Below are 57,671 nucleotides of genomic sequence, written 5' to 3' on the forward strand. Positions count from 1 at the left end.
GTTTAACGACATGTTTACGTGCTATTAATTTTAATATAATCCAGGCGAATAGTAATGAATATATATTTATGGCAATTTCGCTACTGTCACCGTTGGACATGAACCATACTGATAGTAACAGTGCGACACCACATGCATTTCTCAATTTAATCTTTTTTGCTAAAAAGAAGATTAAGTATGTGGAGGCTAATATAATAAATAGATTGAGTGCTACTATCCATGGCGATTTTATGATAGATATAAAAAGAACTCCTCCAATTCCTGCCATGGATGAATAGCGGTCATCTTTACCATGTTTTACATGCATTTCAACAAAGTTACCGGTACTTTTGAATTCAGGACGTATACCGAAGAAGTGAAGCATGTCCATGATATAAAATTCAGCCGGGACTTCGTCTTTATAAAGGTATAGAGAAGGCAAGTTTTGGAAAATGTATGCATTATTTGAAAAAGAGCTTATTCGACCGCACACCTTTCCAAAAAGTAAATCGCTACCACTTTTTTCAGCCATTTCTGGTCCGTCCCTTAATTGGGCTCTAAAATCGTATGCAATTCCAATAATTGAAGGACTTAAAAGTAAAATAATTCCAGTAATTATGATGTGCCTTTTTAGAAAAAGTATTATTGACGGATATTTGTATATGAGAATCATGCTAGTGGTAAAGAAACCTCCTAATGATTTATTTATGATTGAATATAAACAAAGCAATATAATTGTTATTGCTATTCCTTTATTGTATTTTGATCCCATAATATAAACAACAGCAAAGGGATATGCTGGAAGTTTATAAATTAGTGCTCTCATGATAGAAATTGGCGAACTAGATATTCCTGTAGACTCACTACCCATAGTGCCATATCCAGAAAAGCGCAATATTATCTGTAAGAATAGCAGTATCCATGCGATGTATCGCATTATATTTAAATTATAAAAATTTTGGCAATAATTAGTTTTAGCGAAATGCCGAAAGATATAATATAGATATATGAAAGGTAAAATTGTAAGAATTAGAATTAGTAATAGGGTAAGATTGGAAATGGCAACATCTTTTTTAATAAAATCTCCATTATAATACCCAGTGGTAAGGGCATAAACATAACTTACAATACAAGATATAATAAAAAAAGATATCACCCATTTTGCTTGGCGACATTGTACAATGTATTCCATTGTCGTATTTTAATGTAGGTGGTGAAGATCCGTTGGTACAGGTGTTGTGAAAATCGTTTTTTTTATTTCTTTAAAGTTTGCTCTATAAATGGTTATATGTGATAATACTTGTAATAAAGAAAAGAGCCTGACAATCTTGAGCTTGAAATGATGATGGTGCTTTGCCCAAAATCGAATTTTACTGGCGAATAGAATTTTGAATTTGTTTGTGTTGCATGATTTTTTTTGACTTCCGCCAACTTTATGTATGATACTTACTTCTGGCAATAGTATTGAACGAAGTCCTAAGTTTTGCATACGTTTATATAGGTCTGTTTCTTCATAGTACATAAAAAAACCTTCATCAAAACCTTTCAATTCTCTAAATATATTAGCTCTTATAAATATGTCTGCGCCTGTTATATAATGAGGATGCAATATGTCTCCCTCATTTATGGTTTGACTTCTTGCATACTTATTCCTAAATATAGAATTATACAATTTAGAAAATCCTATGGCTGAGAATTCATACATTAGTGATGGAAATCTGCCATGGGAAGTAACAATCTCGCCATTGGCAGATATAAGATTAGCTCCACATGATGCGATGTCTGTGTTGCGTTCCATAAAATAAAAAAAGTGACTTATTGTATCCGAAAGTAATAATGTGTCGCTATTTAGTAAAAAAAAGTATTTTCCAGTAGCTTCTTTTGCGCCAATATTATTGGCTTTGCCGAAACCTAAATTATCGTAATTATAGATGTATTTTATCCTTTTATCCTTTTCAAAATGCTCTTTACTTCCGTCATTTGATCCGTTATCGACCAAAATTATTTCGATTTTGATGTCTTTTGTCCATTTAAAAATACTTTCAATACACTCTTTGGTCATCTGTAGAGTGTTGTAGTTTACAATTATTATAGAAACATCCATTATTCAAATTAATTTGATAAATTTATTAAAAGGAATTTAGTTGGTCATTATAAATTCGGATTTATATCAAGATTATCGATTGACGTTAATTTTTATATTATTTGCTAGACTGCCAGCAAATAATATGTTTGTGGGTACGGCAGTATAATTCTTGTTTACTAGTGTGCGCTAGGCAAATATACTGTTGTCAGACGTTTTGTCTCCCTTAGGGATATGACAATGCATAGTGAACCAATTATTCCTTCCCATCGAAATCAGGAGTGTCTTTTGATGAACTTTTCCGTTTTTACTACATGGTAGAGATAAATTGATACGGTATGGAGTCATGATCTTATCATCCATGTTTTACCTCTTCCCGATTATATTGATTAATGCGTTGTTGTTTAATGATTTAGGTTGATATGATAGTGTGCTCAACTTTACAGCCTGTCGTAATTGTAATTTTGTTAAGTTAAACAAAATTGAAAATTGGTAAACTACTGAGCAATCTAATAATTTAGAGCGGTCAATTATTTTGTTTGTATATAGTTTAGTATGTTTCGCATCTATTAAATTGACGAATGATTTTGGCTGGTATTCCTGCAGCAACAGAATATGGAGGAATATCTTTTGTGACAACTGAATTAGCTCCGATTATTGCCCCGTCTCCAATTTTTACATTTGACAAAATAGACACTTTGTCGCCTATCCAAACATTATTCCCAATAATTACAGGCCCATTTGAATATAGAATCCTTTCATTAGGATTTTTTACCATATTTTCTAAATCTGCTTTTCCGTGGCTGTTGTCAGAAATTAATACATACCTACCAGTTAATAAATTATTGCCAATCACTATTTTATTTATACAAGTGATATGTGTATAGTCTCCAAAATCACAATTGTTTCCAATCGTTATTTCAGGCGTAAATTTATGCCCGTTGTGTAATTTATGTGCAGCGAGAATTGCTCCTTTCCCAAAACGACAAAAATCTCCCAAATTAATACACTCATCACCAACTACCCCTCTCATAAAAGGATAGAATGTTCCTTTTTTACATTTTAACTTCATGTTCAGCCACATGGAGTAAATAATTTGTAAAAGTATAATCGGAGTTTTGAATATTAGTGACTGTAATTTCATAATTAATAACTAAATAAATTTACTAATTGCTTTTCAAATTCTTTTTTCAGACAGAATCAGTTTTCAGTAAGCTCTACGGTTTTATATTTTGGATAGATAATTGCAAGTAATAATTTATTTTTCGTTTTAACTCATGCTCTTCTGTTTTTTTAATGTCGTATAGCATAATATACATGATATTAATTCCGCAATTACCATTGCCCATGCTGCGGCATAATAGGTATATCTATTTGCAAATATTAGTAGTACAAGAATACTTGTGACACCTGAAATCACTACATAATGAAAAAACTGTTTACCTTTATTAAGATTAATCAATCCAATAATCCCCAATGTGTAATTTATTCCCCCCAACAACACTACTAAAGTCATAATACGAATTAGAGGGATTGCAGCTTGGAAATCTTTTCCTAAAATAATGTCAGACATCAAGGGAGAAAGAAGGTAGGCAATCGCTGAGAAAAGAATGAGTATATAAAACATTTTTGCCGAGATCTTTAGGATAGTAGTGGCTGCCTCTTTTAATGGCTTGTCTTTTAGCTGCAACGACATGTGGGGGAAGAGTGATTGTATTAAAGGTAACGTTACACTTTGTAAAGCCTTAATGATTTTTTCGGCAGCTGCATAGATGCCGACTACTGAATCATTGCACAAAAGTCCTAAAATTAAAATATTTGAGTTTCGGTAGAGATTCATCCCCATCGTAGACGCGAAAATAGAGAAGCCCTCTTTTAGTTGAAATTTAATATGTTCAATACAAGGGCGGGATATTTTCACCCCAAATTGGTGATAGGCTATCGACATACTGCAGATTCCGGCAATTATATATCCTAAGGAATTTAATATAATGATGTATTGGTAATCTTGTGGTTGCTTAATTACTATAAAAATAAGAATAGTAAATATCACCTTTGGAATGATATTTACTATGGCAAGAAATCGCATTTTTTCCAATCCTTGATAAAGATATGTAGGCATTAAAATTTCACCGATTACCATTCCTGTACCCCACCAAAACATCTTGAGTTTTTCAGGCGTATCCAATAAAAGTGGAGCAAGAATAGCGAAAACAATCAGGGATCCAATCAACAATATGCATCTTGAAAAAAATACGGAAGTAAAAATGTTATTTAATGAAATGTTGTCATCTCGATTCTGTGAAACCTGTTTTGTGGCTGAAAACATAAAACCATACGATGTAATCAGAATCAAATATTGAATCAGCGTAAAAACATATGAATATATGCCATAGTTTGCTGGTCCGATTATTCTCAACATATATGGAAGAGATATAAATGGCAAAAACATATTTACGGCATTGATAATGGAGAGTGATATAAAACTCTCCATTAGGTTTTTATGCCGATTTAGTGTGTGTCTTAAATTCATTATTTCATATGTGCTTTAGACAATTTAGTCGAGCTCGTTGAGGAGGCGGTCAATTGTTTCGTCGATGTGGTTGGCGTTACGGTGGGCTGCCTCGTATAGCTCTTTCAAGAGGGCTGCGTCGGGGGTAGCGGTGGGGGTGTTGAGGCTGCGCAGGAAATAGTCTATGCTTTTTGATTGGAAAGGCGATTGTCGATGGCTGCCGTTATGCGCGACTGGAGGGCTCTTGCCGCGTCAATCAGGTCTCTGCCTTTGTCGGGAGAGATTGAGAATGTATTCTGGTAATCGGCCTTTTCTCTCATGGTCTGCAACCTGCTGTAAAGCATTCCGTCTTCGCGGCTGAATTGTCCGGTCAATACGTAATGCTGCCCGAATTGTGATGATGTGCCTTTGTGGGTAGCCGTTTTTATTCCGTCAAGAAGCATCAGCGCTGTTACGGCATGAAACACAGCATAATATAACCGGTTTGCCACAAGATCCCAATAGCCCATGTCGGCGTTGCGTAGGGCTTGCTCCATGTTGCGCTGCGACTTTTCAAGTAGAAGCGTGGCTGTTATTTCTCGCTGTTCAGGTGTCATAATTTGATTGCATCGGCAAGCACATTGCTGTAGAATGCCGTGTCTTTTTCAGCGTCCCACTGGCTCTTGGTGTAGTGAAGCGGAGTTATCTGCTCGCCGTAACGCCATCCTATTTCGGCAAAGGGAAATGCGAAGTAGCGGAAGTCATCGTCGGTGGCTATGGAGTCGTCGGTCACAATAAGAATGTCCCAGTCAGAGTGTGGAGAACTGTCTCCTCTGGCTTGTGAACCATAGAGATACACAGTACCGGTGCCGGTGCTGAACATCTGCCCAGCGAGTCGTGAAATCTCTTTGATTATGACATTCCTCCTGTCTACCATATCAGCAAAGATAATGATTATTTTTTATAAGACATAACATTATAATGGATAAATTTGTTGCGGTCGGCTTAGTCTTTGTTGAAGATGTCGCGGGTGTAGACGCGGGCGGCTACGTCGGCAAGATCGGGAGAGGTGCGGTTGGCGAGGATGGCGTCGGAACTGCGCTTGAACTCGGCGAGGTCGTTGACCACGCGGCTGCCGAAGAATGTGGAGCCGTCTTCGAGTGTCGGCTCGTAGATGATTACCGTGGCGCCCTTTGCCTTTATGCGCTTCATGACGCCCTGGATGGATGACTGGCGGAAGTTGTCGGAGTTGGATTTCATCGTCAGCCGGTAGACTCCGATGGTGACAGGCTGTTCGGTGGCTGAATCAAACTGGCTGTTGCCGCTGTAGCCATACCATCCCGCCATTTTCAGCACACGGTCGGCGATGAAGTCCTTGCGGGTGCGGTTGCTCTCGACGATTGCCGACATCATGTTTTGCGGCACGTCGGCATAGTTGGCGAGCAGCTGCTTGGTGTCCTTGGGCAGGCAGTAGCCGCCGTAGCCGAATGAAGGGTTGTTGTAGTGGGTGCCGATGCGCGGGTCTAGACCGACGCCCTCGATTATCGCCTGTGAATCAAGCCCCTTGACCTCGGCGTAGGTGTCAAGCTCGTTGAAGTAGCTGACACGAAGGGCGAGGTAAGTGTTGGCAAACAGTTTCACCGCCTCGGCTTCCTTCATGCCCATGTAGAGCGTCGGGATGTCGGCTTTCAGCGCCCCCTGCTGCAGGAGTGAGGCGAAGGTGTGGGCGGCTTCGGTGAGCCGCTCTATGTCGGCGACCTTGAGTATCGCCTCGTTTTCCTCGGCAAAGCGCGGCTCGTCGATGACCTTGGGTATTCCGGCGATGATGCGCGAGGGATACAGGTTGTCGTAGAGCGCCTTTGACTCGCGGAGAAACTCGGGGAAAAAGAGCAGGTTGAGACGCCGCACTCCAAGCGAGGCATATTTCATGTAGAGCGAGCGGCAGTAGCCGACAGGTATGGTCGACTTGATGACCATCACGGCGTCGGGATTGACGCTGAGCACCAGGTCGATCACATCCTCGATGCAGTGGGTGTCGAAATAGTTCTTGACGGGGTCGTAGTTGGTAGGCGCCGCTATCACCACGAAGTCGGCATCGCGGTATGCCTCAGCGCCGTCGAGCGTCGCCGTGAGGTCAAGCTCTTTTTCGGCGAGATATTTCTCGATATACTCGTCCTGGATGGGCGAGACGCGATTGTTGATTTTATCTACTTTTTCAGGAATCACGTCGACTGCGGTGACGCGGTTGTGCTGTGCCAGCAGCGTGGCTATGCTCAATCCTACATAGCCTGTTCCTGCAACGGCAATATTATATTGCTTCATTTATTGTGATGGTTATGATTGTGTGTGCATTTTGTCACCTGTATTGTCAGGTGAGGGGCTCGACGCTGAGGCGGTCGATGTTGAGGCGGGCACATCCGAGGATGTCGAGTCTTACGACAAGCTCGGTTGAGGGCTCGGTGTCGATGATTTCGCCTTCAAGCCCCATGAGGCTTCCGCGAACGACTTTTACGCGGTCGCCTTTCCGGAGGGGGCGCTCTTCGATTGTGACCGGAGAGTCGGAGTTGCCGAGTATGAACCGCAAGATGTGCATTTCGCGTTCGGGCACAGTGGCGGGGACGCGTTGTGCTGCAGTGGCGCGGTCGGTCATGAATCGGTTGATGTAGGGTAGGGCGACTATCCGGCGGCGCTCTTTTTCGGTGCAGTGGATGAAGACGATGGTGCGTATGACGACTGCCTCGACGCTTGCGCGGCGTCCGTTTTTCCAGATTTTTGTCTGGCGCTGTGTCGCCACGTAGGAGTCGTAGCCGAGCTTGTTGAGCCGCTCGCGCACTTCTTTTTCGCTATTGTTGTTGACAATAGCTATATACCACTTGGGTCGTGACACGCCTACGGCGTCGCCAGCGCCGGTGAGTGGGGCTGCCGCAATGTTTTTTTGGGATGTCGCAGTGCTCATTTTGTTTAATGAACGCTAATGCTTTCAGCCGCTTTTGAAGTAAGAGGCTAAGACGTGCCAAAATTACGGAAAAACTTTGACATGCGCAAGCCGACGACTGATTTTTGCTGTTATTGCGCTTGAAGTCTGTCGGTTATGTTGTCTCGCAGGAATCAGGGGCGTTGTCCCGCTCGCTCATATCGGGCATAGAGGATAAAGAGCAGCACGCATCCGGTCACGACAATCGGTATGCCGACGATGGCGGGGGCGGTATAGCCGTAGCCGCGTGCTATCACGGCGCTGCCTATCCATGCGGCGATTGCGTTACCTGCGTTGTAGGCGATCTGTATGCAGGCTCCTCCGAGCAGCTCGCCGCCGCGGGAGTAGCCTACGATGGATGATTGGAGGGGGCTGCCGGAGCCGAAGAGCGCGGCTGTGCCGAGTATCATCAATATTACCGCCGCCGCTTTGAATGACGCGAGGAAGAAGAAGAGCAGCAGGACGGGGATTGCCGATGCCTGTACCCATGCGGCTATCCATGAGGGTTTGTATCGGTCGCTGAGCTTTCCTGCGATAAGGTTTCCGGCAAACATTCCGAATCCGGCGAGCACCATGAGCCATGAAAGGTCGGCTTGCGGGAATCCGGCTACGAGCGTGAGCTGCGGGTCGATGTAGCTGTACCAGCAGTATATGCCTATCTGCCCGAAGATTACGCCGCCGAATATGAGCCACGGCGGAAGGGTGCGGAGAAAGCGGAACTGGCTTTTGAAGCCGTTGTCGACGATTCCTTCCACGTCGGGCACCCATGCCCTGATTGCTATTATGGTGGCTATGCCTGTCGCTCCGACGATGAGAAATGCGACGCGCCATGTCATCGTGTTGGTGATCAGTGTCCCGAGCGGCACGCCTATCAGTGTGGCTACGGTCATGCCGGCAATCATGTAGGACACGGCGCTTACCTCATGTCCTTTTTGTGCGAGACGGCGTGCCACGATTGCCCCGACTCCGAAGTAGGCTCCGTGGGGGAGTCCGGAGATGAAGCGGGATATAAAAAATGTATAGTAGCCCGGTGATATTGCCGCACAGAGGTTGCCTATGGCTATGATTGCGGCGAGCAGCAGCATTATTTTTTTCAGCGGGATTCTGCGGGCGAATAGCAGTGCCGGCGCGCCTACACAGACTCCGAGCGCGTAGGCGGAGATGAAGTATCCAGCCCTGGCGATTGATATGTCCATCGTGGCGGCGATGTCGCCGAGTATTCCCATCATAAGAAACTCGGCAATGCCGAGGGCAAATGTGCCGAGGGCGAGCGCAAACAATCCTTTGTTCATAAATAAGTGACTTTACAATCTTGTCTTTTTACCTTCGTATAACTTTTGTTTCGCGAATAGCTTAATGATATAGCGGGCGCAAAGTTAGTAAATAACTCGCGACATTTCTCCACCGGCAGGATAAAAAGGTCAGGGGCGCTGCAAATTATCGGTCATATGTGATATTTGTGTGTGGGTGGCGCTGTGATTATGGGGAGGTCATGTGCAAGGTTGGTGATTGGAGCCTGGCGGGTTGGTGGCCTTTTATTGTAATTAATAATGTGTAATGATGCGGTTTATGGCTCGGATTGTTCTGTTGTCTTGAATTTTTGTTCTGTTTTTCTTGGTATGACGGGTTTTATTTACTTAACTTTGCAGCGTTTTTATAAAATTAAGATATATGAAGAAAATTCTATCCACTGTGCTTTGTGCGGTTGTGACATTCTCCGCTGCCGCTGAGGGCTATCAGGTAAACACTTTAAGCGCCCGTCAGGGCGGTATGGGGCACACCGGTGTCGCCCAGAAGCTCGGTGCCGAGAGCATGTATTTCAATCCGGCAGGTCTCGGATTTATGGATAAGACACTTGACCTTTCAGCAAGTGTAAATGCAGTCGCCGCCACGGCAAAAGCTAAAGTCGGCGATAAGTGGTATGAAACCGACAATGACGTAAGCACCCCGATGATGGTCAGTGCCGCTTTTAGCATATATGATAATCTGAAAGCAGGTATAAACATTTATACTCCTTACGGCAGCTCTATCAACTGGACCAACAATTGGCCCGGCGCTGTGCTGAATCAATCGGTAAAACTGTCGACATTCACTGTCCAGCCTACATTGTCATGGCGCATTACGCCTAAGCTGTCAATCGGCGCCGGACTTATGATTTCCTGGGGTGGGGTGGATCTCAACAAAGGGCTTGTGAATCCCGCCACCTTTGACGCGATGCTCGGGATGATGGGGGCGCCTGCCGTGTTTGGCAATACGATGCCTGCGTCGGTAAATCTTACAGGCAATGCCGGCGTGGCATGCGGTTTTAACGTAGGTGTCATGTATGACATAAACCGCCGGTGGACTGTCGGGGCTAATTTCCGCTCAAAGATGACAATGAAGGTTAAGGCGGGCGAAGCAAAGGTGACATATGCCAACGAAGTCGCACGCCAGATTCTTGAATCAAGCCTCTCGCTCATCAACGAGGCAAACTTTACTGCCGAGATGCCTATGCCCGCTGTGCTGACTTTCGGCGTTTCCTATAAGCCGCTTCATAATCTGTTGCTTGCTTTTGACGCCCAGTTTACAGGCTGGAGCTCCTATAAAAATCTTGACATTCACTTCCTTGACGATGCTGTCAGCGCCTACGACCAGCATCTTGAGAAGAATTATCGCGATTCATGGGCGTTCCGTCTCGGCGCACAGTATGGCTTGACGCGTCGCTTTGATATAAGGGCGGGTCTTATTCTTGACCTTTCGCCTGTAAATAAAAACTATTACAATCCCGAGACTCCCGGCATGACTAAGATAGAGCCGAGCTTGGGTCTCTCGTTCCGCCCGATGAGCCAGCTGTCGATTGACTTTTCAATGCTGTATGTCGCGGGAGTCGGTGAGGATGATGCGAAGTGTGGTTATGTCGACCTGCTTGCGGCACAGATGGGCAGCAATGATGTCATACGGCAGTTTAACGCCGATTACAGGGTTCATGCCTTTATCCCGTCGCTTGGAGTGTCGTTTTCTTTTTGATTGCCGACTTTTGCCGGAGATATTTGTTATAAGTTTGTATAGTCGCGGATTTTTGATAAATTCGCGACTTCAAAATTTATAAAGAAGAATTTAAGTGTATATATAACTTTGGATTATGGCAGAATCACGACATTACAGTGGCTTGACTGAAGCCCAGGTGCTTGAAAGCAGGGAAAAGAACGGGGTCAACATATTGACTCCGCCTAAAAAGGAGTCGTTGTTCATGAGATTTATTGACAAGTTCCGCGACCCACTTATTCTAATCCTGCTTGTGGCGGGAGTGCTTTCTGTCGGTATCTCTTGTTATGAATATTATGGGCTTCATGAGGGAGCCCAGGTGTTTTTTGAACCTATAGGCATCTTTGTCGCCATACTTCTTGCCACCGGACTGGCATTTATCTTTGAAGTTAAGGCTGACAGGGAATTTGCCATACTGAACCAGGTAAACGATGACGAGCCGGTGCAGGTAATCCGCGATGGAAATACCATTCAGATTCCCAAACGCGATGTCGTTGTCGGGGATATTGTGCTCGTCACCACCGGAGAAGAGATTCCTGCCGACGGACGTCTTCTTGAGTCATCATCGCTTCAGGTCGACGAGTCGTCGCTGACAGGAGAGCCTATATGCTCAAAGACCACTGACGAGTCAATGTTTGATCCTGACGCCACGTTCCCCAGTGACCACGTGTTGCGTGGCACTAAGGTGATGGAGGGGCATGGCATGTATGAAGTGACAGCTGTCGGCGACCTTACTGAAAACGGTAAGGTCTACGAGGCTACGCAGATTGATGACAGCGTAAAGACACCGCTAAACATCCAGCTTGACGGACTCGGAAGGCTGATATCGCGCATGAGCTACTGTATAGCGGCTCTTGTCATCATAGGGCGTGTGGTCATGTATTTTGTCAACAACGGTGATGCCGGTCTTGACTGGCTTGCGTTTTTCGCGTTCTTGCTTCAGACTGTCATGATTGCGGTGACACTTATAGTCGTGTCTGTGCCTGAGGGTCTGCCCATGGCTGTCACGTTGAGTCTTGCCTATAGCATGAGGCGCATGCTCCGCACCAATAATCTTGTGCGTAAGATGCATGCTTGCGAGACAATGGGTGCCACGACGGTGATATGTACCGATAAGACCGGAACCCTTACTGAAAATCAGATGCGCATCTACAATACCGACTTTTTCTCATTGGCAGGCGGAAAACCTGACGATTCAGTGGAGAGCCGTATGATTGTCGAGGGAATAGCGGTCAATTCTACGGCGCAGCTTGACTTGTCCAATCCTGAAAAGCCTTCCGTGCTTGGCAATCCTACAGAAGGCGCCCTTATATTGTGGCTCCGTGACAGAGGCATCGACTATCGTGCTATACGTGAGAGTGTACATGCTGTCGACGAGATACCCTTCAACACCGAGCGTAAATATATGGCTACGGAGGTAGAGTCAGAGGCTGTGCCGGGCAAGCGTGTGCTATATGTCAAAGGTGCCCCCGAGATAGTCTATTCTCTATGTAAGAATGTCGCTTCTGATGTAAAGAAAGATGACATAGACAAAAAATTGCTCGATTATCAGAATCAGGCTATGCGCACTCTCGGATTTGCCTGCCAGATAATTGAACCGGGCGAAAATGTCATCGAAGACGGCAAGCTTGTCGCCGACAACCTTACTTTTCTGGGTATTGTCGCGATTTCCGATCCTGTAAGGGCAGAGGTGCCTGCCGCTGTAAAAGAATGTATTGACGCAGGCATTGCAATCAAGATAGTTACAGGCGACACTCCCAATACGGCAAAGGAGATTGCCCGACAGATCGGTCTTTGGCGTGAAGGTGACGGTGACAATAATGTAATCACCGGTCCTGAATTTGCTTCCCTTTCCGATGATGAGCTATATGAAAGGATAGATGACTTCAAGATTATAGCCAGGGCACGTCCGCTGGACAAAAAGCGCCTTGTGGAGACGCTTCAGAAAAAGGGAAATGTAGTCGCAGTGACAGGCGACGGCACAAATGACGCCCCCGCATTGAAGGCGGCCCATGTCGGGTTGTCGATGGGCGACGGTACAGCCGTGGCAAAGGAGGCGAGCGACATAACGATTGTCGACAATTCATTTGCGAGTATAGGGCGCGCTGTCATGTGGGGAAGGTCGTTGTATCTTAATATACAGCGTTTTGTTCTCTTTCAGATGACAGTCAATGTCGTGGCGTGTCTTATCGTGCTTGCCGGCGCATTCATGGGCTCTGAGTCACCGCTGACAGTAACGCAGATGCTGTGGGTCAATCTCATAATGGACACATTTGCCGCGATGGCGCTTGCTTCACTGCCCCCGTCGGAAGCAGTCATGAAAGATAAGCCGCGTGACCGTAATTCATTTATAATAACCAAGGCGATGGGTGCCGATATTATCGGTACCGGAATACTCTTCTTCGCAATTCTGTTTGGATTGCTCTACATATTCCAACATTCCGATGTGACATCACTTCTGCGTCTCTTCCCTGTGGAGATGGATAAAGCCTTTCATAATCTTTCGCCTTATGAATTGAGCACATTCTTCTCTATATTCGTGTTCCTTCAGTTCTGGAACATGTTTAACGCCCGTGCCTACGCCACCCGCCGTTCAGCCTTGCATCTTAAAGGCTGCTCGGAATTTCTGTTTATCTCCCTTGTTATCCTCGTGGGGCAGATATTGATAGTGAGTGTGGGAGGCGACATGTTTAATGTCGTTCCACTCGGATTGTCTGATTGGGCGGTTATTATCGGTGTCACGTCTGTCGTGCTCTGGATAGGCGAGTTGGTGAGACTTTTTGAAAAATCGAAGTGACGGGCTTCAATTATTTGCAATTGAGGCGCGGAAATAGTAAATTTGCGTTGTCAAAAAAATATTTCCGACAGCGATGAATAGTAACAGCCTCGTCTCCATTTCCGACATAAGTAAGGAGGAGATATTGCGCCTGCTTAATCAGGCACGCTATTTTGAAGAGCATCCTAACCACAGGATACTCGAAGGCAAGGTGGTTGCCACGCTCTTTTTTGAGCCCTCCACCCGCACACGCCTCAGTTTTGAGACCGCGGTCAACCGCCTTGGCGGCAGGGTGATTGGCTTTTCTGACGCGAGCACCACAAGTTCGTCAAAAGGTGAGACTCTTAAAGACACCATCAAGATGGTCAGCAACTACGTGGACCTTATAGTGATGCGTCATTATCTTGAGGGTGCGGCACGATATGCCACCGAGGTGACCGATGTGCCTATTATAAACGCAGGAGATGGAGCCAACCAGCATCCGTCGCAGACAATGCTTGACCTGTATTCTATATATAAGACACAGGGCACGCTTGAAAATCTCACCATAACTATGGTCGGTGATTTGAAATATGGAAGGACCGTACATTCCCTGCTTATGGCGCTCCAGTATTTTAACCCGACATTCAATTTTGTGGCTTGTAAGGAATTGCAGATGCCGCGTGAATATATCCAGTTCTGCGATGAGCATGGCATAACATATCATGAGTACACGGAATTCTCTCCGGAGGTAATCAACAGTAGCGATATTCTCTATATGACCCGCGTGCAGCGCGAGCGCTTCACTGACATAATGGAATATGAGAAAGTGAAGAATCTTTACAACCTGAATGTCGCGATGCTTGAAAACTCACGTGACAACCTGCGTGTGCTTCATCCGCTGCCCCGCGTCAACGAGATTGACCAGGATGTGGATGACAGCCCCAAGGCTTATTATTTCCAGCAGGCACAAAACGGTCTCTATGCAAGACAGGCTATCATTTGCCGTGCGTTAGGTATTGACATCCCTCAAATAGAAAATCATGACAACAAATAAGAAAGAACTCGCGGTAGCCGCTTTGAGAAACGGCACGGTGATTGACCGCATACCGTCGTCGGCACTGTTCAAGGCTGTCGAGATTTTAGGCATCGAGAAGCTTGACAAGCATGTGACGATTGGCAACAATCTCGACTCTAAAAAGCTCGGGACAAAAGGTATAATCAAGGTTGCCGACACTTTCTTCCCTGATGATGTTATCAACCGCATAGCGCTTATCGCTCCCACTGCAAAGATTAATATCATACACGATTTTGAAGTGGTTGAAAAGTCGTCGGTGACTCTTCCCCAGACTATCGTAGGCATTGTAAAGTGTGATAACCCTAAATGTATCACCAACAACGAGCCTATGAAAACCAAGTTTGAGCTTGTCGACCCTGAGAATCGTGTGATTAGATGCCATTATTGCGGACATTGTGTAAGCGCTGAAAACGCTCACATAAAGTAAATCTGACCCGACGATGGCGCGACAGAACTGGAAACCGGGAACAATGATATACCCACTGCCGGCTGTATTGGTGTCGTGTGGCTCGTCGGTGGAGGAGAGCAATATGATAACAGTCGCGTGGACGGGCACGATATGCACCGATCCTGCGATGTGTTATATATCGGTAAGACCGTCGAGACACAGCTATGACATGATTAAGTCGACTATGGAGTTCACGATAAATCTTACCACCGAGTCAATGGCGCGTGCCGTTGACTGGGCGGGGGTGAAGTCAGGTCGTGATTATGACAAATGGCGCGAGACCGGTCTCACTCCTGTAAAGGGGGTGATGGTCAGTTGTCCTTATATCGAGGAGTCACCGCTGTCGATCGAATGTCGGGTGAAGGAGATTGTAAGTCTCGGAACCCATGACATGTTTATCGCCGAGGTGCTCGGAGTGCTTGCCGATGAGCGGTACATTGATCCTGCCACCGGTGCTTTCCGCTTGTCTGATGCCGGATTGCTCGCTTACAGTCATGGCGCATATTATCGCATCGGTGAGGAGATAGGCCGGTTTGGATGGTCGGTAAAAAAGAAAAAGTAATTAATAATCTAAATATATATTTTTAATGGAAAGAGATAAACGCATTTTTGATATCATAGAGCGTGAACATCAGCGCCAGAAACATGGTATCGAGCTTATTGCTTCTGAAAATTTTGTCAGTGACCAGGTTATGGAGGCTATGGGGTCATGCCTGACCAACAAGTATGCCGAAGGTTATCCCGGACACCGCTATTATGGCGGTTGCCAGGTGGTGGATGAGGCTGAACAGTTGGCTATTGACCGCGTGAAGCAGCTTTTCGGAGCCGAGTATGCCAATGTCCAGCCCCACTCGGGAGCACAGGCTAACATGGCTGTGTTCATGGCGTGCATGAAGCCCGGCGACAAGTTCCTCGGTCTGAACCTTGCTCATGGCGGACACCTTTCTCACGGCAGCCCTGTAAACTTCTCCGGACTTATGTTTGAGGCTCTTGAATATAATGTTAAGGAAGATACCGGTCTTGTCGACTACGATCAGATGGAGGATGTCGCGCTGCGTGAGCGTCCGAAACTTATTATCGGAGGTGCAAGCGCTTATTCCCGCGAGTGGGACTATGCACGTATGCGCAAGATTGCCGATGAAATCGGCGCCATACTCTTGATTGACATGGCTCATCCTGCAGGTCTTATTGCTGCCGGTCTGCTCGACAATCCCGTCAAGTATGCCCATATCGTGACTTCTACTACCCATAAGACATTGCGCGGCCCGCGTGGCGGTCTTATCCTCCTCGGCAAAGATTTTGAGAATCCCTGGGGCAAGACCAATAACAAGGGTGAGGTGCGTAAGATGTCGGCTCTTCTTGACTCGGCTGTCTTCCCCGGTGTACAGGGCGGTCCGCTCGAACATGTCATCGCGGCCAAGGCTGTGGCATTTGGTGAGGCTCTCCAGCCTTCATTCAAGGATTACCAGACCCAGGTTAAGAAAAATGCCGCTGTCATGGCACAGGCTCTCGTTGACAAGGGCTACAAGATTATTTCCGGTGGCACTGATAATCACTGCATGCTTGTAGACTTGCGCACCAAGTTCCCTGAACTTACAGGTAAAGTGGCTGAAAAGGTCCTTGTCGAGGCTGACATCACTGCCAACAAGAACATGGTGCCGTTTGATTCCCGCAGCCCGTTCCAGACTTCAGGTATACGTCTTGGAACTCCGGCTATCACCACTCGTGGCGCCGATGAGGCTCTTATGGGTGAGATCGTAGAGATGATTGACACCGTATTGAGCAATCACGACAATGCCAAGGTGATTGCCGATGTACGTGAGAAAGTCAACAAGACCATGGAGTCTTATCCGGTATTTGCTTATTGATAATTAAAACAATACGGTCGCGCGGTACAACGCGCGACCGTATTCTCTCCATTATGATAATATTATATCGTATATATCAGCTCTTTATCATGGCTCCGATTCTGCTCGTTGCCACGATATTGACGGCTGTGATAACTATCGTTTTGAGCAGTGTGGGCCTTGGCCGATGGGCGGGATACTTTTTCCCCCACTGGTGGGCTCGCCTTTTCTGTCTTTTAACTCTTGTAAAGGTGACCGTAAAAGGTCGTGAAAATGTCGATTCTCACACATCATATGTGTTTGTCGCCAATCACCAGGGAGCCTACGACATATTTTCAATCTACGGATACCTGAATCATCAGTTCCGCTGGATGATGAAAAAGTCGCTTGAAAAGATTCCTCTTGTCGGTTATTCATGTAAGGTGTCGGGTCATATCATGGTAGATAATTCATCTCCGTCGGCAACGCGGCTTACTATGGAAAAGGCTGAGCGTCAGCTTCAGGGAGGCATGTCGTTGGTCGTGTTTCCGGAAGGGGCGCGCACGTGGGACGGGAAAATGCGTCCCTTTAAGCGTGGCGCCTATATGCTTGCCGTGGAATTCGGACTTCCGGTTGTGCCGATTACTATCGACGGGGCTTTTGATGTCATGCCGCGATTCAAGCGTGTACCCATGTGGGGTCATATAACATTGACTATTCATAAACCGATAGTCGCAGTGGATGGCAAGCATGACCTGCAGTCGCTTATGAAAGATAGCTTTGACGCGATACACTCGTCTTTACCTGCCGACAGGCAGTGAGTTGCCTTAATCTCCTTAAATTACCATTTTTTACTTAAATTACTAACAGTGCTTATAATGAGAATAACAAAGTCTATTCTGATTGGAACGGTTTCGTGTGCGTTAGCCTTTCCTCTTTCTGCGGCTAACGTCAGTTACGGATATTCCGCCGACGAGCCGGATCAGTTTATCGCAAGTGCTTATAACACGACCAACTATGCGGTGATTCAGATTCCTGCTGAGATTGCTGCAAAATATGCCGGAGCTTCTGTGACAGGAGTCGAGCTGCTTTGTCAGACCTATGTGGTTAACGGTGAAGAGTATAATAAGGTCGACGTTTTTGTCGCTGAAGATATTGACAACTTCCGGGCTTTGACTTCCACTAATTCTGAAGTCGAGGGCAATGTATGGAACCGAGTGCCGCTTGACGAACCTTATGTCATCACCGGAGATAAGGATGTATATGTAGGCTATAGCATGAAATCAAAACTATCCTCCGAGACCATGCCTATTGCAGTAGATAATGGAGTGGCTACTCCTTATGGCGACATCATGGGTTATGCCGATTCAAAGGGCGTGTGTTATTGGGAGCATGCCGGTGATTCCGGTGTAGGAAATGTACTTGTAAAAGCTGTGATAGAAGGCGATGACCTGCCATCCGGAGAAGTGATTGTGCTCTCTGCCTCGGGTGTGGATATTGTAAAACCCGGCGAGAAATTCAGTGTCTCAGGTTCTGTGTTTAATTACGGAGCCACTGATGTTGACAGCTATTCTCTTTCATGTCGCTTTGACAGCAAGGAGATAGCTTCAGAGACATATGCCGACGGACTGAAGGCGGGTAGCATGGCTGCTTATGCTTTTGACGCGCTCGCTATTGATGAAGAAAAGGAGGCGTCACTTTCGGTTGTCCCTGTCGTTGGTGGAAATGACGGCGCTTCTGTCGGCTATACGCTTGACTGTACATTGGCTATGCTGCCGCGCAAGGTGCTTGTCGAGGAGTTTTCGACAGCGCAGTGTGGCAACTGTCCGTCTGCCCATAGAGCTCTTGCCGATGTAAGCGGCAGCCGTGACGACATGGTAATCGTGGCTCACCATTCCGGATATGGCGAGGATAATTACACTACCGATCTTGACCGGGCTTATCTGTGGTTTTACCAGACTTCGTCATGGGCGCCTGCATTTATGATTGACAGGGTGAATTTCGCCGACCAGGGTGCGCTCGCGCAATATGCTATGAATGTCATCCCGTCGCCCGGCCCGGTCTTTATTGTAAACGGTGCTGCTGATATCGAGAAGTTTACCAATCTTGCCGCCGAGCGTTATGCCTGGTTGGATGTGAATATAGATTACAGCTATGACCCCGCGACACGCAAACTTGATGTCGAGGTGTCTGGTACTCCTGTAAAGGTGTTGGATGAGTGGACCTCACCTGCTGTGAGTGTCTTCCTTGTGGAGCGCTCTGATGTGGGCTACCAGTCAGGTGGCGGCGGTAATTACACTCACCGTCACATATTCCGCCAGACACTCACTGGAAACCTTGGAAGCCCCGTCAGCTTAAAGAAAGGCGAGCCCTATTCATTCAAGACTTCTGCTGTAATTAATGAAAAGCTTGATGCAGCCGATCTTGACATCGTGGCTTTTGTCGCCAACAGCAATGATAAAGACGCTAACGACTGCAAGGTGTTTAACGTGGAGTCAGTGGCAATCGACACTCCTTCCACCGGAATCGGCACGGTTGATGCCGCGGCGGTTGAAGTGACAGCCGGAGAGGGCAGGATAGACGTGAACGGTGATTTCTCGGAAGCCGCTGTCTATGCGGTCAACGGAGTCAAGGTGGCAGGACTTTCCGCTGCCGGGTCGGTTGAGGTCGCTGCAGGCACATATCTTGTAAAGGTCACTGCTTCAGGCAGCGTCATCACACATAAGATTATTGTAAAATAATATTGGACCGCCGCTTAAATTATTAGATAAAAAATTTGGTGGTTTGTATAGGAAATTTATTAAATTCGCAGTGTGAAGAGTCGCGGTAACGATGGCTCCTTAATGCAGAAAAATAAATTAAACCCTAAGATTATGATATTCAATTTTCGACTTGTTTCAGACGAAGTGGATAATTTCAGGCGCGAAATCAACATCGATGCCGACGCGACTTTCCTCGATCTCAGAAACGCTATATGTGACTCTGTAGGTTATGACAAGAACCAGATGTGTTCTTTCTTCCTTTGCGACAATAACTGGGAGAAAGGCAAGGAGATTACCCTTGAAGACATGGGGTCGGATTCCGATGAAGACATCTATCTGATGGATGAGACTGTCTTGAGCGATTTCGTGGATGACGGTCAGAGACTCATATTTGTATTTGACTACATGACTGACCGCTGCTTCTTTATAGAGATGAAGAAGAGTATTCCCGGAAAGAATCTGAAAGACCCTGTGTGTGTGGCTTCAATGGGTTCGGCTCCTGCTCAGATGATGGACATTGACGAGTTTGAGGCAAAAAACACTCCCGCCGTTACTCAGGGTGCCGATGACTTTGATGAGGATTTCTATGGCAGCGATGAGTATAATGACGATGAATTTGATGCCGCCGGTTTTGATGAAATGACTTTTGACGAATAGTCAGTAAGGCGATATTGAATAAACATTTAAAACTCCGTGGTCGTTACTTATAAGTTAACGACTACGGAATTTTTTATGTCACAAGAAAAAGTACTATCTACATCGGTCCATAAGGTGACCGCAATGGCTCTCCTTGTAACCATCGGCATTGTGTTTGGCGACATAGGCACATCCCCGTTGTATGTCATGAAAGCTATAACAGGCGTGAATCCGGAATACAATGCCGACTATATCATAGGTGCCGTTTCATGTATCATCTGGACACTCACGTTACAGACTACGCTTAAATATGTTGTCATAGCCTTGCACGCCGACAACAAGGGGGAGGGCGGTATTCTTGCCCTGTACTCGCTTGTGAAGCGGCTCCCCGGCAAATGGCTCTACATTCCGGCAGTAATAGGGGCGAGCACATTGATTGCCGACGGCGTCATAACTCCTGCCGTTACAGTTACGTCAGCGATAGAGGGTGTCAGGGCGCTTGATGCCTCGGCTCCTGTTGTGCCTGTTGTTGTCATTATAATAACTGCCGTGTTTTTCGTGCAGCAGCTCGGCACCAAAGCGATAGGCAGGTGGTTTGGCCCGTTCATGCTTATGTGGTTTCTGATGCTTGGCGTTATGGGTTCGCTGCATCTTGGAGCCTCCCCGGTGATATTCAAGGCTTTCAACCCCTATTATGCGGTAAAGGTTCTTATTGACTATCCTTTCTGGTTTCTGATACTTGGAGCTGTGTTTCTCTGTACTACAGGAGCCGAGGCTCTTTACTCCGACCTCGGCCACTGCGGGCGGCTCAACATCACCTATACATGGATTTTCGTAAAGATAATGCTGATACTGAATTATCTCGGTCAGGGCGCGTGGCTTATTGCCGAAGGCTCTGTAGCTCCGGGGATAAATCCGTTTTATGCGATTATGCCCTCGGGATTCCTTGTGGTAGGCATAATAATGTCGACAGGGGCGGCGATTATAGCAAGTCAGGCGTTGTTGAGCGGTTCGTTCACGATATTCAGCGAGGCTATGGGTCTTGATTTCTGGCCCAGGCTTAAAGTAAAATATCCGTCGGCATTGAAAGGGCAGCTTTACATACCTCTTGTCAACAGCTTCCTTTATGTAGGCTGCATAGTGACGGTGTTGCTATTCCGCACATCATCGGCAATGGAGGCGGCTTATGGTCTTGCAATCACGATCACGATGCTCATGACCACCCTCTTGCTCGGGTTTTATCTTCGTCATAAGGGCACGCCACAATGGCTGGTCATCCTGTTTATGGTGCTTTTTATCGCGATAGAAGGGGTGTTTCTCGTCTCCAACATGTTCAAATTCATGCATGGCGGCTGGTACACATTGCTTCTTGCCGGCATAATCTGTGCCGTGATGCTTTTCTGGCGTCGTGCCCGCAATATCCGTAACAGCTTTATCGAGTACAAGCCGTTTAAAAACAGTCTTGACATAATTCACGACATAAGCCGCGACAGCGAGATACCGAAGTATTCCTCCAATGTGGTGTATATAAGCAAGTCTGAATCACCTGACATGGTTGAGAGCAAACTGCTTTACTCCATAATAAACAAGCACCCCAAGCGTGCCGACCATTATTGGGTGATTCGCGTGCATTATGATGACGCTCCCGACACCCTCGAATATAAGTGCAACGTATTGATTCCTCACACCTTGATAAGCATCGACATAACCCTCGGATTCCGTATCCAGCCGCAGGTAAGCGTGTATCTGCGTCAGATAGTGGAAGACCTTGTGGCGGCAGGCGACATAGACCTTACAAGCCGCTATCCTTCTTTACATAACCACGGGATTGCAGGCGATTTCCGGTTTATCATAATCCACAGGGTGTTTTCGGCATCAAGCAATTGTCCAGCGTCAGTCCGTTTTATAATGGGCATATATGGTATTTTGCGTCATGTCGGCATCAGCGACGAGAAGGCTCTCGGTCTTGACACAAGCAGCGTTACAATCGAGAATGTCCCGCTCATAATCAATACAAATCATGCAAGACGCATAAAGCGTATTTCATAATACTCAGTCCTAAAATCATTAAGTGAGACAGATATGGTTTGCGGTAACGGAAAAAATGATGTAAATTTGTGTAGACTATTTCAACTTGCCATGAACGAGGAGAGTTTAAGCCAATTATATCTGAAAGATACCGCATTCCAGAATCTGATGCAGCGTCGTATCTTTAATGTCTTGCTGGTGGCGTCGCCTTACGACGCTTTCATGATGGAAGAAGACGGCAGGGTCGAGGAGCAGCTATATTTTGAATATGTCGCTCTCAACCTTAGCTCGCCGCCGCGTGTCACCCGCGTGTCACGTCCGGAGGAGGCGCTTGATGAGCTTGAGGTGAAGCGCTTTGACCTTATCATAATGATGCCGGGAGTCGATCTCAGCGAGACCTTTACGGGAGCGAAAAATATCAAGGAGCTATATCCGGATATCCCGATTGTGGTGTTGACTCCGTTTTCCAAAGAGGTGTCGCGGCGTCTTGCCAAGGAGGACCTGACCGCAGTCGACTATGTGTTCAGCTGGCTTGGCAATGTCGACTTGCTGCTTGCCATCATCAAGCTACTTGAAGACAAGATGAACGCTGACAATGATATAAATGAAGTAGGGGTGCAGATGATACTTCTTGTGGAGGACTCTGTGAGGTTCTATTCATCCGTGCTTCCGATCATATATAAATTCTTGCTGAAGCAGTCGCTTATTTTCTCGACTGAGGCATTGAACGAGCATGAGCAGATGTTGCGTATGCGCGGTCGACCTAAAGTGATGCTTGCCCGCGACTATGAGGAGGCTGTCGAGCTGTATAACCGTTACGGGAAGAATGTGCTTGGGGTCATCTCTGACGTGTCGTTCAAGCATGAAGGCGTCAAGGATGCTCAAGCAGGATTAAAGCTTGCGGCTTACTTGCGGGAAAAAGACCCTTATCTGCCTATTATCATGGAGTCATCGGAAGAAGATAATGCTCCAAAAGTCAAGGCTTTCGGCGGCGTGTTTATCGACAAGAATTCCAAAAAATTTCCTGTCGACCTCGGTAATGCCATTCGCAAGGATTTCGGTTTCGGTGACTTTGTGATCCGTGACCCCGAGACCGGGGAAGAACTCCTGCGCATTCATGACCTGAAGGACTTGCAAAGGCATATATTTGACATCCCTGCCAAGTCTCTGTTCTATCACGCTTCCTATAATGACATCTCGCGCTGGCTCTACTCGCGCGCGCTTTTCCCGATAGCCGAGGTTATAAAGAGTCACCGGTTTACCAATATTGAAGAGGCTCCGGCGGTAAGACAGCTGTTTTTTGACCTTATTGTGAAATACCGCAAGATGAAAAATCGCGGTGTGGTCGCCATATTCCGTAAGGACAGGTTTGACCACTATTCCAACTTTGCCCGTATCGGTCAGGGTTCACTCGGAGGCAAGGGCAGAGGTCTTGCGTTTATTGACTCTATCATAAAGAAAAATCCTATATGTGACAACTTTGACGGGGTGACGGTGACAATACCGCGTACGGTGGTGATATGTACCGACATCTTTGACGAGTTCATGGAGACCAACAACCTTTATCCTGTGGCTTTGTCAGACCAGAGCGACGAGGTAATCCTGAAGTATTTCCTCCAGGCGCGTCTTCCCGAACGCCTTGTCGAGGACTTTTTCGCTCTTTTTGAAGTCGTTGACAAGCCCCTTGCCATCCGCAGCTCAAGCTTGCTCGAAGATTCCCATTACCAGCCGTTTGCAGGTATATACTCGACATATATGATACCTCATGTTGAGGACCGCTACGAGATGCTTGCCATGCTGAGTGATGCAATCAAGAGTGTTTATGCATCGGTCTTTTATGCCGACAGCAAGGCATACATGACAGCGACGAGCAATGTCATTGACCAGGAAAAGATGGCTGTAATCATTCAGGAGGTTGTCGGCAAGCAAGTAGGCGATTATTACTTCCCGTCGTTTTCGGGAGTAGGCCGCTCGTTGAATTACTATCCTATCAATGATGAGGTGCCTGAGGACGGCGTGGTTGAGACTGCAATCGGTCTCGGCAAGTATATTGTCGACGGCGGACTGAGCCTGCGCTTCTCGCCGCGTCACGCTGACAAGGTGTTGCAGACATCAACGCTGGATCTTGCACTGCGAGATACGCAGACACGCTTGTATGCCCTTGACATGAAACGTGGGGTCGAAGAGGATTTCAAGGTCGATGACGGTTTCAATATCGCCCGTCCGCGCATTCAGGATGTTGCGGCTACCGGTGCGTTGCGTTACCTTGTGTCGACCTATGATTTCCGTGACCAGATTATCCGTGACTGTGATGAGGGAGAGGGCAGGCGAGTGGTCACATTTGCAAATGTCCTTCAGCACGGTGTATTCCCGTTGGCACAGATTACCGACTTCATGCTCACAAAAGGGCAGGAAGAGATGGGGCGTCCGGTCGAGATAGAGTTTGCCGGAGTGCTTGATATTAATGACAAAGGCAAAGGCTCTGTGTACTGGCTTCAGATACGTCCTATCGTGGAGCGCAAGGACATGGTGGACGAGAGTGTGCTGTCGCTTCCCGATGAACGGGTGATACTGCGCAGCAACACTGCGCTGGGTCATGGAAACATCGAAAATGTAAGCGCGATAATGTATGTGAGACCCGAGAACTTCTCTTCATCAAATAATTCATTAATTGCGAGGGAAATTGAGAAAATAAATCGTAACTTTACGGAACGTAACGAAGGTTATGTGCTAATCGGTCCCGGACGATGGGGCTCAAGTGACACCGCTCTTGGTATTCCGGTCAAATGGCCGCATATATCATCGGCGAGGCTTATTGTGGAGTCGTCACTGAGCAACTATCGTATCGAGCCGAGTCAGGGCACACACTTCTTTCAAAACCTGACATCTTTCGGAGTAGGGTACTTTACGATAAATCCGGCGTCAAATGACGGTGTCTATGATGTTGGTTATCTTGACTCTCTGCCTGCCGAATATGAAAGCGATTTTTTAAGAATCGTGAGATTTGCCGCCCCGTTGACTATCGGGATAAATGGCAGGAAGGGTATGGGAGTCGTTGTGAAGCCTGAATGAAAGAAATTTTTTGTAATGGAATAATAGACTTGATATGTCATTTTTTAACTCAGTATTAAGGGCTTTCGGCTTCGGTCATGAAGAAGAAGACTACGAAGATGACGCGCCGTCGGCACTTGTGACTCCTTATAGGCGCCAACAGGATTCCACACCGTCGGCTCCGGTGGAGGAGAATAAGGAGGAAACGGACGGACCGCAGATGAATGTCGGCGACCAAGCGTTTCCGCTGGATTTTTTTGACGCCATACTTGAGGTGTTCAATAACGCTCAGCCTGATTTTATAAAGCAGTGTATCGACCGTGACGCGCAGCGTCGCTATCTTTATGATACCCTTGGCAAGTCGTTCAAGGAATATCTTGACCGGTGTCATGATGACATGGAGTCGTCATTTCTTGCTAAGTCAAGAAGCGAGGCTAAAAAATATCATGACGAGATTTCGGGCCTTCAGGAGCGCTGTAAAAGTATTCAGGAAAAAGAGGATGAGTTTAAGCAGCGTCAGCTGAGTGCCGACAGGCAGAAACGCGCCCTTTCCGATAAGGTGCAGGAGCTTGACCGACAGATAATGTCGTTGGAAGCGGAGAAGGAGCAGTTTATTCTTGAGAACAGAAGCCTCGTTAACAAGCTGAAAATAGCCGGAGTCCTGGAAACCGACGCTGCATCGGGCGCCGGAGTCTCAATAGAGGAGTTCGGGGCGATGCGTCTGCGTCTTGATGAGTCGGTGGCTGAAAATGAGCGATTGACCGCCGAGGTGGAGCGCCTGAATTCCGAAGTGCTTGAAAATGCCGAGTTGTACAAGACGAAAATGGCTATGGCTGACAAGATGCTGAGTGACATACGCAATAGCAACGCGGAGTCACGTAAGGAGCTTGATGATGCAATAGCTTCTAAAAATGAACTTCAGGTAAAATATGACGATTCGGTGTCAAAGGTGATGGCTCTCTCGTCGGAACTTGAGGAGACCAACTCTTTGCTTGAGGAAATAAAGCAAGAGATGATTGACAAGATGGCTCAGGTTGAAGACGTGCTTTCCCGCCGCGATGAAAAAATCAGGACTTTAAAGGAGCAGAGAGATGACAGTGCCGTGAAAGTCATGTCGCTTGAAAAGGAGATTGCCAATCTGAAGGAGTCGCTTGAATTGAGCGCCCGAAATAGTGCGGCTATCGAGTCGGAGCTAAGAAAAGTGCAGGAGAAGGCTGACGATTCTGTAACAAAGGAGGTTGTCGAGGCAAAACCACGTCGGAAGAGAGCCGGCAAGAAGACAATGCCTAAAATCTCGGCAATCGACGAAACGCTTGACAGCACTGAATGGCTTATAGCTACTCCGCCTGAGGGAATGGTGGCTAAAACGACAGGAACCGGGTCGGATGCTGATTTTGGCTATCAGGAACCTCCACGTAAACAGACACCTGATAATGCAGCGCAGATGTCGCTGTTCTAAACAAAGAAATATAAGATATTTAGCTATGAAACTGAAATATATTTTGATTATTGCGGCAATGTTTCCTCCGGTGATGTCTCACGCGGTGGAGGCAAAGGATCTGTCACGATATGTATATCCCGACAATGCTATTTCCACTCCCGGAGTCATGACATATATGAGCGACGGCAAGACTTACCTTCAGCTTGCTGACGATGGCACACGCCTTGTCAAGTATGATATAAAGTCGGGGGAAGAGGTGGCGACTGTGATTGATGTCGCCTCTACGCGTGAGAGTCAGGTAAAATCAATCGATGGATATATCATGAGTCCTGATGAGTCACATATATTGATATATCAGTCTAAGACACCCGTGTATCGCCGTTCATTCAAGGCGAAATATTATGTATATGAAATTCGCCATAATGTGCTTTCTCCACTGAGTGTGGAGCATCCCGTGCAGCAGTCGCCTGTATGGTCGCCCGACGGCAGGATGATTGCGTTCATGGCTGACAATGACATCTATATCAAAAAACTTGATTATAACACTGAAGTGGCTGTCACCAAGGATGGTGAGGTGAACAAGGTGATAAATGGAGTGCCCGACTGGGTATATGAGGAGGAGTTTGACACAACATGTTCGATGGCGTGGTCGCCCGACAATCTTACATTATGCTATCTGAAGTATAATGAGACCGATGTGCCTCTTTATTCTTTCCCTTTATATCAAGGCACGTGTGAACCCAAAGACGAGTATGAGCTTTATCCGGGCAGCTACAGCTATAAATACCCTGTTGCCGGCGAGCCTAATTCAGTAGTCACCCTTCACAGCTATGACGTTGACAATCGCAAGACAAAGGATATTGTTTTTAATGATTCCCGTATTGAGTATATCCCCCGCATAGCCTATGCCGGCTCGGCAGAGCGACTTGTCGTCACAACCCTTAACCGTGGGCAGAATCGTGTTGAAATTTACACAGTCAATCCTAAGTCGACTGTAAGCAAGTCACTGTATGTTGATGAAAACAATTCAGGCTGGATTGACCCTATGACATGGGAGTGCCTGAGCCTGTATGACGACTTTTTTGTCGTTATGTCGGAAAAGTCGGGCTACAATCACCTGTATCAATACAGCTATTCCGGAGCGCAGATGCGCCAGATTACTTCGGGCGATTTTGATGTTACCGATTACTATGGCTACGACCCTGCCGGCATGTGTCACTATTATCAGTCCACTCAGTCAGGTCCTATTGACAGGGTTGTCACGCGTGTCGATGCCAAAGGTAAGGTGACAGTCATAGGTAATGAAAAAGGCACTACGTCATTGATATGTGCGCCTGACCTGTCTTACTATACGATGGTATATAATAATGTGACGACGCCTTCTGTGTTTACCCTCTGCGCTTCTTCCGGTAAGCAGATTAGGGTGCTTGAGGATAATAAGGAATATCTGTCACGTTACGGAAATCTGCCTGTAAAAGAGTTTTTCACCATTAATTCCGACGGTTATACTCTTAACGGCTCTGTATTGAAACCTGCCGATTTCAACCCGGCGCGCAAGTATCCGGTCATAATGTCGCAATATAGCGGCCCCGGTTCGCAGGAGGTGCTCAACCGCTGGCGCATGGATTGGGACTATTATTTTGTGACGCAGGGTTATATAGTTATGACAGTCGACGGTCGCGGCACCGGCGGCAGAGGAAAGGAATTCAAGGATATTGTATATCGTAATCTTGGACATTACGAGACAATTGACCAGATTGCGGCTGCCAAATATGCCCGTTCGTTGCCTTATGTATCCAAGGTCGGTATTTTTGGCTGGAGTTACGGCGGATATGAATCGTTGCTTGCAGCGTCGCAATATGGTTATGACGCGGCTGTGGCTGTGGCTCCTGTCACTGACTGGCGTTATTACGACACAGTATATGCCGAGCGTTATATGCTTACTCCCCGTGAGAATGAGGCCGGCTATCAGGAAAGCGCTCCGATATCGTATGTTGACCGTATAATGACACCGTTGCTTATAATGCACGGCACGGCCGATGATAACGTGCATCTGATGAACACCATGCAGTATGTGTCGGCTCTTCAGTCACAGGGAAAGGTGTGTGACATGCTTTTGTTCCCTAATATGAATCATTCTATATACGGATGTGGCGCGCGCTCACTTGTATATCTGAATATGCTTAATTTCTTTAACCGTAATCTTAGATGAAATGAATAAATTGCGAAACCGTCTGACATTACGAAGTATCGACAGCCTGTGGATAAACTGGGCATTGTCTGTCGGGGCACTTGCTATGACAGTGTTACTCGGTATATTTGTCACAAAACTGTGGCTTCCTGCTTTTGCTCTTGGCTTTGCTTTTTTATTGCTTAGGCGCATTGCCGTTATGCGGGATTCCGACCCTCAGATATGTAACATATTGCCTTATGTCATAGTGCGCATCCTTTTTGTTACTGCGGCAATAATGGTGGCTATTAATCTGTATTACATGAAGTTTATCGACCCGCAGGAGTATTTGCTGGGGCGAGCCAATAAAAACATACCGTATATAACGATTCTTGTAGTGGCTCCGGTGACGGCGATGATTTCTTTATGGGGCTACACGATGCGTCGCCGTTTATTCTTCTGCCATAGATGTGCAGTAGAGCAGGGTACGCCGCAGGAACGCGGATTTATAGGGAAAGTGTTTGATGTGGAGACCCACTATCAGCTGCGTGTGCTTATATTCATGTCGATTATTGTGACGGCATATACATGGATTTATTATCTGACCACATATAATAATGTGAACATGAATCCGTCGGATAAATATTATTATATAGGTATACCAGTTACTCTGTATCTGCTCTCGCTTGGTTATCTTGCAGTTCGCTATTTCCGCATATACATGTTTTACCGGGAGAATGTGGTCGGTGACGCTTCTTCTTCCGAGCTTACCACAATATTACGCTATATATTGATATGTGATGACTATGTGTTCTTAAAGCCGTCGGACGATGACCGTGATAAGCGTGTCGATACGCCGGCGATGATGCATATCCCGTTTCGTGAGAGGATTACGCCATATGACGCGGCGGTCAATTTTTCGCTTGTGTCAGGAATTAAAGGAAATGTCAACATAAAGTTTCTGTATGAAAATTCCAATAACCGTGCCGACAGCAATATCTTTCATTATATATGTGTGCTTCCGTCGCGCAGCGAGGTGGAAAATTCACGTTTGACAGGCGAGTGGTTTACCCAGCATCAGCTTGAGCGGATGCATGCCGACGGCAAGCTGTCGGGGCTTCTGATGAGTGAGGTGCATAGGGTGTACACTGTGATGATGGCAAAAAAGACTTATGACCGTTTCGGCAACAGGCTCTATGATATAAAGCATTATAAGCCTACATTCAGGTTGCGTGAGCTTGAGGTCATGGAAGATGATTTCAATGATCCGGGATGGCTGCTGGTCGCAAAGGATAATGAGGATCGTCCTCTTTTCAAGTTCCGCAGGTTCTGGCGGAAACACGTGAGAGGCTATGAATAGCAGGCTGCTTGTCATAACCGGACCCACCGCTTCCGGTAAAACATCGCGTGCGGTGGATGTCGCCACAGCCTTTGGCGGTGAAATCATAAGTGCCGATTCCCGTCAGGTTTATCGTGGCATGGATATCGGCACCGGTAAGGACCTTGCCGAATATGGTGATGTCCCGTATCATCTTATCGACATCTGTCCTGCCGGTTATAAATATAATCTGTACGAGTATCTGCGTGATTTTGCCTCGGCTTATGAATCGGTTTTGAGCAGAGGGCGACTCCCGGTATTATGTGGCGGTACCGGACTGTATGTCGAGTCGGTAATAAGCGGGCTGAGATTGCCGGAAGTGCCTGAAAACAGGGCTTTGCGCGAGTCTTTGGCAGGCAAGTCGCTTGAAGAGCTTACTTCGATACTTGCCTCGATGAAGTCGCTTCATAATGTCACCGATGTGGACAGCTGCAAGCGCGCCATCAGGGCTATAGAGATACAGCGTTATTACCTTGATAATCCTGAAAAGGCAGTGACGACAGTCCCCAGGCCTATGGAAAATGTGACCCTTGTCGGTGTAGATATTGACCGGGAAAGCCGACGCAAGCGCATAACCGACCGCCTGAAGGCGCGTCTTGACGAGGGTATGGTAGATGAGGTGAGGTCGTTGCTCGATTCCGGTGTTGCGGCTGAAGATTTGATTTATTACGGTCTTGAGTATAAATATGTCACCTCCTATCTTATCGGTGACATGACTTACGACGGGATGGTGTCGGCTCTTGAAATCGCCATACATCAGTTTGCCAAGCGTCAGATGACCTGGTTTCGCGGCATGCAGCGCCGCGGATATAAAGTAAACTGGATTCCGTGGGATGTGAGCAGGGAGGAATTTGTCGGGCGAGTCGGTAAGCTTTTGCAGTGATATTGTTTAATTAAGTCAGATAAGATGAAAATTGCTCTCTTCTCTATTTTCTTTGTCAGCGCATGTTTCCTTAATGCGCAGCAGCGTCATTATTATCTTGGTGAAGACTTGCCCGCTGACTCTGTTTTTGTCATTGACACAGCCTCTGCCGCCGTCGCTTTGGAAGCCCGTTGTGCCATGCCTAATGCAAAGGAAGGACGGGGCGAAGGACGCTCATGGTGGGGAGTGGCATGGGATTACAGATCGCCTGATGACTATGATTATATAATCATGCGTCCGTTCAATTCTGATTTTGGCTCTCTTGACGACCGGCGTCTTATGGCTGTTGAATATGGCACAATGGCTCAGGAAAAGCGCACGGTGAGGGCTGTGGAGACTGTCGCCTCGGGTGTAAATATGACAAAAGGCTTCAATACGTTGCTGCTGGAGTGGGATAGGGGCACGTTGAACGTGTATGCCGGCTCGAAAGGGCTGGATATGGTCATGACTGTTAAGACACCGTTGCCTTCATCAGGTAGATGCAAGCTTATATCTGACAGCCGGATTGATGTCAGTTCGGTAGTCGTCGAGGGTAGTGAGGATATGACGCGTAGTCTTCTCGCCGGCTACGATATGGCAGATGTCATGCAGCGTCTTGCTGTGTCAACCGATCCTGTTGAGGGTGTGTGGAGTTATCTCGACAGAGAGACCGATGACTCAAGGGCGCGCCTTGGCGGTAACTATTCCGTAATAATATTGGCGGCGGATGGCGGGTATGAGATTCTGTATCTTGACGGGGCGAGAGTAAACGGAACGATGTGGCAGCCGTTGATGATTAAGGGCGTGCTGAAGGCGACTCCGTTTGAGCGTCATTATAATCTTGTGTGGTATGACAGCATGATGACACGTATGGATGAAGAAAATCATGCCACTCTTTCTGAAGAGGGTGTTTTTTCGTTAGAATTTCCGCTATACCGCAGTCGTATACGTCTTTTCCGCCAGTCCGGGGCTATTCGTTGACATCGCCTGTCTGGCTTATTTCACCTGTCTCCTTTATATACAAGATTTTGTAGTCAAGCATGTCAAGAGTAACTTCTCTCGGATTGTTGGTCGCTGCGTACACCTCGTCGGTCAGTTCAAGCTCCATGAGATACTGTACAAGTTTCGGTTCCAGGGCATCCTGCACGAAAATCTCCGGTAACACCACTCCGTTGCCGTTGACTTCAAGCCATGTGTAAGTGGAGTCAAATTTCAGGGTAGCCCCGTTTTTGATTTTTACGTAATATATGCCGTCATGTTCGTTATATTCGCTGATTCCCGACATAGGATAATATGTTGAGATAAAGGTCGAGATGGGTTCGGGAAGGTCGTCCCACAGGCTGCTGCTGCAGGCAATCAGCAAAAACAGCCCGATAATACAGGTTAACTCTTTCTTGTACAGCATGACATTAAATTTAGATATTATACGACTTTATAACAATAATGTAGACTGTTAAGTTCTTGTGAAATCGCGTTAAAAACTGTGACTAAGATTGGGCGGTTTAGCCATAAATGATGCAATATCCGATAATTGATTATCTATAAAATTGAAATAATGACTTTTAATTGAAAAAAAAATGCTATCTTTGCGCCCGTAAAATAAAAAATATTTACAATTATGGATAAAGCGCCTGTAAATGTAGATTTGCTTTTCGAGACAAGTTGGGAAGTATGTAACAAAATAGGTGGTATATACACAGTTTTATCGACAAAAGCTAAGACGCTCCAGAAGTTATACAAAGATAAAGTCATTTTTATCGGGCCCGATGTTTGGTCCGACGATAATACTTCGCCTTATTTTATTCCGTCAAACACACTCCTGAAAGGATGGAAGGCAAAAGCCAATCTTCCGGAGGGTGTTTCTGTCCGTGTCGGTCGCTGGGATATACCCGGTCGTCCGATTGTCGTGCTTGTAAAGTTTGACGGCATGTATGCTGTAAAAGATGAGTTTTATGGCAGAATGTGGGATTTATATAAGGTTGACTCTCTTCATGCCTATGGCGATTATGACGAAGGCTGTGCTTTCGCTCATGCCGCCGGTGTTGTTATTGAGAGTATTTGTGATTACCACGGAGTGCGCGGTAAAAATATAGTGGCTCATTTTGATGAGTGGACCACCGGTATGGGACTTCTTTACGTAAAGGACCGTTTGCCGAGTGTGGCTACTATTTTCACTACACATGCTACTTGCATCGGCAGAAGCATATGTGGCAACGGAAAGCCGCTATATGACTATCTTCGCGGTTATAACGGCGATCAGATGGCGAGAGAGCTCAATATGGAGTCTAAACATTCGCTTGAAAAGACTGCGGCTCATAACGCCGACTGCTTCACTACGGTGAGTGATATAACGGCTATGGAATGTGAGCAGCTTCTTGAACGTCGTCCGTTAGTCACGCCTAATGGCTTTGAACAGAATTTCGTGCCCGCAAAGGGTAAATTTATAGAAGCGAGGGAAGAGGCTCGTGGAGTGCTTCTTAATGCCGCTTCATCTCTCCTTGGATATAAGCTGCCCGATGATACGTTTATCGTAGCGACCTCGGGAAGATGTGAATACCGGAATAAAGGTATCGACCTTTATCTTGATTCAATCGAGCGTCTGCGCGAAATGAAATTGGACCGCACCGTGCTCGCTTATGTCATGGTGCCTGCTTGGGTGAAGGAGCCGCGTGCCGACCTTAAAAAGGCTCTAGGCGCGAAGCGTAAGTCAGCGCTTCAGAACCCTGTATTGACCCATTATCTGAATAATCCTGATGAAGACCCGATAAATTGCCGTATTCATGAAATCGGTTTTACTAACTGCAAGGCTGATAAGGTGAAGGTGATTTATGTGCCCTGCTATCTTAACGGCAGTGACGGCATCTTCAACAAGACATATTATGATTTGCTTATAGGAATGGACGCCACGGTGTTCCCCTCCTATTATGAACCGTGGGGCTATACTCCCCTTGAGAGCATTGCCTTCGGTGTGCCCACGATTACGACAACTCTTTCCGGTTTCGGACAATGGATGCTTGCCACTGAGGATAATACCTTCAGCGAGTCGGGTGTCAATGTGATTGCACGCGGTGACTTCAATTACAACGAAGTCGCTGACCGCATTGCAAAGTCACTTGAGTATCTTGTCGATGTCGATCCTGCCGGTATGGCGCTGATACGTTCCCGCGCCATGCACATGGCATCGCTTGCCGCATGGAGCTATTTTATTGAATACTATGTGGAGGCATTTGCGATAGCTCTTAATGCCGCCGATGCACGTATTAAGCAATAATGAATTAAGAAAGACTAATTATTTTTATTTTAACGTATGAAATTACAAGTGAGCAACACTAATGCACCCGTATGGCGTGACATTATGGTAAAATCTGATTTGCCTTCTAAGCTCAAACCCCTCGAAGTAATGTCCCGTAACCTTTGGTGGGTATGGAACAGCGAGGGTAAATCTCTATTCCGCGACCTCAACCCCGACCTTTGGCGTTCGGTGGGCGAGAACCCTGTGATGCTTCTCCAGCGCCTTGACTTTGACCGTCTGCAGGAGATCATCAATGACAAAGACCTTATGGCGCGTATTGACGCTGTCTATGCCGACTTCAAAGCCTACATGAAGGAGCCCATGCGTAAGGATATTCCTTCTGTATCTTATTTCTCTATGGAATATGGTCTTTGTAATGCTCTTAAGATTTACTCCGGTGGTCTCGGCGTGCTTGCCGGTGACTATATCAAGGAAGCTTCAGACAGCCGCGTTGACATGACCGCTGTCGGTTTCCTCTATAGATACGGATATTTTACTCAGACTCTTTCTGTTGATGGTCAGCAGATAGCCAATTATGAGCCTCAGAATTTCAATGAGCTTCCCATCGACCAGGTTGTTGATGAGAGTGGTCATCCCGTGATTCTTGAAGTTCCGTTCCCCGGCAGAGTCGTTTATTCTCACATATGGCGTGTCAATGTCGGACGTATGAAGCTGTATCTTATGGATACCGACTTTGACATGAACAGCGAATTTGACCGTCAGATTACCCATCAGCTTTATGGCGGTGACTGGGAAAACCGCATCAAGCAGGAGTATCTGCTTGGTATCGGTGGTATTCTCATGCTGAAGAAACTCGGCATCAAGAGCGAACTTTACCACTGCAACGAAGGTCATGCCGCTCTTCTCAACCTGCAGCGTCTTGTTGACTACGTGCAGGATGACAAGCTTGACTTCAATGCCGCTCTTGAGGTAGTGCGTGCGTCAAGCCTCTATACCGTACACACTCCGGTTCCTGCCGGCCATGACTACTTTGACGAAGGTCTCTTCGGTAAGTATATGGGTGAATTCCCCGCAAAGCTTGGTATTTCATGGAGCGACCTCATGAATATGGGCCGCGAGAATCCCGATACCAACGAGCGCTTCTCAATGAGCGTGTTTGCGCTTAACACCTGCCAGGAGGCAAATGGTGTAAGCTGGCTCCACGGAGAAGTGTCGAAGAAGATGTTTGCCGGTATCTGGAAGGGTTACAACTGGGAAGAGTCTCATGTCGGATATGTAACTAATGGTGTACACATGCCTACATGGGCTGCATCAGAGTGGAAAGAACTCTATGAGAAGACTTTCGGCAAGGAATTCTTCAACAGCCAGAGTGACACTAATTACTGGGCAAAGATATATGATGTTGCCGATGAGGACATCTGGAATCTGCGCATGACGATGAAAAACAAGTTCATCAACTTTGTGCGTCGTGACTTCCGTGAGAAGTGGCTCAAAAATCAGGGCGACCCCTCTCGCATCATGTCTATTGTCGACAAGATTAATCCTAACGCTCTTATAATCGGATTTGCACGCCGTTTCGCTACTTACAAGCGTGCCCACCTGTTGTTCTCTGACCTTGACCGTCTTTCTGCGATTGTCAACAATCCTCAGTTCCCGGTTCAGTTCATTTTCTCAGGTAAGGCTCACCCCGCTGATGGTGCAGGTCAGGGTCTGATCAAGCGCATCATGGAGATTTCACGCATGCCTCAGTTCCTCGGTAAGATTATCTTCCTTGAGAATTATGACATGATTGTTGCGAAGCGTCTTGTGTCAGGTGTCGATATCTGGTTGAATACGCCGACCCGTCCTCTTGAGGCATCAGGTACCTCAGGCGAAAAGGCCGAGATGAACGGTGTGCTTAACTTCTCTGTGCTTGACGGATGGTGGTATGAAGGCTATCGTTTCTGCGAAAAGGCAGGATGGGCGCTTACTGACAAGCGTACATTCACCGACCAGTCTCAGCAGGATCAGCTCGACGCCGCTACAATCTATTCAATGCTTGAAAATGAGATCGTACCCTTGTACTTTGCCAAGAATTCCAAGGGCTACTCTCCCGAGTGGATTCAGTATATAAAGAATTCAATCGCCAAGATTGCTCCTAACTTCACAATGAAGCGCATGATTGACGACTATATCGCACGCTTCTATGACAAGGAGGCTGCACGCACCAAGAAACTTGTAGCTCATGACTTTGCTCTTGCCAAGGAAATTGTGGCATGGAAAGAAAATGTAGCTTCCAAGTGGGATGGTGTAAAGGTTGATTCTATAATTGAATCAGTCGACCAGAGCAACAGCAAGACCGGCGAGCCTTTCTCTACCGTGGTTAAGGTTAACACAAACGGTCTTGGCCGTGATGTTCATGTTGAACTCGTGGTCTACAAGGTTGTCAACGGAGAGGAGAAACTCGTGCGTACCGAGCAGTTCAAGGCTATCGGTCAGGATGGTGATAATGTCACCTACGAGCTCAAGTCCAAGATGCGTGAGTCAGGTGTGTTCCGTTATGCATTCCGTGCATATCCCTGGAATGACGCGCTTCCTCATCGTCAGGACTTCGCATACGTGCGTTGGCTCTAATAGCTCCGGAGCTATAGATATAATCAGCGGGAATCCTTTCGGGTTCCCGCTGTTGTTTTTTATGATGTTGGCAACCCGTTGCCCATTGAATTCCCGTTGCCGCAATTTGTACGATAGGGTGGTGTATTTGGTATACTGCAGAGCTGTGACAACAAAAAAATAAAGGTCAAGCAATTGCTTGACCTTTATTTTAATCGGTTTGATTAGTCTTTATTATGCGTCCTTTTTTACTACGCGGCGCTCTTTGATACGAGCTTTCTTGCCGGTGAGCTTACGGAGGTAGTAAAGCTTAGCGCGACGTACCTTACCATACTTGTTGACGGTAATAGAGTCGATAAACGGAGACTCGATGGGGAAAATACGCTCAACACCGATGTTATCGCTCATCTTGCGCACTGTGAAACGCTTCTTTGCGCCCTCGCCTGAGATGCGGATTACGACACCGCGATACTGCTGGATACGCTCCTTGTTGCCCTCTTTGATACGGTAAGCGACTGTGATGGTATCGCCGGGTCCAAATTCGGGGTGCTGCTTGCCGGTGGCAAATGCTTCTTCAGCAACTTTAATCAAATCCATTTTTAATCAGATATTAAAATGTTAATAATACGCAATATAGCAAGCTGCTTGTCTTGCCAGAGATTACGAAAAGCGGTGCAAAGTTAGCGATTATTTGCTTATAATCCAAATATTTTTGGCTTTTGATTTTGATGAATGATTCTCTTTCCGCAAATCGTTGTGTATGTTGCCGTTTTTGAGTAATTTTGCGGTATAAATTAAATCTGAAGAACAAATATAATATAAACTTGCTATGGCAAAGGAACTAAAGGATCTCACTAAACGTAGTGACGATTACTCTAAATGGTACAATGAACTTGTGGTTAAGGCTGATCTCGCCGAGCAGAGCGCTGTGCGTGGATGTATGGTGATAAAGCCTTACGGATATGCCATCTGGGAAAAGATGCAGCAGACTCTTGACAAGATGTTTAAGGAAACCGGTGTGCAAAACGCATATTTCCCGCTTCTTATCCCTAAGTCGTTTCTTTGCCGTGAGGCGGAGCATGTGGAAGGCTTTGCCAAGGAATGTGCAGTTGTGACACATTACCGCTTGAAAAATGACCCTAACGGTAACGGAGTCATCGTTGACCCTGATGCCCGCCTTGAAGAGGAGCTGATTGTAAGACCTACTTCGGAGACAATTATCTGGGGTACTTATAAAAACTGGATACACAGTTACCGTGACCTGCCTGTATTGTGCAATCAGTGGGCCAATGTAATGCGTTGGGAGATGCGTACCCGCATGTTCCTCCGCACTGCCGAGTTCTTGTGGCAGGAAGGACATTGCGCACATGCAACGGCTGAGGAGTCGGAGGCACGCACTGTACAGATGATTAATCTGTATGCCGATTTTGCCGAGCGTTACATGGCTATGCCGGTCATAAAGGGAGTGAAATCGCCCAACGAGCGTTTTGCCGGTGCGCTTAACACCTATACCATCGAGGCAATGATGCAGGATGGAAAGGCTCTTCAGTCAGGTACATCCCATAATCTCGGACAAAACTTCGCCAAGGCGTTTGATGTCACATTTGTAAACAAGGACAATAAGCCTGAATATGTGTGGGCAAATTCCTGGGGTGTGTCAACCCGACTGATGGGTGCGTTGATTATGACCCACTCTGATGACAACGGTCTGGTTCTGCCTCCTCATCTGGCTCCGATACAGGTCGTAATCGTCCCGATCTATAAGAATGCCGAGCAGCTTGTCGAGGTAAGCAGGGCTGTTGAGCCTATAGTGTCGGCTTTACGTGATCTCGGTATCAGCGTGAAGTATGATGATGCCGACAACCGCCGTCCGGGATTTAAGTTTGCCGACTACGAGCTGAAGGGAGTGCCTGTGCGTCTTGCAATAGGCGCGCGTGATATTGAAAACGGCACAGTTGAAGTAATGCGTCGCGACACTCTTGAAAAGCAGGTCGAGCCTATAGCCGGAATTGCCGAGCGAGTGCAGTCGCTTCTCGAAGAGATTCAGGAAAATATCTATCAGAAGGCTCTGAAACACCGTGAAGAGATGACCCGCACGGTTGACACCTATGAGGAGTTCAAGGCTGAGATAGAGAAGGGCGGATTTATACTTGCTCACTGGGACGGAACTCCCGAGACTGAGGATAAAATCAAGGAAGAGACAAAGGCAACTATCCGTTGCATACCGTTGGACGGTGACAAGACTCCCGGAGTGTGCATGGTCACAGGCAAGCCTTCGGCTCAACGCGTGATATTTGCACGTAACTACTAATAAGATAAGATGCTACAACCAGTAATAGCCATCGTCGTCCCGTGTTACAACGAGAGTGCGGTGCTTTCCATGTCAATGGCAAAGCTGTCGGAAGTGCTCGGGGCTATGGTTGAAGACGGCACTGTCTCTTCTCAGAGTTACATACTTTGTGTCAATGACGGAAGCACTGACTCTACATGGGAGGAGATAGAAAAGTTTCACAGGCGGGATACCCGGATAAAGGGTATCTCGCTTGCCCATAACCGGGGGCATCAATATGCACTCCTTGCCGGGCTGATGACGGTAAAAGACCGGTGTGACGCTGCTGTCTCCATTGATGCCGATCTTCAGGACGACCCTGACATTATTCCTGAGATGGTGAAACTCTTTATTGCCGGAAACGAGATTGTCTATGGCGTGAGGAAAAGCCGTGCTACCGATTCTTGGTTTAAACGCACGACAGCAAGGACATTCTACACCATGCAACGGCGCTTGGGAGTTGATACGGTATATGATCATGCCGACTACAGGCTTATGAGTCGTCGGGCGTTGGAACTGCTTGCCGATTACGGTGAATCTAATCTTTTCTTGCGTGGCATTATCCCGCAGATAGGTCTTGACAGTGCAGTAGTGACCTATGACAGGCAAAAGCGCGCGGCCGGCGAGAGCAAATATCCGCTTGCCAAAATGATAAGCTTTTCCATCGATGGTGTCACTTCCTTTTCTGCCAAGCCTATAAGACTGATATTTGCCACCGGACTTATATTGCTCCTGCTTGACATAGTGGTGGCAATCTATGTGCTTTGTTCTTACTTTGCCGACAGTGCAATATCGGGTTGGACATCATTGATGCTTTCTATCTGGTTTCTTGGCAGTCTGATACTTATGAGCATAGGTGTCGTAGGGGAGTATATCGGGAAAATATTCACTGAGGTGAAACACCGGCCCCGTTACGCTATACGCGATATGCTTTGGGATTGATCATTGGATGATGATGCATAATTAAATGCCGCATGTGATTTATTTCACTGCGGCATTTGTCTTGTTAAACCGATATACTTCTATACTGCTATGTATCTTGCTGGTTTGCGACGATTTGTAGACAGGCGTAAAGTCGTATCCTTCTGTTTTGAACTCGGGAAGATACTTCTCTGCGTCATAATCGTTAATCATAAGGAATCCGCTGTCAGGTCTTGTCTTATAGAAGTTGCCTGTGCGGTTGCCGAGGTAGAAATTAGGCTCGAAGAAGTGGACCGGATTTCCTGTACTGAACACTCCTTCTGCTATGAACTCATACAGCTTGCCTTCACTTTCCGGCGCATGACGCTCGATTTCAGCGACAATTCCTTTCATGGACTTTGCGTTAAGCACTGCAGGCTGATACACTCCGTCAAGCGAGATATAAAGTCCGAGTGTCACGGCGATTATGGCAAATATGTGGCGGTCATTAAGCTTTTTGCGGCAATACACATACCAGCCGATGCCCGTAAGTGTAGTCAGGCTTATTATCATTATGCTGAACGCCCCGCCTATGTCGGCTATGTTATGGAGCATTGCGATGTTTAGAGCGGCGTGCCGTCCTTTAAACATGGTGTCAGGTATAAGACCAGATTTTGCGATTATCAGCGCGACAGGGAGAAGGATAGCGACTGTAGCGAGAATCACGCCATAAATCTTGATTGCTCTTGAGCCGTTTCTGACAAGATACAGCAAGTAAAGGGCAAAAAAGTAGGCGATAAATGGATAGACGGGCATCAGGTAGACACTCCGCTTGCTTTCAGGAATGCAGTAGAAGATAAATATCGCCATTATGGCGATGAATGAAAACAAGTTTACCGGCGACATGTTTCTGAACAATGACGATAGCCGTTCAAGTGAGGGCTTTCCGAAGGCTCTGTAATGCAGCGTGAACAGGGAGATGACAGCACATAATGTCCAGGGTACATATCCGGCGATTATGGTGATGAGGTTGTAATACCACGGATTTACGTGGGAGTCATATTTCATCGTGCCGGTAAAGCGACCGAAATTCTCTTCCATCACAAGGTCAAGAAATTCTTTTCCGCCCTGATGATAGGCCGCGATATACCATATTGCAGGGAGTAATGTCGACAAAACTGCACATATTATCAACAATGCCGCAGCCTTAAATATGTTGGTCCCCTTACAAAGAAGGAATATGCCTGTGGTAAGACACGGAAGAATTATACCGACAGGCCCCTTTGTCAATGCGGCACAGCTCATAAAAAGTATCGCTCCCCACGGTAGTCCGCGAAGCCCTTTTTCATACCAGCGGTAGAAGCAAATCAGCGACATCACAATCAAGGCTGTCATCATCATGTCGACACGGCAGTTCATCCCGGCACGGTGCAGCTCGAAAGAGGTGAACGCGATAAGGGCGCTTATTGCGGCAGTCAATGTGTCAGTGCGCTTCGCAAAGAAGGAGAAACACGTCATTATCATTGCCACAAGTGCGATGACCGACGGCAGTCGTGATATGGCTTCATTTACGATGCCTCCGTTGAATAGAAGAGCGAGTGCCGCAATACACCAGTGAAAGAAAGGTGGCTTGTAAGGGATGTCTCCTCCATTGTTTTGAGGTAATATCCAATTGCCCTGTTCAAGCATTGAATAGGCGACTATGGCTTCTCTCGGCTCTCCTTTGGTGTGAAAGTCAGAAAGACCGATAAACGGCAACATTGTAAGCAGGCAGATGGCAAAAAGTAGCCAGAATGCCTTGGTGTAAGAACAGCCTGAGCAATCCATAAGCGGGTATAATCTGGTGTATTAAAGGTCAAGTAACCCTTCGGGTAAAGTCATTACGATATATTTACGGTCAGTATCGATTTCATCGATAAGGTCATCGGCAATAGGGATATATGTGCTTTCTCCCCCGGGAAGCCCGACGATAAACAAAGCGTTTTCTGTGCTGTCTTCTATCCCGGTGATTACACCTACGGGTTGCCCGTTGGCGTGTACGATGGTGAATCCTATGAGGTCGGAGGCATACATGCCGTCTTCATCAGGCATTTCTTTCACTTCATCGCTGACAAGCGCGTAAATCTCATGATTGGTAAGCGCCGCAGCCTGTTGTTCATTATTGATTCCGTCTATGGCAACAATCACCGAGTCAATGCGCTTCGGGCGTATGGACTCGATAAAAAACGGTACGTAGATGCCGTCGATATTTACGATGAACTTTTCAATCCGGTCAGTGATTACATCGTCATCAAGATATACGTTTATTTCACCGTGAATGCCGTGGGGCTTTCCGAACTTACCGATTTCTACAAGCTCTTTTTCTTCAATCATAGGATTCTCTTTCTGTTATTGTGACACTCTCATTATATGGGCTCCTATAGCATTCAGGCGCTTGTCAATGTTTTCATATCCACGGTCTATCTGGTCGATATTATGGATGCTGCTTGTGCCCTTGGCGCTCATCGCTGCAATAAGCATGGCTATGCCGGCACGAATATCGGGCGACACCATCGTGGTGGCGCGGAGAGAGTGTAGTCTGCCGGAACCGATGACTGCCGCGCGGTGAGGGTCACACAATATTATCTGCGCTCCCATGTCGATAAGCTTGTCTACGAAAAACAATCGGCTTTCAAACATCTTCTGGTGAATCAGGACGCTGCCTTTTGCCTGGGTGGCGACTACGAGAAATATGCTGAGAAGGTCGGGCGACAGTCCGGGCCACGGAGCATCGGCAAAAGTCATGATGGACCCGTCGATGAAGGTCTCAATCTCATATCCGTCACGTTTCGGGATTATTATGTCATCGCCGGAGCGTTGCAGGTCGATGCCGAGGCGCTTGAAGCTGTCGGGCATGATTCCGAGGTCGTCGTAGCTTACATCTTTTAGGGTTATGCCGCTTCCTGTCATCGCAGCCATGCCTATAAAGCTGCCTACCTCAATCATGTCGGGAAGCACTCTGTGGGTAGTGCCGTGGAGCGATTCTACACCTGTTATGTTCAGTAGGTTGGAGCCTATGCCGCGTATCTGCGCCCCCATTGAGTTAAGCATTTTGCAGAGCTGCTGGATATATGGCTCACACGCGGCGTTATAGATTGTTGTCTCGCCTTCGGCAAGCACCGATGCCATTATTATGTTGGCTGTTCCGGTGACCGATGCTTCGTCGAGAAGCATATATGTCCCTGACAGGCCACCGTTGCTCTCTATTTCGTAAGCGTGGGTCTCGGTGTTGTAGTTAAATTCGGCTCCGAGTTTATTGATGCCGATAAAGTGGGTGTCAAGACGGCGGCGGCCTATTTTATCACCGCCCGGCTTGGGTAATACAGCCTTGCCAAACCGTGCCACGAGCGGGCCTACAAACATTACCGAGCCGCGTAATGCCGCCGCTTTTTTTATGTAGTCGGGTGTCGACAGGTAATCAATGTTTACTTCATCGGCTTGAAAGGCATAGGAGTGGGAGGCAAGGCGTTCAACCTTTACTCCCATGTCGGCAAGCATTGAAATAAGATTGTTTATGTCGAGGATGTCAGGAATGTTTTCAATCACGACACGCTCAGGAGTCAGCAGTACGGCGCATATTACCTCAAGTGCTTCATTTTTTGCCCCCTGAGGTGTAATTTCACCTTGCAGAGTGTGACCGCCTTCTACAATAAATGTGCTCATGGCTCTGTATAATGGTGTAAAACAGGTTATTTTTTCTTTTTCTTCTTTCCCGAAGTCTGAGGTGTGGGAGCCGCCTTGAACTCGTGCAGGCGACATGTCGCCGGGTCAAGCCTTATCGCCCCGTGGCTGTAGGCCGCGAGATCCTTGAACACCTTGGCATCGTCGACCCCGTCGGGGTTGACCGCAAGCATGAGTTTTTTCATGTGGTTGGCGATAAGGATAACAAGTGCGTCGCGCTCTTCTCCCTCCTCAAGCGATACCGCCTTTGCTATCATCAGCTCTATGTATTTGCCGTAATGACGGAGCTTTATTGAAGAAAGCTCATAGTTCAGCGGCTCGGGACGTGATTCGAGGTTTTCCGGCTTTATTACTTCGTAGGGATAGTCTATATCAAGCTTGAAGTCAGACATGATTGCGAGATGGTCCCATAATTTGTGCTTGAAGTCTTCCGTGTCGCGAAGCTGCGGAAACAGATTTCCCATTGACGCGATAATCGAGTGGGCACACACGGTGCGCTCTTCCCTGTCGGGAATCGAGACGCAGTAGTCCACCATCTGCTGTATGTTTCTGCCGTATTCAGGCAATATGAGTTTCTTCAGTTGTGTATTGTATGTCAGCATATAGCTATATGTTTTGCTTCATGTCAAAGTTACCAAAAATATGACAATCTGCCAAATAAATGGATGATACGGTATAAACGCTTTGCCATCAAGCTTGGTTGAGTTGATAGGGGAGAAGTGTGGAAAGGTGAATCCTTAAATGGAAAATCAGTTGTGTGGCAACCTGTTAGTGGAAGCTACACAACTGATATGTTGTCGGTCGATGGTTCGACTTCTGATTACATGTTCATACCGCCGTCAACCTGTATTACCTGACCGGTAACGTAGCCTGACATGTCGGAAGCAAGGAATACGGCAACATCGGCGATGTCGCCTACCTGACCGCCGCGGCGCAGAGGAATTTTCTTTACCCATTCGGCACGAACGTCGTCGGGCAGGGCGGCAGTCATTGCTGTCTCGATAAATCCGGGGGCGATAGCGTTGGCACGGATGCCGCGTGAGCCTACTTCCTGGGCGATAGACTTGGCAAGAGCGATAAGACCAGCCTTTGATGCCGCATAGTTTGCCTGTCCTGCATTTCCGTGTACACCTACCACTGAAGCCATGTTGATGATAGAGCCGCTACGCTGGCGCATCATGATCGGAAGCACTGCGTTGATGAAGTTGAAGGCGCTTTTGAGGTTGACTGCGATTACAGCGTCCCACTGTGCCTCGGTCATGCGCATCATAAGACCGTCTTTAGTGATACCTGCGTTGTTTACAAGAATATCGATTGAGCCGAAATCCTTATGTACCTCAGCGACTACTTCCTTAGTCTGGTTGAAGTCGGCAGCGTTAGATGCATATCCTTTTACTTTGACTCCGAGAGCCTCGATTTCTCTTTCAGTCGCTTTTCCGTTTTCGTCAATCACGAGGTCGGTAAACGCGATGTTGGCACCCTCCTGTGCAAAGCGGATTGCAAGTGCCTTTCCTATACCGCGGGCTGCACCTGTGATGAGCGCGGTTTTTCCTTCAAGAAGTTTCATGTGTATTACTCTTAAATGCTTTATTGTAAATTGTCGGCAAATTTAACTATAAATTAGATTTCTACCAAAAATGCACCGCAGGAATATCCACCGCCAAATACGGTCAATCCTATTTTTTCGCCTTTCTTGAACTTGTCACGGTTCTGGGCGAATACCAGCGCGCAACTTGCCGAACCGGTGTTTCCAAGCTCTTCGATATTGTTGACAAAATGGTCATCATCAAGTTCAAGCTGGTGGGCTACCTGTGCCACGATTCGCTTGTTTGCCTGGTGGGTGATGATGTGGTCGAGTTCACCGGGAGTCATGCCGTAAGGCTTTGTCACGTGGTCAAGAGCGTCAATCATGTAGGAGCATGCGTTGACAAACACGTCCTTGCCGTCGGGCATTTCTATGCCACCTTCTTTCGGGCGAAGGATGACACCTTCGGGACCTTTCCCTACATTTCCGAGCCCGCAGGTATATATCTCTTTGATCTTTACATCTGTGTCGGAAACCTTGTCGGCTGAAAGGAAATAAGCGACAGCTGCGTCACCCCATAGATGACCGCATTTCGGGTCATGCTCATTGGAGTAATATGTGTTGTGCTCGGAACATACCAGCAGGGCTTTCTTGGCTTTGCCTGCCGCGAAATATGTCTCGATTATTTCAAGTCCGTTTACAAATGACGAGCAGGCGGCAGATACATATACCGCTTTGGCTCCGGTGATGTCATATTTCCTCTGGGCTATGTGGGCGAGAGTGGCTACAGTGTCATAGGGCGAGTAGGAGGCCGATACGATAAGGTCGACATCCTTGATGCCGTAGGGCAGATTTTTGATGGCATCTTCAATTGCATTAAGTCCCATCGAGTTGTGACCTTCTCCGGCTCCTGCCTTTGAACGTGACTTTATGCCTGTGCGTTTATAGATCCAGTCGCTTGTAAGTCCGTTTACATCTTTGAAATATTCGTTGTCAACCCTTTCTGAAGGGATATAATAACCGGTGGCATTAATGTACATGTTCTATGAAATTTAAAGTTTTTGTATTGCTGTAATTATATATTGTTTCACTTGCTCTCTCATCCGGGCGGGATCCACTCCTATCTGGTGGAAATTATTGCGCATGTAGGAAAGCTCGATACCTTGAAACAGCATGATCATCGAGGCATACACACCGTCTACCTTGTCAGGGTCGAAATCTCCTGTTTCCAGTCCTTCCCGTATGATGGATTTCAGCATGTCGAGCTCTTTTTCGATAGCAAGCTGCCTTATGCGCTCCATGCGTTTTACATCGCGCATCAGCAGTGACCTTAACACAGTGTTGTCATGATGATGGGCTACTGCGTCAGCCACCACATCTATGCGCAGGTCAATGAAACGACGCAACTTTTCTACCGGCGACATGTCGGTGGTGATTACGTTGCGGAGTCTTGCTACGAGCTGTTCGCTTTCTTTCTCGATTACGGCGTTGTATATCTCACGCTTGTTTTTAAAGTATGTGTATATGGTACGCCTGCCTTTGTCTGATGCATTGGCAATGTCGCTCATGGTTGTGTTCTCGATGCCTTTGTGAGCAAAGAGCTGTCGAGCCACATCAATTAGTTTTTCGCGAGTTTTAAGTACCATAATTGCACAAATGTAGTTTGTTTGTGCGAAATTAGTGATTTCTTGTCACATAATTGCCACATTGCCACGATAATTTTATTAAAATGATGTAAATTTGTCTTTGAATAAGAATAATTACTGATATATGACATCAATATTTAGATTGCTTTTGCTTTTGAGTGTTTCTTCAGTGTTCATCGCGTGTGACAGTGATGAGCCGGAGTCAGAATATTATGTACGTTACACCGCCATAGCTGAGCCGTTAAAGGAAGTGAACATGTATTTTACCGATGAGACCGGTGATAATACTTATTTGAAAGCCGCGATGCCCGACGGTAAGTTTCAATATTGTATAGGTCCTGTAAAACGTGGTTTCAAAGCGGGTCTTACAGTGAGCTATGTGACCGGCGGCGCTGTGTCATTTCTGTCAATAGAAGTGGCTAAAGACACTGAACCCTTTGTAATCAAATCACAGGGAACTAATTATTTTACTCAAAAATACACAATTGAATAAACCTGATATTTCAGATGATTAAAAGATTTATACAGCTGGCGTCGATGACGCTGGCTTTTAGTTTTTATGCGGCTGCCGCTCCTGTTGTATTCAAAGGAAGTGAAGCTGCATCGACAGGGATATATATCGCCGAGTTGTCAACAGGCAAGGTCGTGGCGTCATACAATCAGAATCAAGTGTTTATACCTGCTTCCACAATGAAGTGTGTGACGGCTGCATCGGCAGTGATGTCGCTCCGCGGTACATCGCCTTTCATTACCCCTGTTGAAATATCGGGTGATGTGACAGCCGGTGTGCTGGAAGGCAATCTGTATGTATATGGCGGTGGTGACCCTACGCTTGAGTCGCGACATTTTAAGTCGCGTAGCGGTTTTGTAAACTCTGTGTGTGGCTGGGTAAAAAGTCAAGGGGTTGATTCGATAGCAGGCGACATTATAATTGACGCCTCTCTATATCCTGCAATAGGGGTCTCGCCTTATTGGCTGCTTGAAGACACTCCCTGGGAGTATGGCGCGGGATTATATGGCGTCAATTATAAGGACAACAGTTTTTCTATGACCGTATATCCCGGTGAACCGGTTTATGACGCTCCTTATGATGTGGAGGTCATAAACCGGCTGCGTCAGGGGCAGCGTGGTGATGTCATGGCAATGAGAGGAGAAGGGTCGTCGGTACTTACCCTTACCGGTACGGTGGCAGGCTCAAAGGGTTATACATCCCGCTATTCTATACCTGTGCCCTGGATGGCGTTGTATCATGATCTGGTATCGGGTCTTGAAGAGGCGGGTGTCGCTATCGGATATAACCTTGATATTAAAGAGGGAGAAAACAGAAAGCGTATGGAGCACACATCTCCTTTGCGTGACGAGATATTGCGGGTCATGATGTTTAAAAGCGATAATCTTTTTGCCGAGGGCATGTTGCGGTCGCTTGTTTTGCACGATGACTGCGACCGCACCTTTGCCGATGCTGTAAGGAAGGAGCGGGCGTTGCTTTCTCAAAAGGGTTATGACCTGGCGACAATCAAGATTGCCGATGGAAGCGGTCTCGCAGTGACCAATCGCCTCTCGCCAAAATTTCTTGGTTCGCTTTTACGTGACATGTCGTCGCGACAGGAATATGTAAAGCTTTTTCCCAAGGTGGGAAAAGAGGGTACGGTAGCCGGTCTGCTTGCCGACACTCGACTGAAGGGGCGGCTTGCGTTGAAGTCGGGAAGTATGTCGGGTGTGCTTTGTTATGCCGGCTATAAGCTTGATGCCGGAGGACGCCCGACCCATGTCGTGGTAGTCATGGTCAACGGATTTACCTGCAAGGTGTCGGATGTAAGAAGGGCTATTGCCTCATATCTTCTTTCTGTGTTCTGACACAAGAGAGGTGACGATAAAAAATCAATAGGGCTCGACCGGCGTTGACTGCTGTCGGGCCCTATTTTTATTGACTCAGGCTATTTGTCTAATCAATATAGGCGGAGCTGCTTATTTTTCAGTGAAATTTGTCACGTCACGTGTAGTGATGCGTTCTCCTGTCGCGTGGTTTATAGTCACGTTGTCAAATGTGAGACCGTTGACAAAATTTACTGTGGCACCTGTGTCGGCGCTGAATAGTGAATTTTTGACAGAGATGTTGTTGACCGGCATCTCGGGCAGTCCGTTGAAGAACATGGCGCGTTTTGCACCGCGACACGTTGTGTTGGTGATGTAAATGTCGCGGAAAGATGGTGTCTCCTCTGTTACGGGCATCATTTCCACGGGAGCCTTTGTGGCGTAATAAAGGTCAAAGATCAGGGCATCGCCGGCGATGTCAACCATGTTGATTCCGTCAATCCATACTGATTCGACCATTCCGCCTCTGCCACGCGTCGACTTGAAACGCAGTCCGCAGTCAGTGCCTATGAACGTACTGTTGCGGATTAATATGTTTCGCGCGCCGCCCGACATCTCTGAGCCTATTACAAATCCTCCATGTCCGTGATACACGGTGCAATCGCTGATAAGCACATTTTCACATGGCACGCCTCTGTCACGACCTTCTTTGTCTTTTCCCGACTTTATGCAGATGGCGTCATCGCCGACATCGAAGGAGCAACGGTTGACAAGCACGTTTTTACATGATTCGGCATCAAGACCATCGCCATTCTGTGCAAACCAGGGGTTGCGTACAGTGACTCTGTTGAGGATTACATTTTCACACAAAATAGGGTGTAGGTTCCATGCTGGCGAATTTTCAAAGGTCACATCTTCAAGAAGCACATTCTTGCAATTGGAGAATGACAGCATGACGGGTCGCAAGAAGTCATGTACATATTCCCAGTCGGCTTGATTATTGCCTGAGTATGCTTTGTTTAAGAATGATTTGTCTTCCGACACCTCGCGTATGCGGTCGGAAGGATACCACACGTCGCCTTTTGCCCCGACTGCACCGGTCTTGCAGCGCTCTTTCCATTGTGAGTCAGTCATTTTACCCTTTTTGACAGGACGCCAGTGACCACCGTTTCCGTTGATTGTGCCAAATCCGGTGATGGCGACGTTCTCTTTACCTATCGCAGTCAGAGGTGACTGGCATCTTTTTGCCGAGTTTCCCTCAAAGTAACCGTCAATAAGAGGATAGTCTTCGCGGTCAGATGAAAAAAGAATCAGCGCGCCGCTGTTCAGGTGGAGTTCAACGTTGCTCTCGAAGACGATAGGTCCGGTATACCATATTCCGGCAGGAACTACGAGCTTGCCGCCTCCTTTTTCAGAAAGGTGCTTCATTGCCGATGCAAAAGCCTCGGTGTTTTTAGTGTGTCCGTCGCTATTGCCTCCGAAGTCAGTGATTGAAATCTCATAAGCGGGAATTACCGGTCGGTGTACCGGCTCCATCTCAAATGGTATTTCGCGGTACATTGATGCAAATTCATAGTCGGCAGGAATTGTTGTCGCCGAAACACCGGTGGCTTGCATTGCCGCAAGCGCGATTAAACATAACAATGATGAATGCCTCATTTAAATTAAATCGATTTAGGTTAAATATTATTAGTTTTCAGTTTCCGTTACCATTGGCTCCGCTGATTAGCTTTACAGTGGAGTTCAGCCCCGAAGGCATTGGTGTCCAGCCCTCGTAGCTTGTCTTTTTGTAGTTTATGTCAACTACATTTATTTCTTTCATGATGCGCCAGTCAACGCCTTTCTTGTCGAGGTCGGCTATGCGGTTGGCGGGAAGATTGGTTACTTCAATGCGTAGTTCATTTTTCCCTTTTTTCAGCTTGCCTGCGCAATCGAGTATGTAGGGAGCCGCCCAGGCACATCCTATGTACTCTCCGTTGATATATACGCGTGCACTTTCCCTGACATCTCCGAGGTCTATTCTCCAGGCTCTTTTGCTGTCGTTTTTGTCAAGGTTTATCCTTGTCGTATAGATGCCTGTCCCCATCATTACCGATTCTTTGTCGCCGAGAGTCTCCCACGATTGTACCGCAGGCAGTTTGTGGATATTGCCTGCCTCGGTGGTGCCTTCGTCAAATGCCAGATTCCAGTTGTTATGGGTGAGGTCAATGACTTTCAGCGGCATATTGTCGGTTGCCGGTGACGCAGCCGGCCCGATTTTAGTCGTGTAGGTCCGCAGTATGCGCGATTCTCCGCTAAGAAGATTAAACTTTATTTTGCCGTCGCTTATTTCTGCACGGGTGATATTGCCGTTCATCGGGTCAAACCATGCGGCATCTTTAAACTCTACGGCAGGCTTGATCCATCGGTCTACATTGTCGCCTGAAAGGTTGGCTATAAAGTAGTGGTTGCCGGTCCTGTTTTTGCGGCGTATGGCACGCAGTCCGCAATTGCGTTTCATCTGTTCTGCCTGAGCTAATGCCGCGAGGTCGGCCTCGTCTTCACCATATATGACAAGATTACCGAAAGAGGCAAGGAGTTCTTTCAATTCCGGAGTGACAGTGGTCCCGGAAGGGATTATTATGCCGCGATATGCCGCGCCTCCCTCTGTAAGAAGACGCTCTCCATGAAGCCTAACGTTGGCAAGCTGGCGGTCGGAAATATAGTCGCAGTCATAACCGAGACTGTCTATCTTTATGATGCTTTTTATAAACTCAGGCGCTTTCTTTGACATGGAATGGATGTCAAACTGCATGAGAAGTCCTTTTTCTTTTTCTTTAAGACGGCTCCGCCACATGTCGCGTACCGGCAGGTAAACAAGAAAGTCATTGTCAGGGTCGCCGTATTGCAAGAAACTCTGTGAACGCTCGATATACTTCATCAATGAGGGTGCATCACGCCAGATTGAATTGTTAGGTGTCATGTCAACCGATGCATAGAAACGCCATCCCGGCCATTCCGCTTCGGCAGGTGAATAGCACGAACCATGAAAAAACACATGGTTGACTCCGCAGGTAAACATAAGGTCAAGGTCAGGCTTCATCTGTGAAAGCGAAGTGCGGAAATGCTCTGTAAGCCAGGTAAACGTTTCGCTTGATGTAAGGGGTTTCCCTGTGACATGAGCCGCTGATGAAGCATATTTCAGCATCGATACATCGCTGTCGTTTTTGCGAGTGAATCCGGGGTCGGTTCGGAGTCCCCTGATGTTGAAATCTGACAGTCCGAATCCTTCTATTTCGGGAATATCAACTGCCGCGTAGATGTCGAGAAGATTGGCCGGGCTGCCATGTGCCTGATTGCGCACCTTTACGCCACGTGCCGCCGCCCAGTCATGCCATTGGCAAGTGAAGTTTTCATAAAGCAGTTCACCGAGGGTCTCGCGGTAATCGGCAAGAGTCTTGTTGCCGTCGTCGTTATATCCGATAAGCTCCGGCAGTTTATCCTCAAGACGGTAGCCTCTGCGCTTGGCAAACTCTTCAAACATGGCGGGCGTCCAGTTGGCGCCATACACTTCGTAGCTGTCGTTGAAGAAGACCGAGGGGTAGGGAGTTCCTGACCCGGAGAAAGCTTTGTCAAACCGTTCAAGGTAGTGCTTTACGGCTTCACGGCTGAAATGGTCGATCACGAGTCCCTCTCCACCCGGTGCAGCGCGTTTTACCTTTTGCATTGTCGGTGCCGAGTAGACCGCGATTACACGCCATGAGTCTTTTTCCCCACAAGGGTAGACCCCGGTGTATTGCAATTTTGCGTGGGCGCGCTCTTTCTCCGGGAGTGCGAATATCACAGACGCAGGGTCTACACCGGCAGCTGATTTAATAATCGTGTCGCGGAAAATCACCTTGCATGCCGCTTCTTCAACAGGCACATAAGGGCCTCCGAAGGGCCACCCTGTGCCGTTGTTCATGTCGACACGCATATTTTTTTCTTTTGCCACATTTATTGAGTGATGCAGCATGTCCATCCATTCTGGTGAAAGATAATCAATATCGTTTGACTCGTTTCCACGTACCCCATATATAGGAGTAATCTCGACCGTTCCTATGCCGCAGGCTGAAAACAGGTCGAGATTCCATGTGATGTTATCGGTGTCTACCGCAGAGCCGGGCCACCACCATCTTGTGCCGGCGCGTGCCTCCGGCTTAGCCAAAGGCCAGCCGGGGGATTTTTCGCGCATCAGTAGTTTGTAATATTCCGTGGCTCCGAGCAGGAAGCAACCGGTGCCGTAATCCTCAAAGTCGGGTATGCTTGTGAATGTAACCGGCTGTCCTGCCGACGGGTCTTTGCCCGTGCCTTGATTGTAACCGAGGAAACCATCGTCGTGCAAGCAGGCGGCAAGTGCCTTCCATGCTTTGTCACACACCGGACGGAAACGCTCGGGGTCAAGCCATCCTTCCATTATTCCGCGACACATTCCATATAGGAACAATGCGGTTCCGGTCATTTCCGGTCCGCCATAAGTGACCGGAGAAACGAGGCTTACATTCCAGTATCCGTCATTACGCTGGCAGGCGGCAAGGGCATCGCTCATGGCGATAAAGTCCTTTTTCAGATATTCATAGTACGGGTCATCGGGCTTCAGGTCTTCCATCACCCTTACCAGGGCGGCATATACCCATCCGTTGCCTCGGCTCCAGTAGCAGTTTTTCCCGTCGCTTTCTTTATAGGGTGGCACATAATCCTTGTCACGCCACCATAACCCTTCGGCTGTGTTGAAAAGTCCGCCGCCGCAGGTGTCACGGCTCCATTTGTAGGCGTTGATGGCGTAGTCCATGTAGCTGCGGTCGCCTGATATCCTGTAATATTTGCTATACACCGGCATTGCCATCTGTATCGCGTCGATCCATGTCCAGTAGTCGACCTTGCCTGATGCCATCTGGTGGTCAAGATTTTGCTTTACGCGGTTGATGCATGCTGTGTCGCCTGTCATGATATAGCGGTCAAGATATGTCTGCGCGCAACACTGGTCGTCGGCGTGGGTGGTCGTGATGCCGTAGCGCGGAGTCCATTGGTGGAAATTTGCCCAGCGGTCGGTATAGTCGATATATCTTGCTTCGGGTGCCACTTCATTAAGAGCCATCAACCCTTCGTAATATACGGCGCGGGTCCACAGATTGCTCGGGCGTATACGCTTTACATTTGTCGGCTCTGTCGGGTCGGCATATTTCGCCATAAAATAGTCATTAGTGCGGATTGCCGCGTCAAGGACGTCGTCTTGTGCGTTAAGACAACATGGCAAGAGGAGTGAAATCAGCAGGAAATGCAACTTGTTCATGGTTTAAGGTAATTTTTATGCAAATTTACCATCATTAACCGACACGCTCCAAGTGATTAACATTCATTAACTGATAGTGGCGGGATTGATATGCCGGTTTGGATTCCGGAAACTTATGCGTATATTTGCCGTAAACTTAAATCAATCATAGCCGATGTCACGTACAATCGTTATCTTACACTTAATTATTGCAGTTTTGTTTTGCCGGTCAGAATTGTTTGCCGGTGTACCTTGGGAGCATGGTGACCTGCGTGTCGCTGCCGGAGGGAGATATTTCTGTCATGACGACGGTACACGTTTTTTCTGGATGGGAGATACCGGCTGGCTTCTTCCGGAGCGACTTGACAGGGACGAAGCGGTTGAATATCTTGACGGTGTGGCAGAAGCGGGATTTAATGTCGTGCAGGTGCAGACAGTAAACGGAGTCCCTGCCACAAACGTGTATGGATGCAGTTCCCATCCGTCGGGCTATGACTTCTCTGACGTGGATCGTGACGGTGATAACGGATATTGGCGGCACATGGATTTTATCGTTGACCGTGCTGCTGAACGTGGAATATATATAGGTATGGTGTGTATATGGGGCGGACTGGTCAAGAGTGGCAAAATGAATGAGGCAGAGGCGTGTAGCTACGGCAGGTTTCTTGCCGGGAGGTATAAGGATAAGCCAAATATAATCTGGATAATCGGTGGTGACATACGTGGTGATGTCAAAACTGAGGTTTGGGAGGCGCTCGCGCAGTCTATAAAGGAGGTAGACGGGCGTCATCTCATGAGTTTTCATCCATTTGGACGCACATCATCCATTGAATGGTTTCATGATGCCGCGTGGCTTGATTTCAATATGTTTCAGAGTGGACATCGCAGATATGACCAGACTCGTGGTGATGGCGATGACAGGGCGCAGGCTTCTCAGGCTGAGGACAATTGGAGATATGTCGAGGCAGCCCTGGCGATGTCGCCGCTGAAGCCGGTGATTGATGCCGAGCCGAGTTATGAAGAAATCCCTCAGGGGTTGCATGACCCATCCGAGCCTTGGTGGAAAGCTCCTGATGTGAGGCGTTATGCTTACTGGTCGGTGATTTCAGGCGCGGCAGGTCACACCTATGGACATTCTTCCGTAATGCAGATGAAAAAGGATGAGCCGGTCGGAGCCTATGGTGCAGTCAAGACATGGCGTGAGGGCATGAAGGATCCGGGATATAATCAGATGAAGTATCTGCGCCGACTGATGGAGATGCTTCCATATGATGAACTTATTCCCGATCAGGAGATTGTTGCAGGAGAGAACGGCGAACGATATGAAAGGGTTGTAGCTGCGCGCGGTCGTGACTGGATGATTCTGTATACATATACCAATCGTCGGTTTATGGTGAATCTTGACAAAATCAAAGGTGATAAAAAGCGGGCCTGGTGGTATGACGTGACTGACGGTACAATTCTTTATGCCGGAGACTATACCGGAGGAGTTGCCGGATTCCACTATGCCGGTGTGCCTGAAGGCGCAGGAAATGACCGCGTGCTTATCATAACAGACGCTGACGCAGGCTATATTAGTGATTCCTCTATCCCGGCAAGATGATGCAGGCAGTTAGTCCCAGATGTCGGGGGTATTAAGTCCGTAATTAGTGGTGACTGTTGATTGCGCCGGAAGTTTGTCTACAAGAATGGCATTGCGAGTCAGAAACAGATGAGATTCGGAATCTCCTGACGCCGTCCTGACTGTATAGGTCGTTGACAATACATACATGTCACGGTTGTAGTCAAGATAAAACCAGTGACTCACACTTAATATCGGTAATGTTACAGCATCATAGTCGACAATCAAGGTGTATCTGGAGTAATCGATTTCGAGAAATTGCTTTGGTATGGGAAAGAAAGGGAAGTCAGGAATCTCTTCAGCAGAGTTGATAATATAAGTATGATTTACTGCCGACTTGACCTGTTCTTTCAATGACTGCTCTGCGCTATCCCAGTCAATGTCGAGAATATCAGACTCATATGTCTTTGTTATTGCTACTTCGGCATAGGGATCTTCGTTGTTGCTATGATTGCAGGATGATGTCGCAGCCATCGTTAGTATGGCAGCAAGCAGTATATATATTCTGTTCATGTCTTGATAAAAAGAGCTGAGTTTATATATGAGTAACGCAACGGGTTGTCTCATATTGTCTATGTATGTTTTTTGTGTAAAAAAACTTGGCGGCGTGATGTCGGATTTTGTATATTTGCGTTATACTTCTTAAAGATAACAGATATGGCAAAATATGGAGCTACAGTCGAAGGGCTGATGGAGTTTTTGGATTCAAGCGTGTGCAACTTTTATGCGGTAGATACGCTGAAGGCTATGCTTGACGACGCCGGGTTTACGATGCTTAACTTTCAGGACAAATGGTGTCTTGAGTGGGGAGGCAAGTATTATGTGACAAAAAATGACTCGGCAATATTTGCCTTTATCGTTGGAGACGGGGCGCCGAGTGACGGCTTCCGTATAATATCGGCTCACAGTGACTCTCCAGGATTCAGAATTAAGCCTAATCCGGAAATGGTATCTGACGGCGGTATATTGAAGCTAAATACCGAGGTATATGGCGGACCGATTCTATACACATGGTTTGACCGTCCGTTGTCGATTGCAGGAAGGGTGGTGTTGCGCAGCGGTGACCCGTTTTCTCCGGAAACGAGGCTTGTCAAATTTGAAGAGCCTCTTCTTACCATACCTCACCTTGCCATTCACTTTAACCGCAGTGTTAATGACGGCAACCCGCTTTCCAAGCAAAAAGACATGCTTCCTGTGATAGGGATGATAAACGACCGTGCGGAAAAGGAGGGTTTCCTCTTGCGGCTTGTCGCCGAGCGTCTTGATGTCAATCCCGCCGACATCATTGATTTTGACCTGTCGCTTTATGACACGACCCAGGCATGTTTACTCGGAACGGGAAGCGAGTTTGTCACCTCGGGAAGACTTGATGACCTTTCTATGGTGCATGCCGCAGTTTCGGCGTTGCTTAGCGCTGACGGAGATTGCAGCCAGACCCGCATCATGGCTATATTTGATAATGAAGAGACGGGCTCTGGCACTAAGCAGGGGGCGGCGTCGCCTGTGCTGAAGAATCTGTGCCGACGCATAATCATGGCTCTCGGAGGCTCGGAGGAGGATTTCCTTCGCGGAGTGGCAAAATCATTTATGATATCAGCCGACAATGCTCATGGTCTGCATCCAAATTATCCGGAGAAGCAGGACCCGACAAATCATCCGGTACTCGGCGGCGGTCCGGTGATAAAGATAAACGCCAACTGCAAGTATATGACTGACGCCGATTCCGCCGCGGTGTTCAAAAATATATGTGATGAGGCGGATGTGCCTTGCCAATATTTTGTCAATCACTCCGACGTGGCGGGCGGGTCTACGCTCGGCAATATACTGACATCTCAGATTGACTTGCGCGGCGTTGACATGGGAGCGGCATTATGGGCTATGCATTCTGTGCGCGAGACTGCCTCGGCTCAGGATCACCTTCACACGATTGACGCCTTTGTGAGATTTTTCAATAT

44 protein-coding genes and 2 pseudogenes (1 of these 46 running past the window's edge) are annotated in these 57,671 nt (G+C 47.3%); 24 read left to right on the top strand and 22 right to left on the bottom strand.

Going from position 1 to position 57,671, the window contains the following annotated elements:
• The 9 genes and pseudogenes from wzy to E4T81_RS10710 all read right to left on the bottom strand — a co-directional run.
• On the bottom strand, positions 1–1,171 hold a 1,171-nt coding region (wzy, locus tag E4T81_RS10670), incomplete at its 3' end, for an oligosaccharide repeat unit polymerase (RefSeq protein ID WP_167761846.1).
• A gap of 9 nt (positions 1,172–1,180) precedes the next feature.
• The gene (locus E4T81_RS10675) at positions 1,181–2,083 is read right to left on the bottom strand and encodes a glycosyltransferase family 2 protein (protein ID WP_135044372.1); all 903 of its coding nucleotides are present in this window, start codon (positions 2,081–2,083) and stop codon (positions 1,181–1,183) included.
• Between the two features lie 553 nt (positions 2,084–2,636).
• Positions 2,637–2,801: pseudogene (locus tag E4T81_RS16100) on the bottom strand (DapH/DapD/GlmU-related protein); the annotation flags it as partial.
• Between the two features lie 531 nt (positions 2,802–3,332).
• The gene (locus E4T81_RS10685; RefSeq protein ID WP_167761850.1) at positions 3,333–4,556 is read right to left on the bottom strand and encodes an oligosaccharide flippase family protein; all 1,224 of its coding nucleotides are present in this window, start codon (positions 4,554–4,556) and stop codon (positions 3,333–3,335) included.
• Positions 4,557–4,756: 200 nt separating this feature from the next.
• Complete coding sequence (locus E4T81_RS10690) at positions 4,757–5,170, bottom strand: HEPN domain-containing protein (protein ID WP_135044376.1); 414 nt, start codon at positions 5,168–5,170, stop codon at positions 4,757–4,759.
• The gene (locus tag E4T81_RS10695; RefSeq protein WP_135044378.1) at positions 5,167–5,490 is read right to left on the bottom strand and encodes a nucleotidyltransferase domain-containing protein; all 324 of its coding nucleotides are present in this window, start codon (positions 5,488–5,490) and stop codon (positions 5,167–5,169) included. The genes E4T81_RS10690 and E4T81_RS10695 overlap by 4 nt, the downstream gene beginning before the upstream one ends.
• Positions 5,491–5,558: 68 nt before the next feature.
• Entirely contained in the window at positions 5,559–6,875 is a 1,317-nt protein-coding gene (locus E4T81_RS10700; RefSeq protein WP_135044380.1) for a nucleotide sugar dehydrogenase, read from the bottom strand.
• A 46-nt stretch (positions 6,876–6,921) separates the two neighbouring features.
• Positions 6,922–7,509 (bottom strand): UpxY family transcription antiterminator, encoded by a 588-nt coding sequence (locus E4T81_RS10705; RefSeq protein WP_135044382.1) that lies wholly within the window; start codon positions 7,507–7,509, stop codon positions 6,922–6,924.
• 152 nt (positions 7,510–7,661) lie between these two features.
• On the bottom strand, positions 7,662–8,819 hold the full coding sequence (locus E4T81_RS10710) for an MFS transporter (protein ID WP_135044384.1): 1,158 nt from the start codon (positions 8,817–8,819) through the stop codon (positions 7,662–7,664).
• A 379-nt stretch (positions 8,820–9,198) separates the two neighbouring features.
• On the opposite strand from E4T81_RS10710, the gene E4T81_RS10715 reads away from it, so the two are divergent.
• From E4T81_RS10715 to E4T81_RS10790, 16 genes are all read left to right on the top strand, one after another.
• Positions 9,199–10,533, top strand: coding sequence for an OmpP1/FadL family transporter (locus E4T81_RS10715; RefSeq protein WP_135044385.1), 1,335 nt, complete (start codon positions 9,199–9,201; stop codon positions 10,531–10,533).
• Between the two features lie 115 nt (positions 10,534–10,648).
• The gene (locus E4T81_RS10720; protein WP_135044386.1) at positions 10,649–13,348 is read left to right on the top strand and encodes a calcium-translocating P-type ATPase, PMCA-type; all 2,700 of its coding nucleotides are present in this window, start codon (positions 10,649–10,651) and stop codon (positions 13,346–13,348) included.
• 73 nt (positions 13,349–13,421) lie between these two features.
• The gene (pyrB, locus tag E4T81_RS10725; protein WP_135044387.1) at positions 13,422–14,363 is read left to right on the top strand and encodes an aspartate carbamoyltransferase; all 942 of its coding nucleotides are present in this window, start codon (positions 13,422–13,424) and stop codon (positions 14,361–14,363) included.
• Positions 14,350–14,811, top strand: a complete 462-nt coding sequence (gene pyrI / locus E4T81_RS10730; protein WP_135044388.1) for an aspartate carbamoyltransferase regulatory subunit — start codon at positions 14,350–14,352, stop codon at positions 14,809–14,811. The genes pyrB and pyrI overlap by 14 nt, the downstream gene beginning before the upstream one ends.
• A gap of 13 nt (positions 14,812–14,824) precedes the next feature.
• Positions 14,825–15,394 carry a flavin reductase family protein gene (locus tag E4T81_RS10735; protein ID WP_135044389.1) on the top strand — a complete coding sequence of 190 codons (570 nt, stop codon included), beginning with the start codon at positions 14,825–14,827 and terminating at the stop codon, positions 15,392–15,394.
• A 25-nt stretch (positions 15,395–15,419) separates the two neighbouring features.
• Positions 15,420–16,700 (top strand): serine hydroxymethyltransferase, encoded by a 1,281-nt coding sequence (gene glyA / locus E4T81_RS10740; protein ID WP_135044390.1) that lies wholly within the window; start codon positions 15,420–15,422, stop codon positions 16,698–16,700.
• Positions 16,701–16,753: 53 nt separating this feature from the next.
• Positions 16,754–17,479, top strand: a complete 726-nt coding sequence (locus E4T81_RS10745; protein WP_135044391.1) for a 1-acyl-sn-glycerol-3-phosphate acyltransferase — start codon at positions 16,754–16,756, stop codon at positions 17,477–17,479.
• Between the two features lie 57 nt (positions 17,480–17,536).
• Positions 17,537–19,399: an Omp28-related outer membrane protein gene (locus E4T81_RS10750; protein ID WP_135044393.1), complete on the top strand. Its 1,863-nt coding sequence runs from the start codon at positions 17,537–17,539 to the stop codon at positions 19,397–19,399.
• Positions 19,400–19,531: 132 nt separating this feature from the next.
• Positions 19,532–20,077 carry a hypothetical protein gene (locus tag E4T81_RS10755; RefSeq protein WP_135044395.1) on the top strand — a complete coding sequence of 182 codons (546 nt, stop codon included), beginning with the start codon at positions 19,532–19,534 and terminating at the stop codon, positions 20,075–20,077.
• Between the two features lie 75 nt (positions 20,078–20,152).
• Positions 20,153–22,105, top strand: a complete 1,953-nt coding sequence (locus tag E4T81_RS10760) for a KUP/HAK/KT family potassium transporter (RefSeq protein WP_135044397.1) — start codon at positions 20,153–20,155, stop codon at positions 22,103–22,105.
• Between the two features lie 90 nt (positions 22,106–22,195).
• The gene (locus E4T81_RS10765) at positions 22,196–25,156 is read left to right on the top strand and encodes a PEP/pyruvate-binding domain-containing protein (protein ID WP_135044399.1); all 2,961 of its coding nucleotides are present in this window, start codon (positions 22,196–22,198) and stop codon (positions 25,154–25,156) included.
• A gap of 34 nt (positions 25,157–25,190) precedes the next feature.
• Complete coding sequence (locus E4T81_RS10770; protein WP_135044401.1) at positions 25,191–26,594, top strand: hypothetical protein; 1,404 nt, start codon at positions 25,191–25,193, stop codon at positions 26,592–26,594.
• Between the two features lie 25 nt (positions 26,595–26,619).
• Entirely contained in the window at positions 26,620–28,788 is a 2,169-nt protein-coding gene (locus tag E4T81_RS10775) for a S9 family peptidase (protein ID WP_167761852.1), read from the top strand.
• Position 28,789: 1 nt separating this feature from the next.
• Entirely contained in the window at positions 28,790–30,106 is a 1,317-nt protein-coding gene (locus E4T81_RS10780; protein WP_135044405.1) for a hypothetical protein, read from the top strand.
• A complete protein-coding gene (miaA, locus tag E4T81_RS10785) occupies positions 30,099–31,007 on the top strand; it encodes a tRNA (adenosine(37)-N6)-dimethylallyltransferase MiaA (RefSeq protein ID WP_135044407.1) in 909 nt (302 codons plus the stop codon). The genes E4T81_RS10780 and miaA overlap by 8 nt, the downstream gene beginning before the upstream one ends.
• Positions 31,008–31,031: 24 nt before the next feature.
• Positions 31,032–32,006, top strand: a complete 975-nt coding sequence (locus E4T81_RS10790) for a hypothetical protein (RefSeq protein ID WP_135044409.1) — start codon at positions 31,032–31,034, stop codon at positions 32,004–32,006.
• Here E4T81_RS10790 and E4T81_RS10795 read toward each other — a convergent pair.
• Complete coding sequence (locus tag E4T81_RS10795; RefSeq protein ID WP_135044411.1) at positions 31,996–32,430, bottom strand: hypothetical protein; 435 nt, start codon at positions 32,428–32,430, stop codon at positions 31,996–31,998. The two genes, E4T81_RS10790 and E4T81_RS10795, sit on opposite strands and share 11 nt — an antisense overlap.
• 213 nt (positions 32,431–32,643) lie before the next feature.
• Here E4T81_RS10795 and E4T81_RS10800 point away from each other — a divergent pair, with 213 nt between their 5' ends.
• Positions 32,644–34,296: a glycosyltransferase gene (locus E4T81_RS10800; protein ID WP_135044413.1), complete on the top strand. Its 1,653-nt coding sequence runs from the start codon at positions 32,644–32,646 to the stop codon at positions 34,294–34,296.
• Positions 34,297–34,332: 36 nt separating this feature from the next.
• Positions 34,333–36,891: an alpha-glucan family phosphorylase gene (glgP, locus tag E4T81_RS10805; RefSeq protein ID WP_135044415.1), complete on the top strand. Its 2,559-nt coding sequence runs from the start codon at positions 34,333–34,335 to the stop codon at positions 36,889–36,891.
• 213 nt (positions 36,892–37,104) lie between these two features.
• Here the strand turns inward: glgP and rplS are convergent, their stop codons facing one another.
• Positions 37,105–37,467 (bottom strand): 50S ribosomal protein L19, encoded by a 363-nt coding sequence (gene rplS, locus E4T81_RS10810; protein WP_135044417.1) that lies wholly within the window; start codon positions 37,465–37,467, stop codon positions 37,105–37,107.
• Between the two features lie 232 nt (positions 37,468–37,699).
• Between rplS and proS the strand changes: the two genes are divergently transcribed.
• Positions 37,700–39,181 (top strand): proline--tRNA ligase, encoded by a 1,482-nt coding sequence (gene proS, locus E4T81_RS10815; RefSeq protein WP_135044419.1) that lies wholly within the window; start codon positions 37,700–37,702, stop codon positions 39,179–39,181.
• Between the two features lie 9 nt (positions 39,182–39,190).
• Positions 39,191–40,141 (top strand): glycosyltransferase family 2 protein, encoded by a 951-nt coding sequence (locus E4T81_RS10820; RefSeq protein WP_135044422.1) that lies wholly within the window; start codon positions 39,191–39,193, stop codon positions 40,139–40,141.
• A gap of 39 nt (positions 40,142–40,180) precedes the next feature.
• On the opposite strand, the gene E4T81_RS10825 is transcribed toward E4T81_RS10820, so the two are convergent.
• The 7 genes from E4T81_RS10825 to E4T81_RS10855 all read right to left on the bottom strand — a co-directional run bounded on the left by E4T81_RS10825 (position 40,181) and on the right by E4T81_RS10855 (position 46,990).
• Entirely contained in the window at positions 40,181–41,926 is a 1,746-nt protein-coding gene (locus E4T81_RS10825; protein ID WP_135044423.1) for a glycosyltransferase family 39 protein, read from the bottom strand.
• A gap of 21 nt (positions 41,927–41,947) precedes the next feature.
• Positions 41,948–42,472 carry a ribosome maturation factor RimM gene (rimM, locus tag E4T81_RS10830; RefSeq protein WP_135044425.1) on the bottom strand — a complete coding sequence of 175 codons (525 nt, stop codon included), beginning with the start codon at positions 42,470–42,472 and terminating at the stop codon, positions 41,948–41,950.
• 15 nt (positions 42,473–42,487) lie between these two features.
• The gene (gene murA / locus E4T81_RS10835; protein ID WP_135044427.1) at positions 42,488–43,801 is read right to left on the bottom strand and encodes a UDP-N-acetylglucosamine 1-carboxyvinyltransferase; all 1,314 of its coding nucleotides are present in this window, start codon (positions 43,799–43,801) and stop codon (positions 42,488–42,490) included.
• A gap of 26 nt (positions 43,802–43,827) precedes the next feature.
• Complete coding sequence (locus E4T81_RS10840; protein WP_135044581.1) at positions 43,828–44,418, bottom strand: DUF4290 domain-containing protein; 591 nt, start codon at positions 44,416–44,418, stop codon at positions 43,828–43,830.
• Positions 44,419–44,639: 221 nt separating this feature from the next.
• Entirely contained in the window at positions 44,640–45,386 is a 747-nt protein-coding gene (fabG, locus tag E4T81_RS10845; RefSeq protein ID WP_135044430.1) for a 3-oxoacyl-[acyl-carrier-protein] reductase, read from the bottom strand.
• Positions 45,387–45,439: 53 nt separating this feature from the next.
• Positions 45,440–46,384 carry a 3-oxoacyl-ACP synthase III family protein gene (locus tag E4T81_RS10850; RefSeq protein WP_135044432.1) on the bottom strand — a complete coding sequence of 315 codons (945 nt, stop codon included), beginning with the start codon at positions 46,382–46,384 and terminating at the stop codon, positions 45,440–45,442.
• A 12-nt stretch (positions 46,385–46,396) separates the two neighbouring features.
• Positions 46,397–46,990 carry a TetR/AcrR family transcriptional regulator gene (locus E4T81_RS10855; RefSeq protein WP_135044434.1) on the bottom strand — a complete coding sequence of 198 codons (594 nt, stop codon included), beginning with the start codon at positions 46,988–46,990 and terminating at the stop codon, positions 46,397–46,399.
• Positions 46,991–47,114: 124 nt separating this feature from the next.
• On the opposite strand from E4T81_RS10855, the gene E4T81_RS10860 reads away from it, so the two are divergent.
• Together E4T81_RS10860 and dacB are read left to right on the top strand one after the other, a co-directional pair.
• Positions 47,115–47,483, top strand: a complete 369-nt coding sequence (locus E4T81_RS10860; RefSeq protein ID WP_135044437.1) for a hypothetical protein — start codon at positions 47,115–47,117, stop codon at positions 47,481–47,483.
• Positions 47,484–47,497: 14 nt separating this feature from the next.
• The gene (gene dacB, locus E4T81_RS10865) at positions 47,498–48,847 is read left to right on the top strand and encodes a D-alanyl-D-alanine carboxypeptidase/D-alanyl-D-alanine-endopeptidase (RefSeq protein WP_135044439.1); all 1,350 of its coding nucleotides are present in this window, start codon (positions 47,498–47,500) and stop codon (positions 48,845–48,847) included.
• Between the two features lie 111 nt (positions 48,848–48,958).
• Here the strand turns inward: dacB and E4T81_RS10870 are convergent, their stop codons facing one another.
• The 3 genes and pseudogenes from E4T81_RS10870 to E4T81_RS15920 form a co-directional block, all read right to left on the bottom strand.
• Positions 48,959–50,464: a glycoside hydrolase family 28 protein gene (locus E4T81_RS10870; RefSeq protein ID WP_135044441.1), complete on the bottom strand. Its 1,506-nt coding sequence runs from the start codon at positions 50,462–50,464 to the stop codon at positions 48,959–48,961.
• A 37-nt stretch (positions 50,465–50,501) separates the two neighbouring features.
• Complete coding sequence (locus E4T81_RS10875) at positions 50,502–53,018, bottom strand: glycosyl hydrolase (protein ID WP_245207067.1); 2,517 nt, start codon at positions 53,016–53,018, stop codon at positions 50,502–50,504.
• Positions 53,019–54,116: pseudogene (locus E4T81_RS15920) on the bottom strand (glycoside hydrolase family 88 protein); the annotation flags it as partial.
• A 154-nt stretch (positions 54,117–54,270) separates the two neighbouring features.
• On the opposite strand from E4T81_RS15920, the gene E4T81_RS10880 reads away from it, so the two are divergent.
• A complete protein-coding gene (locus E4T81_RS10880) occupies positions 54,271–55,698 on the top strand; it encodes a glycoside hydrolase family 140 protein (RefSeq protein WP_135044445.1) in 1,428 nt (475 codons plus the stop codon).
• 9 nt (positions 55,699–55,707) lie between these two features.
• Here the strand turns inward: E4T81_RS10880 and E4T81_RS10885 are convergent, their stop codons facing one another.
• Complete coding sequence (locus E4T81_RS10885; protein WP_135044447.1) at positions 55,708–56,229, bottom strand: hypothetical protein; 522 nt, start codon at positions 56,227–56,229, stop codon at positions 55,708–55,710.
• 144 nt (positions 56,230–56,373) lie between these two features.
• Between E4T81_RS10885 and E4T81_RS10890 the strand changes: the two genes are divergently transcribed.
• Positions 56,374–57,671, top strand: partial view of a M18 family aminopeptidase gene (locus E4T81_RS10890; protein ID WP_135044449.1) — the 5' portion only. It continues 4 nt past the right edge of the window; only the first 1,298 of its 1,302 coding nucleotides appear in the window; the start codon lies at positions 56,374–56,376; the stop codon falls past the right edge of the window.

The organism is Barnesiella sp. WM24 (assembly GCF_004570975.1).
Lineage (GTDB): Bacteria > Bacteroidota > Bacteroidia > Bacteroidales > Muribaculaceae > Muribaculum.

What these genes read in the sequence shown, in the direction of transcription:
- E4T81_RS10675 (WP_135044372.1), bottom strand. Translation starts at nt 2,083, where the DNA reads ATGGATGTTTCTATAATAATTGTAAACTACAACACTCTACAGATGACC.
- E4T81_RS10685 (WP_167761850.1), bottom strand. Translation starts at nt 4,556, where the DNA reads ATGGAGAGTTTTATATCACTCTCCATTATCAATGCCGTAAATATGTTT.
- E4T81_RS10690 (WP_135044376.1), bottom strand. Translation starts at nt 5,170, where the DNA reads ATGACACCTGAACAGCGAGAAATAACAGCCACGCTTCTACTTGAAAAG.
- E4T81_RS10695 (WP_135044378.1), bottom strand. Translation starts at nt 5,490, where the DNA reads ATGGTAGACAGGAGGAATGTCATAATCAAAGAGATTTCACGACTCGCT.
- E4T81_RS10700 (WP_135044380.1), bottom strand. Translation starts at nt 6,875, where the DNA reads ATGAAGCAATATAATATTGCCGTTGCAGGAACAGGCTATGTAGGATTG.
- E4T81_RS10705 (WP_135044382.1), bottom strand. Translation starts at nt 7,509, where the DNA reads ATGAGCACTGCGACATCCCAAAAAAACATTGCGGCAGCCCCACTCACC.
- E4T81_RS10710 (WP_135044384.1), bottom strand. Translation starts at nt 8,819, where the DNA reads ATGAACAAAGGATTGTTTGCGCTCGCCCTCGGCACATTTGCCCTCGGC.
- E4T81_RS10715 (WP_135044385.1), top strand. Translation starts at nt 9,199, where the DNA reads ATGAAGAAAATTCTATCCACTGTGCTTTGTGCGGTTGTGACATTCTCC.
- E4T81_RS10720 (WP_135044386.1), top strand. Translation starts at nt 10,649, where the DNA reads ATGGCAGAATCACGACATTACAGTGGCTTGACTGAAGCCCAGGTGCTT.
- pyrB (WP_135044387.1), top strand. Translation starts at nt 13,422, where the DNA reads ATGAATAGTAACAGCCTCGTCTCCATTTCCGACATAAGTAAGGAGGAG.
- pyrI (WP_135044388.1), top strand. Translation starts at nt 14,350, where the DNA reads ATGACAACAAATAAGAAAGAACTCGCGGTAGCCGCTTTGAGAAACGGC.
- E4T81_RS10735 (WP_135044389.1), top strand. Translation starts at nt 14,825, where the DNA reads ATGGCGCGACAGAACTGGAAACCGGGAACAATGATATACCCACTGCCG.
- glyA (WP_135044390.1), top strand. Translation starts at nt 15,420, where the DNA reads ATGGAAAGAGATAAACGCATTTTTGATATCATAGAGCGTGAACATCAG.
- E4T81_RS10745 (WP_135044391.1), top strand. Translation starts at nt 16,754, where the DNA reads ATGATAATATTATATCGTATATATCAGCTCTTTATCATGGCTCCGATT.
- E4T81_RS10750 (WP_135044393.1), top strand. Translation starts at nt 17,537, where the DNA reads ATGAGAATAACAAAGTCTATTCTGATTGGAACGGTTTCGTGTGCGTTA.
- E4T81_RS10755 (WP_135044395.1), top strand. Translation starts at nt 19,532, where the DNA reads ATGATATTCAATTTTCGACTTGTTTCAGACGAAGTGGATAATTTCAGG.
- E4T81_RS10760 (WP_135044397.1), top strand. Translation starts at nt 20,153, where the DNA reads ATGTCACAAGAAAAAGTACTATCTACATCGGTCCATAAGGTGACCGCA.
- E4T81_RS10765 (WP_135044399.1), top strand. Translation starts at nt 22,196, where the DNA reads ATGAACGAGGAGAGTTTAAGCCAATTATATCTGAAAGATACCGCATTC.
- E4T81_RS10770 (WP_135044401.1), top strand. Translation starts at nt 25,191, where the DNA reads ATGTCATTTTTTAACTCAGTATTAAGGGCTTTCGGCTTCGGTCATGAA.
- E4T81_RS10775 (WP_167761852.1), top strand. Translation starts at nt 26,620, where the DNA reads ATGAAACTGAAATATATTTTGATTATTGCGGCAATGTTTCCTCCGGTG.
- E4T81_RS10780 (WP_135044405.1), top strand. Translation starts at nt 28,790, where the DNA reads ATGAATAAATTGCGAAACCGTCTGACATTACGAAGTATCGACAGCCTG.
- miaA (WP_135044407.1), top strand. Translation starts at nt 30,099, where the DNA reads ATGAATAGCAGGCTGCTTGTCATAACCGGACCCACCGCTTCCGGTAAA.
- E4T81_RS10790 (WP_135044409.1), top strand. Translation starts at nt 31,032, where the DNA reads ATGAAAATTGCTCTCTTCTCTATTTTCTTTGTCAGCGCATGTTTCCTT.
- E4T81_RS10795 (WP_135044411.1), bottom strand. Translation starts at nt 32,430, where the DNA reads ATGCTGTACAAGAAAGAGTTAACCTGTATTATCGGGCTGTTTTTGCTG.
- E4T81_RS10800 (WP_135044413.1), top strand. Translation starts at nt 32,644, where the DNA reads ATGGATAAAGCGCCTGTAAATGTAGATTTGCTTTTCGAGACAAGTTGG.
- glgP (WP_135044415.1), top strand. Translation starts at nt 34,333, where the DNA reads ATGAAATTACAAGTGAGCAACACTAATGCACCCGTATGGCGTGACATT.
- rplS (WP_135044417.1), bottom strand. Translation starts at nt 37,467, where the DNA reads ATGGATTTGATTAAAGTTGCTGAAGAAGCATTTGCCACCGGCAAGCAG.
- proS (WP_135044419.1), top strand. Translation starts at nt 37,700, where the DNA reads ATGGCAAAGGAACTAAAGGATCTCACTAAACGTAGTGACGATTACTCT.
- E4T81_RS10820 (WP_135044422.1), top strand. Translation starts at nt 39,191, where the DNA reads ATGCTACAACCAGTAATAGCCATCGTCGTCCCGTGTTACAACGAGAGT.
- E4T81_RS10825 (WP_135044423.1), bottom strand. Translation starts at nt 41,926, where the DNA reads ATGGATTGCTCAGGCTGTTCTTACACCAAGGCATTCTGGCTACTTTTT.
- rimM (WP_135044425.1), bottom strand. Translation starts at nt 42,472, where the DNA reads ATGATTGAAGAAAAAGAGCTTGTAGAAATCGGTAAGTTCGGAAAGCCC.
- murA (WP_135044427.1), bottom strand. Translation starts at nt 43,801, where the DNA reads ATGAGCACATTTATTGTAGAAGGCGGTCACACTCTGCAAGGTGAAATT.
- fabG (WP_135044430.1), bottom strand. Translation starts at nt 45,386, where the DNA reads ATGAAACTTCTTGAAGGAAAAACCGCGCTCATCACAGGTGCAGCCCGC.
- E4T81_RS10850 (WP_135044432.1), bottom strand. Translation starts at nt 46,384, where the DNA reads ATGTACATTAATGCCACCGGTTATTATATCCCTTCAGAAAGGGTTGAC.
- E4T81_RS10855 (WP_135044434.1), bottom strand. Translation starts at nt 46,990, where the DNA reads ATGGTACTTAAAACTCGCGAAAAACTAATTGATGTGGCTCGACAGCTC.
- E4T81_RS10860 (WP_135044437.1), top strand. Translation starts at nt 47,115, where the DNA reads ATGACATCAATATTTAGATTGCTTTTGCTTTTGAGTGTTTCTTCAGTG.
- dacB (WP_135044439.1), top strand. Translation starts at nt 47,498, where the DNA reads ATGATTAAAAGATTTATACAGCTGGCGTCGATGACGCTGGCTTTTAGT.
- E4T81_RS10870 (WP_135044441.1), bottom strand. Translation starts at nt 50,464, where the DNA reads ATGAGGCATTCATCATTGTTATGTTTAATCGCGCTTGCGGCAATGCAA.
- E4T81_RS10875 (WP_245207067.1), bottom strand. Translation starts at nt 53,018, where the DNA reads ATGCGCGAAAAATCCCCCGGCTGGCCTTTGGCTAAGCCGGAGGCACGC.
- E4T81_RS10880 (WP_135044445.1), top strand. Translation starts at nt 54,271, where the DNA reads ATGTCACGTACAATCGTTATCTTACACTTAATTATTGCAGTTTTGTTT.
- E4T81_RS10885 (WP_135044447.1), bottom strand. Translation starts at nt 56,229, where the DNA reads ATGAACAGAATATATATACTGCTTGCTGCCATACTAACGATGGCTGCG.